Source organism: Zoogloea sp. (assembly GCF_044344315.1).
GTDB lineage: Bacteria > Pseudomonadota > Gammaproteobacteria > Burkholderiales > Rhodocyclaceae > Zoogloea.
Map to the genome: position 1 here is coordinate 1 of NZ_JBIJDC010000025.1, position 48572 is coordinate 48572.

At 66.5% G+C, this 48572-nt stretch carries 39 protein-coding genes and 1 tRNA gene; 17 read left to right on the forward strand and 23 right to left on the reverse strand.

Features of this window, described 5'->3' with window-relative positions:
• Positions 1–49: 49 nt before the first annotated feature.
• Positions 50–126, reverse strand: a tRNA-Arg gene (locus ACIQ09_RS07695).
• A 239-nt stretch (positions 127–365) separates the two neighbouring features.
• Here ACIQ09_RS07695 and ACIQ09_RS07700 point away from each other — a divergent pair.
• From ACIQ09_RS07700 to ACIQ09_RS07735, 8 genes are all read left to right on the forward strand, one after another.
• Positions 366–1142, forward strand: a complete 777-nt coding sequence (locus ACIQ09_RS07700; RefSeq protein WP_398307862.1) for an alpha/beta fold hydrolase — start codon at positions 366–368, stop codon at positions 1140–1142.
• Between the two features lie 35 nt (positions 1143–1177).
• On the forward strand, positions 1178–2170 hold the full coding sequence (locus tag ACIQ09_RS07705; protein WP_398307864.1) for an NADPH:quinone oxidoreductase family protein: 993 nt from the start codon (positions 1178–1180) through the stop codon (positions 2168–2170).
• Positions 2171–2245: 75 nt separating this feature from the next.
• Positions 2246–3154 carry a LysR family transcriptional regulator gene (locus ACIQ09_RS07710; RefSeq protein WP_398307866.1) on the forward strand — a complete coding sequence of 303 codons (909 nt, stop codon included), beginning with the start codon at positions 2246–2248 and terminating at the stop codon, positions 3152–3154.
• 296 nt (positions 3155–3450) lie between these two features.
• Positions 3451–6750 (forward strand): PAS domain S-box protein, encoded by a 3300-nt coding sequence (locus ACIQ09_RS07715; protein WP_398307868.1) that lies wholly within the window; start codon positions 3451–3453, stop codon positions 6748–6750.
• Between the two features lie 152 nt (positions 6751–6902).
• On the forward strand, positions 6903–8993 hold the full coding sequence (locus ACIQ09_RS07720) for a formate dehydrogenase subunit gamma (RefSeq protein ID WP_398307870.1): 2091 nt from the start codon (positions 6903–6905) through the stop codon (positions 8991–8993).
• Between the two features lie 9 nt (positions 8994–9002).
• Complete coding sequence (gene fdhF / locus ACIQ09_RS07725) at positions 9003–11855, forward strand: formate dehydrogenase subunit alpha (RefSeq protein WP_398307872.1); 2853 nt, start codon at positions 9003–9005, stop codon at positions 11853–11855.
• A 7-nt stretch (positions 11856–11862) separates the two neighbouring features.
• Entirely contained in the window at positions 11863–12087 is a 225-nt protein-coding gene (locus ACIQ09_RS07730; protein ID WP_398307874.1) for a formate dehydrogenase subunit delta, read from the forward strand.
• A 125-nt stretch (positions 12088–12212) separates the two neighbouring features.
• Positions 12213–12638, forward strand: coding sequence for a YbaN family protein (locus tag ACIQ09_RS07735; protein WP_398307876.1), 426 nt, complete (start codon positions 12213–12215; stop codon positions 12636–12638).
• A 4-nt stretch (positions 12639–12642) separates the two neighbouring features.
• Here the strand turns inward: ACIQ09_RS07735 and ACIQ09_RS07740 are convergent, their stop codons facing one another.
• On the reverse strand, positions 12643–13230 hold the full coding sequence (locus tag ACIQ09_RS07740; protein WP_398307878.1) for a DUF3429 domain-containing protein: 588 nt from the start codon (positions 13228–13230) through the stop codon (positions 12643–12645).
• Positions 13231–13666: 436 nt separating this feature from the next.
• Here ACIQ09_RS07740 and ACIQ09_RS07745 point away from each other — a divergent pair, with 436 nt between their 5' ends.
• Positions 13667–14368, forward strand: a complete 702-nt coding sequence (locus tag ACIQ09_RS07745) for a VIT family protein (RefSeq protein WP_398307880.1) — start codon at positions 13667–13669, stop codon at positions 14366–14368.
• Positions 14369–14569: 201 nt separating this feature from the next.
• Here ACIQ09_RS07745 and ACIQ09_RS07750 read toward each other — a convergent pair whose 3' ends face one another.
• The 6 genes from ACIQ09_RS07750 to ACIQ09_RS07775 form a co-directional block, all read right to left on the reverse strand.
• Positions 14570–15826, reverse strand: a complete 1257-nt coding sequence (locus ACIQ09_RS07750) for a hypothetical protein (RefSeq protein ID WP_398307882.1) — start codon at positions 15824–15826, stop codon at positions 14570–14572.
• Positions 15827–15836: 10 nt separating this feature from the next.
• On the reverse strand, positions 15837–16985 hold the full coding sequence (locus ACIQ09_RS07755) for a YbdK family carboxylate-amine ligase (RefSeq protein WP_398307884.1): 1149 nt from the start codon (positions 16983–16985) through the stop codon (positions 15837–15839).
• Positions 16982–18238 carry a cation:proton antiporter gene (locus ACIQ09_RS07760; RefSeq protein ID WP_398307886.1) on the reverse strand — a complete coding sequence of 419 codons (1257 nt, stop codon included), beginning with the start codon at positions 18236–18238 and terminating at the stop codon, positions 16982–16984. The genes ACIQ09_RS07755 and ACIQ09_RS07760 overlap by 4 nt, the downstream gene beginning before the upstream one ends.
• Complete coding sequence (locus tag ACIQ09_RS07765; protein WP_398307888.1) at positions 18235–19467, reverse strand: cation:proton antiporter; 1233 nt, start codon at positions 19465–19467, stop codon at positions 18235–18237. Before ACIQ09_RS07765 ends, ACIQ09_RS07760 begins: the two co-directional genes overlap by 4 nt.
• 620 nt (positions 19468–20087) lie before the next feature.
• The gene (locus ACIQ09_RS07770; protein WP_398307890.1) at positions 20088–20315 is read right to left on the reverse strand and encodes a hypothetical protein; all 228 of its coding nucleotides are present in this window, start codon (positions 20313–20315) and stop codon (positions 20088–20090) included.
• A gap of 58 nt (positions 20316–20373) precedes the next feature.
• Positions 20374–20961, reverse strand: a complete 588-nt coding sequence (locus ACIQ09_RS07775; protein ID WP_398307892.1) for a hypothetical protein — start codon at positions 20959–20961, stop codon at positions 20374–20376.
• Between the two features lie 294 nt (positions 20962–21255).
• On the opposite strand from ACIQ09_RS07775, the gene ACIQ09_RS07780 reads away from it, so the two are divergent.
• Both ACIQ09_RS07780 and ACIQ09_RS07785 read left to right on the forward strand, forming a co-directional pair.
• A complete protein-coding gene (locus ACIQ09_RS07780; protein WP_398307938.1) occupies positions 21256–21408 on the forward strand; it encodes a DUF3309 family protein in 153 nt (50 codons plus the stop codon).
• 30 nt (positions 21409–21438) lie between these two features.
• Entirely contained in the window at positions 21439–21612 is a 174-nt protein-coding gene (locus tag ACIQ09_RS07785; RefSeq protein WP_398307894.1) for a DUF1328 domain-containing protein, read from the forward strand.
• Between the two features lie 21 nt (positions 21613–21633).
• On the opposite strand, the gene ACIQ09_RS07790 is transcribed toward ACIQ09_RS07785, so the two are convergent.
• The 6 genes from ACIQ09_RS07790 to ACIQ09_RS07815 all read right to left on the reverse strand — a co-directional run bounded on the left by ACIQ09_RS07790 (position 21634) and on the right by ACIQ09_RS07815 (position 35771).
• Positions 21634–23052, reverse strand: a complete 1419-nt coding sequence (locus ACIQ09_RS07790) for a dihydrolipoyl dehydrogenase (protein WP_398307896.1) — start codon at positions 23050–23052, stop codon at positions 21634–21636.
• Between the two features lie 92 nt (positions 23053–23144).
• Positions 23145–23708 (reverse strand): YSC84-related protein, encoded by a 564-nt coding sequence (locus tag ACIQ09_RS07795; RefSeq protein ID WP_398307898.1) that lies wholly within the window; start codon positions 23706–23708, stop codon positions 23145–23147.
• Positions 23709–23883: 175 nt separating this feature from the next.
• Positions 23884–24204, reverse strand: a complete 321-nt coding sequence (locus ACIQ09_RS07800; RefSeq protein ID WP_398307900.1) for a chaperone modulator CbpM — start codon at positions 24202–24204, stop codon at positions 23884–23886.
• Positions 24205–24207: 3 nt separating this feature from the next.
• Positions 24208–25134: a DnaJ C-terminal domain-containing protein gene (locus ACIQ09_RS07805; RefSeq protein WP_398307902.1), complete on the reverse strand. Its 927-nt coding sequence runs from the start codon at positions 25132–25134 to the stop codon at positions 24208–24210.
• A 25-nt stretch (positions 25135–25159) separates the two neighbouring features.
• Positions 25160–26893, reverse strand: coding sequence for an ABC transporter ATP-binding protein/permease (locus ACIQ09_RS07810; protein WP_398307904.1), 1734 nt, complete (start codon positions 26891–26893; stop codon positions 25160–25162).
• A gap of 40 nt (positions 26894–26933) precedes the next feature.
• Positions 26934–35771, reverse strand: a complete 8838-nt coding sequence (locus ACIQ09_RS07815; protein WP_398307906.1) for a GH36-type glycosyl hydrolase domain-containing protein — start codon at positions 35769–35771, stop codon at positions 26934–26936.
• A gap of 416 nt (positions 35772–36187) precedes the next feature.
• Between ACIQ09_RS07815 and ACIQ09_RS07820 the strand changes: the two genes are divergently transcribed.
• Together ACIQ09_RS07820 and ACIQ09_RS07825 are read left to right on the forward strand one after the other, a co-directional pair.
• On the forward strand, positions 36188–36577 hold the full coding sequence (locus ACIQ09_RS07820; RefSeq protein ID WP_398307908.1) for a DUF4398 domain-containing protein: 390 nt from the start codon (positions 36188–36190) through the stop codon (positions 36575–36577).
• A 23-nt stretch (positions 36578–36600) separates the two neighbouring features.
• Positions 36601–37452 carry an OmpA family protein gene (locus ACIQ09_RS07825; RefSeq protein WP_398307910.1) on the forward strand — a complete coding sequence of 284 codons (852 nt, stop codon included), beginning with the start codon at positions 36601–36603 and terminating at the stop codon, positions 37450–37452.
• Between the two features lie 254 nt (positions 37453–37706).
• On the opposite strand, the gene ACIQ09_RS07830 is transcribed toward ACIQ09_RS07825, so the two are convergent.
• The 4 genes from ACIQ09_RS07830 to ACIQ09_RS07845 are packed head-to-tail and all read right to left on the reverse strand — an operon-like array spanning position 37707 to position 41119.
• Positions 37707–40196, reverse strand: a complete 2490-nt coding sequence (locus ACIQ09_RS07830) for an EAL domain-containing protein (RefSeq protein WP_398307912.1) — start codon at positions 40194–40196, stop codon at positions 37707–37709.
• A 60-nt stretch (positions 40197–40256) separates the two neighbouring features.
• Positions 40257–40463 carry a hypothetical protein gene (locus ACIQ09_RS07835; RefSeq protein ID WP_398307914.1) on the reverse strand — a complete coding sequence of 69 codons (207 nt, stop codon included), beginning with the start codon at positions 40461–40463 and terminating at the stop codon, positions 40257–40259.
• A 58-nt stretch (positions 40464–40521) separates the two neighbouring features.
• A complete protein-coding gene (locus ACIQ09_RS07840; protein WP_398307916.1) occupies positions 40522–40737 on the reverse strand; it encodes a CsbD family protein in 216 nt (71 codons plus the stop codon).
• Between the two features lie 55 nt (positions 40738–40792).
• On the reverse strand, positions 40793–41119 hold the full coding sequence (locus tag ACIQ09_RS07845) for a YqjD family protein (protein WP_398307918.1): 327 nt from the start codon (positions 41117–41119) through the stop codon (positions 40793–40795).
• A gap of 84 nt (positions 41120–41203) precedes the next feature.
• Between ACIQ09_RS07845 and ACIQ09_RS07850 the strand changes: the two genes are divergently transcribed.
• From ACIQ09_RS07850 to ACIQ09_RS07865, 4 genes are all read left to right on the forward strand, one after another.
• Positions 41204–41698: a DUF1840 domain-containing protein gene (locus tag ACIQ09_RS07850; RefSeq protein ID WP_398307920.1), complete on the forward strand. Its 495-nt coding sequence runs from the start codon at positions 41204–41206 to the stop codon at positions 41696–41698.
• 141 nt (positions 41699–41839) lie between these two features.
• Positions 41840–42559, forward strand: coding sequence for a Crp/Fnr family transcriptional regulator (locus tag ACIQ09_RS07855; RefSeq protein ID WP_398307922.1), 720 nt, complete (start codon positions 41840–41842; stop codon positions 42557–42559).
• A gap of 92 nt (positions 42560–42651) precedes the next feature.
• Positions 42652–43404, forward strand: a complete 753-nt coding sequence (locus ACIQ09_RS07860) for an N-formylglutamate amidohydrolase (protein WP_398307924.1) — start codon at positions 42652–42654, stop codon at positions 43402–43404.
• Positions 43401–44207 (forward strand): transglutaminase family protein, encoded by an 807-nt coding sequence (locus ACIQ09_RS07865; RefSeq protein WP_398307926.1) that lies wholly within the window; start codon positions 43401–43403, stop codon positions 44205–44207. The genes ACIQ09_RS07860 and ACIQ09_RS07865 overlap by 4 nt, the downstream gene beginning before the upstream one ends.
• A 38-nt stretch (positions 44208–44245) precedes the next feature.
• Here the strand turns inward: ACIQ09_RS07865 and ACIQ09_RS07870 are convergent, their stop codons facing one another.
• From ACIQ09_RS07870 to ACIQ09_RS07890, 5 genes are all read right to left on the reverse strand, one after another.
• Positions 44246–44890, reverse strand: a complete 645-nt coding sequence (locus ACIQ09_RS07870; RefSeq protein WP_398307928.1) for a hemolysin III family protein — start codon at positions 44888–44890, stop codon at positions 44246–44248.
• 340 nt (positions 44891–45230) lie between these two features.
• Positions 45231–45941: an MBL fold metallo-hydrolase gene (locus ACIQ09_RS07875; RefSeq protein ID WP_398307930.1), complete on the reverse strand. Its 711-nt coding sequence runs from the start codon at positions 45939–45941 to the stop codon at positions 45231–45233.
• Positions 45942–45950: 9 nt separating this feature from the next.
• Complete coding sequence (locus tag ACIQ09_RS07880) at positions 45951–46265, reverse strand: cyd operon YbgE family protein (protein ID WP_398307932.1); 315 nt, start codon at positions 46263–46265, stop codon at positions 45951–45953.
• The gene (gene petA, locus ACIQ09_RS07885) at positions 46252–46893 is read right to left on the reverse strand and encodes a ubiquinol-cytochrome c reductase iron-sulfur subunit (RefSeq protein ID WP_398307934.1); all 642 of its coding nucleotides are present in this window, start codon (positions 46891–46893) and stop codon (positions 46252–46254) included. The genes ACIQ09_RS07880 and petA overlap by 14 nt, the downstream gene beginning before the upstream one ends.
• A 257-nt stretch (positions 46894–47150) precedes the next feature.
• A complete protein-coding gene (locus ACIQ09_RS07890; protein ID WP_398307936.1) occupies positions 47151–48116 on the reverse strand; it encodes an SLAC1 anion channel family protein in 966 nt (321 codons plus the stop codon).
• Positions 48117–48572 lie beyond the last annotated feature (456 nt).

Genomic DNA, 48572 nt, shown 5'->3' on the forward strand with positions numbered 1-48572 from the left:
ATGCAAAAAAGAAGGGGACCGTGTTTCCACAGTCCCCTTCTTTCGTGTTTGGCGCGCCCGGCAGGATTCGAACCCACGACCCCTTGGTTCGTAGCCAAGTACTCTATCCAACTGAGCTACGGGCGCACTTGAGAGACCGAGATTATACACACGCTCGAAGAAATTGGAAGCCTTTCGTTGCAGTTAGTTGTTTTTATCGCTGGCGCCGCCTTTTTTACCCCGAACGCGGGGCACATTACGGGGCCCGGCAGGATGAAGAAACCGGGTCATTGCACAATAATCGGCGTGCCCGGGCAGTTGATCACGGCACGAACAGGACAGGCGGACAACAGCCGCCGGATACGCATCAGGAGACGCACACCTATATGAAGAAGCATCTAGACCTCAACGGCAAGGCCATCGAAGTCCAGCGCCTTGCCTCCGCCCATCCCCGGCCGAATGCACCGGCCATGATCTTCCTGCACGAAGGCCTGGGCTCCATCTCCATGTGGCGCGACTTTCCCCAACGGCTGGCCGATGCCACCGGCTGCGAAGCCATTCTCTACTCGCGCCATGGCTATGGTCAGTCCACGCCCCTCTCGGCACCGCGGGATGTGCGTTACATGCACCATGAGGCCCTGGATGTCCTGCCCGCCCTGCTCGATGCCCTGAATGTGGACCGCCCCTTCCTGTTCGGACACAGCGACGGTGGTTCCATCAGCCTGATCCATGCGGGTGGGGCCGGACGCGCCCTGTCCGGGGTGGTCGTGCTGGCGCCCCATGTTTTCGTCGAGGACGTGGCCCTGGTCAACATCCGCCACGCCGGCGAAGCCTACCGGCTGAGTGACCTGCGCAGCCGGCTGGCCCGCCACCATGCGGACGTGGACTCCGCCTTCCACGGCTGGAACGACATCTGGCTGCATCCGGACTTCCGCGACTGGAACATCGAGGGCTACCTGCCCGCCATCGCCTGCCCGGTCCTGGCCATCCAGGGCGAAGACGACGAGTACGGCACCATGGCGCAACTCGAGCGGATTGCCGCAGGAGCGAAGGATGTGGATCTGGTCAAGCTGGCCGACTGCCGCCATTCTCCCCACAAGGATCAGCCCGATGCGGTCATCGACGCTGTTACTGGTTTTGTTGCACGCCAGCAGGGCGACTGACGCCCTCCCCTGCCCCAATCTCCAGGACTCCCTCCATGCGTGCCTATATATGTAATGCCTTCGGCCCCCTCGACACCCACGGCCCCGGCGCCCTGCCCGCGCCCCAGCCCGCCGACGACGAAGTGATCATCGACGTGGCCGCTGCCGGTGTTAACTACTACGACACCCTGATCGTGCAGGGCAAATACCAGATCCGTCCGGGCTTCCCGTTCTCGCCAGGGGGTGAGTTTGCCGGCACCATCGCCGCCCTGGGCGCCGGGGTGACCGGGTTTCAGCTTGGGCAACGGGTGCTCGCCTTCAATTCCTACGGCGGCTACGCCGAACGAGCCCGTGCCCGGGCGCGGCAGGTTTTTCCCTTGCCCGATGCCGTGTCCTTTGATCAGGCGGCGGCAGCCCTGGTGGCCTACGCCACGGCCTGGTTCGCCCTGTACGACCGGGGGCGCCTGAAGGCCGGGGAAACGGTGTTGGTCCTCGGCGCTGCCGGCGGCGTCGGCCTGGCCGCCGTGCAGATCGCCCGGGCGGCAGGCTGTACGGTGATTGCTGCCGCCAGCACCGCGGACAAGCTCGCCCTGTGCCAACAGGCGGGCGCGTCCATCGGCATCAACTACCGCGAGGCTGACCTGAAGGAAGCCGTCAAGGCAGCGACCGCCGGCCGCGGCGCCGATGTGGTGATCGACGTGGTAGGTGGCGCGTTCACGGAGGCTGCCGTGCGGGCCACCGCCTGGCGCGGCCGGGTGCTGGTGATCGGCTTTGCCGCCGGCGACATTCCCCGGGTGCCCGCCAACCTGCTGCTGCTCAAGGGCTGCGAGCTGTCCGGCGTGTTCTGGGATGAGTTCCTGCGCCGCGAACCGGACGCCTGCCATGCCCAGGTCGCCGCCATCCTGGCCGGGATTGCCGATGGCACCCTGGTTCCACCCATCCACGGCCGTTACACCATCGAGCAGGCGGGCGAGGCCCTCCGGGTGCTCGCCGAGCGTCGGGTGACCGGCAAGCTGCTGATCTGCCCCGGCGCTGGATCGACTTTCTGAGGCAACGCCCATGAGGCCGTGTATAACGGGATTCATCGCGCCGTCAGCGCACTTCTTCCCTGTATGGCTCAGCCCATGATCGCCCGCAAGTATCTCTACCTCATCGCCCTCGCCCGGGAAAAGCACTTTGGCCGTGCCGCGGAGGCCTGCCATGTCTCGGCGTCTACGCTGTCGGCGGCCATCCGCGATATCGAGTCGGAGCTGGGGGTCACCATCGTGGAGCGGGGGCAGCAGTTTTCAGGACTGACGCCCGAGGGCGAACGTGTACTCGAGTGCGCCCGCCAGATGGCCGCCCGGGCCGAAGGCTTGCGCCAGGAGCTTGCCCAGATGCAGGATGGGCTGGCCGGGCGGCTGTGCCTGGGGGTGATCCCCACGGGCCTGACCGCCGTAGCCACCCTGACGGCCGCCTTTGCCCGCCGACATCCGCTGGTGGACGTGGAGGTGCTGTCCCTGAGCACCCAGCAGATCCTGGCCGGGTTGCGGAGTTTTGAACTGGACGGCGGCATCGCCTACCTGGAATCCACGTGCCCGGATTTGGATGCGTTGCCCCTGTGGTGCGAGAACCACGTCCTGTTGACCCCCCAGAATGGCCCCTTTGAAGGGCGTGACTGCGTCACCTGGCAGGAGGCGGCGCAGATTCCCCTCTGCCTGCTCACCCCCAACATGCACAACCGCCAGACCATAGATGCGGTTTTTGCCAGCCTGGGCCAGAAGCCGCGGCCGACCCTGGAGACCGACTCCATTGTCAGCATCCTGGCCCATGTCAGCGCCGGTCACTGGTCGAGCATCGTGCCCCGGGCAGTGCTGGATCTGATTGGTGTTCCCACCGGTACGCGGGTCTTTGACCTGCGCGAGCCGGTCGTCGAATGGGCGACCGGCCTGCTGGTCCTCAACCGGCAGCCCCGCTCGCCGATGGTGGAAGCCCTGATGAACGAAGCCCGTGCCCTCCGCCACGGCATGCAGGACAGCACCCGCATCGAGTGAGGCCAAGCGGCGGCCTCCGGGCGATTGCCTCATTGTGGCGCAGATGCAATTGGCAAATCAGCCAAACACGGCAAAATCATGGACTGGCGCACTGTATTGGTGCAAAATCACGGCTTATACCTCCTTATAAGTAGAGTTGGTTCTGCAGTCTTTTACAGACATCTGCATCTCCGCTTGAAGCCGCGCCCCCTCTTGCATTCAGTGATCAAGGTCCAGTGGTAAAGGAATCCGGCCTCCAGGCGACCGGGGTTCCCGCGAAAGCGTCCAGGGGCAACCGCCCCCAGTGGCTGCGTTTCGTGCTCCCCTTGCTCGTTCTCTCCCTGCTGATCGGCATGGTCGGCACCGTTGGGTATCGCTACCTGAGCGAGGAGATCCGCCGCGAGACCCACCGCACCCTGGCGGTGATCGCCGAGCAGAAGCGGCAGCAGATCGAAGTGGCCCTCAACGCCACCCGCATTGACGCCGGCCTCTATTTCTCCAGGCATTCCCAGCTCGAAATGCTCTTCGGCCAGTGGCTGGACGGTGGGCGCCGCAATGGCCCGATCCTTGAGCGCATGCAGTTCCTGATGGCCGAGCTGGTGCGGGTGCGGGGCTGGAGCGGGCTGGCCGTGCTCGACGGTGAAGGCAAGCCGTCCCTCGTGGTGGGAGAGGCCGATTTCCGCAACCATGCCGAACAGGTCAGGAACATCCTGAAGCAGCCGCGCATCGAGCTCGTCGACCTCCACCGGGACAGCCACGGACAGGTGATCTACGGCATCCTCGCGCCCATCGGCGGGGCCGGTGGCACCCCGCGGGGCGTGGCCTACCTCACCTGGCGGGCTGACCGGGCCCTCTACCCCCTGGTTGAGTCCTGGCCCGTTCCCACCCGCACGGCCGAAACCTACCTGGTCCAGCGTGATGGCGAGGGCGTGCGCTTTCTGACTCCCCTACGCCACCGCCACGACGCCGCCCTTACCCTGACCCGGCCCCTTGACACCCCCAATCTGCCTGCCGCCCGGGCGGTACAGGGCGAGCACGGCATCCTCGAGGGCGGGCTCGACTACCGCGCCGTACCGGTGCTCGCCTACGCCGCCGCCGTAGCCGGCACGCCGTGGCTGATGATCGCCGAGATCGACGAGACCGAGGCCTATGCCGGTATTCGCACCATGGCCTGGGCCACCGCTCTGGTGGTCGGTTTCGGCCTGCTGCTGGTCTATTCCGCAAGCTACCTGCTGTGGCGCCGCAACCGGGAGCGCCAGGAGCTTGCCGCGCTGCAGGCCCAGCGGGCGGCCGAGGCACGCTTTCGCGTGATCTTCGAGCAGGCCCCCCTGGGCGTGGCCCTGCTCGACTCGCGCAGCGGCTGCATCACCGAAACCAATTCGCGCTACGCCGAGATCGTCGGCCGTCCGCCTGAGGCACTGGCCGGGCTGGACCCGGTACGCCTCACCCACCCGGACGACATCGGCGAGAGCCTGGGGCAGATTGCCCGCCTGGGCCGGGGCGAGATCAATGGCTATCGCCTGAACAAGCGCTACCTGCGCCCGGACGGGTCGGTGGTGTGGGCCAGCGTCACCTGCGCCCCCGTGCAGGTGGACACCGAAGAGGCACCCCGCTACCTGGCCATCGTCGAGGACATCACCGCCCGGCGCCTGATGGAAGAGCGCCTGCGCATCAGCGAGGAGCGTCACCGCCTGCTGGCCGACAACGCCATCGACGTGATCCTGACCATGGACCTGGAGGGCCGTTACTCCTACGTCAGCCCCTCCGTCGAGAAACTGCGCGGCTTCACCATCGAAGAGGTCATGGAGCAATCCATGGAAGACGCCCTCACCCCGGAATCCCTCGGCATTGCCCGGGCCTACTTTGCCCGCTTGCATGCCAACCTGGCCGCCGGGCTGCCGCCGGAGCCCTTCCGGGGCGAGCTGGAGCACCGCTGCAAGGATGGCTCCACCGTGTGGACAGACGTCACCGCCAGCCCGCTGCTGGGTACCGATGGGCACTTCGTGGAGATCCTCGGGGTGATCCGCGACATCAGCGAGCGCAAGTGTTACGAGCACGAACTGCGGCAGGTCTATGACGCCGCCGAAGCCGCCAACTCAGCCAAGAGCGAGTTCCTGGCCCACATGAGCCACGAGATCCGCACGCCCATGAACGCCGTGCTGGGTCTGGCCCAGGTGCTCGAACGGGAGCCCCTCGCCGACAACCAGCGCGACATGGTCGAGCGCATCCGCAGCGCCGGCCAGTCCCTGCTCGCCATCCTCAACGACATCCTTGACCTGTCCAAGATCGAGGCCGGCCAGCTGCGCATCGAATCGCGCCCCTTCGACCTGCCAGCCCTACTCGCCAACCTGGACAGCCTGATGGGCCAGGTGGCCCGGAGCAAGGGCCTGTCATTGCGTCTCGAGGCCCCCTCCAACCGCCTCGGCCCGCTGCTCGGCGATGGGCTGCGCCTGGAGCAGGTGCTGTTCAACCTCACCGGCAACGCCATCAAGTTCACCGAGCAGGGCGAGGTGGCGGTCCATATCAATACCCTGGAAAGCAGCGCCAGCGAACTGCGGCTGCGCTTCGAAGTGCGCGACACCGGCATCGGCATCGCCCCCGATGCCCTGGCCCGTCTGTTTGCGCCCTTTGCCCAGGCCGATGCGGGCATCAGCCGCCGCTTTGGCGGCACCGGGCTGGGGCTGTCCATCTGCAAGCGCCTGGTGGAACTCATGGGCGGGGCCATCGGCGCCGAAAGCCAGGTCGGCCAGGGCAGCAGCTTCTGGTTCGAGCTCCCGTTTGCACGGGGAAATGAAAGCGAAGCCAGCACGCTGGCGGCCGCGCCACCCAGGATTCCGTTCGGCCCGCGCCTGGTGGGCGCCCATTTGCTGGTGGTGGACGACAGCGCCATGAACCGGGACCTGGTGGAGCGCGCCCTGCACCTGGAAGGCGCCACCGCCACCCTGGCCGCCGACGGCCTGCAGGCCGTGCAACTGCTCCAGACCCGGCCCGAGCGCTTCGACGCGGTACTGATGGACGTGCAGATGCCGGTCATGGACGGCCTGGCCGCCACCCGCATGATCCGTGGCCAGCTGGGCATGATCGAACTGCCCATCATCGCCTTCACCGCTGGCGTGCGCGACGACCAGCAAGCGGCAGCGCGGGCGGCGGGTGCTGACGACGTGCTGGCCAAGCCCATGGATCTGGAGCAGATGGCCGTGCTGCTGTCGAAATGGATCCAGCCCCGTCAGGCTGTCTCCCTGCCGCCGGCCCGGAACAAGCCCGAAATCGTCGAGGCCTTCCCGGAGATCGCCGGCATCGACAGTGAGCGCGCCAGCCAGCGTCTGAGCCGTGACCGGGACATGTTCATCGGCCTGCTCGAACTGTTCGTCCACGACAACACCGACGCCGTGGCCCAGACCCGCGAGGCCCTGGCCGCGGGGGACCGGGAAGCGGCCTCCCGACGCATGCACACCCTCGCCAGCAACGCCGGTTTCCTCTGCGCCCTCGACCTGATGGCCGCCGCCCGGGTGCTCGAACAGGCCATCGACCAGGGCGAGGTCGACCTGGATGAACGCCTCGATACCCTCGAAAAGGGCATCGCCGATCTGGTGACCGCCAGCGCACCCTGGCGCTGAGTGGCGGGCCCGGGCGCCCGTCACATTACCGGGGCCTTCGCCGCAGCCGAACGCCTCTTCGATATTTCCCGATTCCCCCACCGTGAGCGGGGGCATACCATCCTTGATGAACCCGCTGCGCACCTTGTGTGCCGCCCTGATCAAGGAAACCCATGCCCCAGGCCACCGTCACGTCTCCGCCCCTGAGCGACGCCGCGCGCGAGGCGATTACCCACGCCCTCGCCACCCACGCATCCCGTCCGGGTGCGCTGCTGCCCATCCTCCACGCCATCCAGGATGCCATCGGCTGGGTACCGGCGCAGGCCGTGCCCCTCATTGCCACGGCCCTCAACCAGAGCCGGGCCGAGATCCACGGCGTGATCAGCTTCTACCATCACTTCCGCAGTACGCCGCCCGGGCGGACGGTGGTGCAGGTGTGCCGTGCCGAATCCTGCCAGGCCCGGGGTGGCGTGACCCTCGAAGAACACGCAAGGCGCAGCCTGGGCATCGACTGGCATGAGACCACCGCCGATGGTGCGATCAGCCTGGAGCCGGTGTACTGCCTGGGAAACTGTGCCTGCTCGCCTTCCATCCGGGTCGGGGACGAGATCCTCGGCCGGGTCAGTTGCGAGGGTTTTGATGCGTTGGTCGATACGCTGAGGACGTCTGAAATCACCTCGGAGGGGGAGCCTGAGGAGGGCGTCAGCACCCCGGGCGGTATCCGAATCTACGTCCCGATGGATTCCGGCGCCCTGGCGGTCGGGGCTGAAGAGGTCGCTTCGGCCATTGCCGACGAAGCCGCCGCCAGAGGCGTCCACATCGAGCTGATCCGCAACGGCTCCCGCGGACTGTACTGGCTGGAACCGCTGGTGGAGGTGGAAACCCCCGCCGGCCGTCTGGCCTACGGACCGGTGACACCGGGCGACGTCCCCGCCCTGTTCGAGGCCGGCTTTCACACCGGCGGCATGCACCGCCTGGGGCACGGCCTCACCGAGCACATCCCCTTCCTGGCTGGCCAGGAGCGCCTGACCTTCCGTCGCGTGGGCATCACCCGCCCGCTGTCCCTGGATGATTACCAGGCCCACGGTGGCTTCGAGGGCCTGAAGAAGGCTGTCACCCTGGATGGCGCCGCCATCGTCAAGGAGGTCACCGACTCCGGCCTGCGCGGCCGTGGCGGTGCAGCCTTCCCCACCGGCATCAAGTGGAACACCGTGCTCCACGCCGCCGGCCCCGAAAAGTACGTGGTGTGCAACGCCGACGAGGGCGACTCCGGCACCTTCTCAGACCGCATGCTGATGGAGGGCGACCCCTTCTGCCTGATCGAGGGCATGGCCATTGCCGGCCTGGCGGTTGGGGCGACCCAGGGCTACATCTACCTGCGCTCCGAATACCCCCACGCCTTCCAGACCCTGCACAAGGCCATCGACCTGGCCCGGGCTGCCGGCTGGCTGGGCAGCGATGTGGCTGGTTCCGGCCGGGCCTTCGAGCTGGAAGTGCGCCTCGGTGCCGGCGCCTATGTGTGCGGTGAAGAGACCGCCATGCTCGAAAGCCTGGAGGGCAAGCGCGGCGTCGTGCGCTTCAAGCCGCCCCTGCCGGCCATCCAGGGCCTGTTCGGCAAGCCTACGGTGATCAACAACGTGATGAGCCTGGCGGCCGTACCACTGATCCTGGCCCGCGGCGCCGCCTTCTACCGGGACTATGGCATGGGCCGCTCCCACGGCACCCTGCCCTTCCAGCTGGCCGGCAACCTGCGCCACCCGGGGCTGGTGGAGAAGGCCTTCGGCATCACCCTGCGCGAACTGCTGCTGGATTACGGCGGCGGCTCGGCCAGCGGGCGACCGATCCGCGCCGTGCAGGTGGGCGGCCCCCTGGGCGCTTTCGTGCCGGAATCCCAGTTCGACGTGCCACTGGATTACGAAACCTACGCCGCCATGGGCGCCATGATTGGCCACGGCGGGCTGGTGGCCTTTGACGACAGCGCCGACATGGCCCAGCTGGCCCGTTACGCCATGGAATTCTGCGCCACCGAGTCCTGCGGCAAGTGCACGCCCTGCCGCATCGGCTCCACCCGCGGTGTCGAGGTGATCGACCGCATCATCGCCGGCGACAACCGGGACGCCAACCTCGACCTGCTCGATAGCCTTTGCGACACCATGCTCCACGGTTCCCTGTGCGCCCTGGGCGGCATGGCCCCGTATCCGGTGAAATCCGCCCTGACCCATTTCCCGCAGGATTTCGGCATCACGCCGGTCACTGCCGAGTAAGGAAGCCCCATGTCCCTGCCCCGCGAAGCCGACTACGGCACCCCGGCCTGTGATTCCGCGCAGTCCGTCAGCCTGCTCATCGATGGCCAGCCCGTCTGCGTGCCTGCCGGCACCAGCATCATGCGCGCTGCCGGCCAGAGCGGCTGCGCCATCCCCAAGCTGTGCGCTACCGACAGCCTGGAGCCCTTCGGCTCCTGCCGCCTGTGCCTGGTCGAGGTGGAAGGCCGCAAGGGCTACCCGGCCTCGTGCACCACGCCGGTGGAGGCCGGTATGGTGGTGCGCACCCAGACGCCAAAGCTGGCCGAACTGCGCCGCAACGTGATGGAGCTGTATATCTCCGACCACCCGCTGGACTGCCTCACCTGCCCCACCAATGGCAACTGCGAGCTGCAGGACATGGCCGGCGTGGTGGGTTTGCGCGAGGTGCGCTACGGCTTCAAGGGCGAGAACCACTTCGAATGCAGCCAGAAGGACGAATCCAACCCCTACTTCAGCTACGACCCGGCCAAGTGCATCGTCTGCAACCGCTGTGTGCGGGCCTGTGAGGAGACCCAGGGCACCTTCGCCCTCACCCTCTCCGGCCGGGGCTTCGATTCCCGCGTGTCGCCGGGGCAGAGTGAATCCTTCATGGACTCGGAATGCGTGTCCTGCGGCGCCTGCGTCAATGCCTGCCCCACCGCCACCCTGACCGAAAAATCGGTGATCCAGCTCGGCCAGGCCGAGCGCAGCGTCACCACCACCTGCGCCTATTGCGGCGTGGGCTGCTCCTTCAAGGCTGAGGTCAAGGGCAACCAAGTGGTGCGCATGGTGCCGGCCAAAGATGGCGGCGCCAACGCCGGCCACGCCTGTGTGAAGGGCCGCTTTGCCTGGGGTTACGCCACCCACGCCGACCGCATCACCACCCCGATGATCCGCCCGAGCATTGACGCGCCCTGGCAGAAGGTCAGCTGGGACGAGGCCCTGGCCTACGCCGCCGGCGAGTTCAAGCGCATCCAGGCCAAGTACGGGCGCAGCGCGGTGGGCGGCATCACCTCCAGCCGCTGCACCAATGAAGAGACCTACCTCGTCCAGAAGCTCGTGCGTGCCGCCTTCGGCAACAACAACGTGGATACCTGCGCCCGGGTCTGCCACTCCCCTACTGGCTACGGGCTCAAGCAGACCCTGGGGGAGTCCGCCGGCACCCAGGACTTTGCCTCGGTGCTCAAATCCGACGTGGTGATGGTGATCGGCGCCAACCCCACCGACGGCCACCCGGTGTTCGGCTCGCTCCTCAAGAAGCGTATCCGCCAGGGGGCAAAACTGATCGTCGTCGATCCCCGTGCCATCGATCTGGTGCGCTCGCCCCATGTGGCCGCGGCCCATCACCTCAAGCTGCTGCCGGGCACCAATGTGGCCATGGTCAACGCCCTGGCCCACACCATCGTCACCGAAGGCCTGGTGGCCGAAGCCTACGTGGCCGAACGCTGTGAAGGCCCGGCCTTCGAGGCCTGGCGTGAGTTCGTGTCCCGCCCGGAGAACTCACCCGAGGCCGCCGAGGCCGTCACTGGCGTGCCGGCGGCGGAGATCCGTGCCGCCGCCCGCCTCTACGCCACCGCCGGCAATGGCGCCATCTACTACGGCCTGGGCGTCACCGAGCACAGCCAGGGCTCCACCACCGTGATGGGCATCGCCAACCTGGCCATGGCCACCGGCAACGTGGGCCGGCCGGGCGTGGGGGTGAATCCCCTGCGCGGCCAGAACAATGTGCAGGGCAGCTGCGACATGGGCTCCTTCCCCCACGAGCTACCCGGCTACCGCCATGTGTCCGACGCCACCACCCGCATGCTGTTCGAGTCGGCCTGGAACGTGAGCATCGACCCGGAGCCCGGGCTGCGCATCCCCAACATGTTCGAGGCAGCGCTGGACGGCAGCTTCAAGGGCATCTACATCCAGGGCGAGGACATCGTCCAGTCCGACCCCAACACCCAGCACGTGGAAGCCGCCATGGCGCAGATGGAATGCGTGGTGGTTCAGGACCTGTTCCTCAACGAGACCGCCAAGTGGGCCCACGTGTTTTTGCCGGGCTCCAGTTTTCTGGAGAAGGACGGCACCTTCACCAATGCCGAGCGGCGCATCTCCCGGGTGCGCAAGGTGATGCCGCCCCTGGCCGGCAAGGCCGACTGGGAAGCCACTCTGGCCCTCGCCGACGCCCTCGGCTACCCGATGCACTACAGCCACCCGTCCGAGATCATGGACGAGATCGCCCGCCTCACACCGAGTTTCCATGGGGTGAATTACGACCTGCTCGAAACGAAGGGCAGCATCCAGTGGCCGTGCAACGAGGCCGCGCCGGAAGGCACGCCGACCATGCACGTGGGCGGCTTTATCCGCGGCAAGGGGCGCTTCATGCTCACGCCCTATGTGCCGACCACCGAAAAGGTCACCCGCCGTTTCCCGCTGATTCTCACCACCGGGCGCATCCTCAGCCAGTACAACGTGGGCGCCCAGACGCGGCGCACTGCCAACACGGCCTGGCATGACGAAGACCGGCTGGAGATCCATCCGGTGGACGCGGAAGACCGGGGCATCAAGGAGGGGGACTGGGTCGGCATCGCCAGCCGGGCCGGCGAGACGGTGCTGCGCGCTACGGTGACGGAGCGGGTCCAGCCGGGCGTGGTGTACACCACCTTCCACTTCCCGGAGTCCGGCGCCAACGTGATCACCACCGACAACTCCGACTGGGCCACCAACTGCCCCGAGTACAAGGTGACCGCCGTACAGGTCACCCTGTGCGCGCAGCCTTCGGAATGGCAGCAGCGCTTTGCCCGCCGCCGCGAGCAGCAGCACGGCTTGTTGAAGCCGGCCACCACCGACGCAGGCTGAGACCGCCATGAATACCGACTACGTTCTCCGCATGGCCAACCAGATCGCCGACGCGCTGGGCATCAATCCGGACCAGGAGCAGGCCGTCCGCGATCTGGCCGATCATCTCAACCGCTTCTGGGAGCCGCGCATGCGTGGCGCCCTGCTGACCCTGGCCGCCACCCCGGACGGCGCGGCAAGGCTGTCGCCGCTGGTGTGCCGGGCCGTGGCGGCCCTGCGGCCCCCGCCCTGACGCGGGCGGACCACCCGGGAGCGACAAGGCCCGGGCGCTCCGGGCTGGTCCGGCACACGGCCCCCGCCCTATACTTGCGGGCCGGGCCGCCGTGAAAGGCCCCGCGACCTGCCTGAACCCCGCCGATGCCCCTGCCGGAAGACTCCCCCGCCACCACCGATGCCGCCCCGCCTCCCGGGCTGTCACGTCTGCAGCGCACCTTGCTGACCGCCGCGGGCCTGCTTGCCCTGTTTCTTGGCGTGCTCGGGATCGTTCTGCCCGGGCTCCCCACGACACCCTTCATTCTCCTCTCGGCCGCCTGCCTCGCCCGCTCGTCACCGCGGCTGCACCAGAAGCTCGTCACCAACCGGCACCTGGGGCCGCTGGTGCGGGACTGGGAGGCCAATCGCTCCCTGCCCCTGAAGATCAAGTGCTTGTCCACGTCCATCATGGGTGGCATGGTGGCCCTGTCGGCCTGGCAGTTCGCTGGCCGGCCAGGCCTGCAGGCCCTGGTGCTGGCCCTCGGGGTCGTGGGCTGCATTGTGGTCTGGCGAATCCCCACCCGCCGCTGAACACTCACACGGCCATATGCGTCCTCGCAGGCGCAGGAAGGATTTGCGTCGACGTGGCGGCTCCCTTCAGCCACAGGTGCGGATCCGCCATATCTGACCCGTTCCCCGCCATGACGGGAAGCATCAGGGACAAACTCGCAATCGCGGTGGCCACGAAACGCAGGGGCAGATACCACCCGGGCATGGCCAGGCGGCGCACGGCGCGGACATCAAAGCCCAGGTGCGCCCAGAACGCCGTCGCCAGCACCAGCAGATCGGGCCCCGGCATCAGCAGCATGGCTGCCCAGCCAAGCAGGGCGGGCACCACGCTCCAGCCGATCATGATCTTCCGGTCCCGCAGCGACGCCGCCGGGTGGCTCAGGGCAATTCCCCAGTGTAGTGCGCCGACGAAGGAGAGGATCACCGCGCCGTAAGCCACCAGCGGAAAGTGAAACAGCGCCGCGTGGGCACCGTCCATTACCACCGAGCCGCCCGACAGCGCGACAAAGGGCAGCAACCCACCGCCCACAAGCAGGCGCGCCGTGTTGGCCGGGATCAAATCGGCCCCCATCGGGGGGGCTGCGGATGTTGCTGATGCGCGGGGACTGTTCATGTCGCCTCCACAAGGGTCCTTGGGGTGAAGGGCTGCGCCCGCCCGCTGAAGGGCCGGATCACATTTTTTGCCTGCATACTAAAATCAATGTTTGTCCAGGACAATTATAGGTCGCAAAACGGGATTCAAAATTGTTTGATGGATTAAATCCAATAACACCATGATAACTATGCGAAGTTTTGAAAAAGACTTCGATCTGCTTTCTGCGGACAGGACAAGAATCTTGATTTTTGTCCACAACAAAATAGAATTTGGTCGTGCAGCGATGTGCTCTCCACACTTTTCCCACCGCGTCGCTGTCACCTTGCTCTTCGCTTGAGTCGGGCCGACCCTTTTGGGGTCGGCCTCTTTTTTTCATCGCACAGTGCTTCGATTGTCCCCCTATGGAGTAGGGTTATCCGTCTCCAACCCCTCTCCTCACCCAGGACCTTCCGCCATGATCCCAGGACATCGTCACGACGAACGCCATCGTAGCGACCGCATCGGCTGGCTGCGCGCCGCCGTGCTGGGGGCCAACGACGGCATCGTGTCCACTGCCAGTCTGGTTGTCGGCGTGGCTGCGGCCAGCTCCGATCATGGCGCCATCCTGCTTACGGGGATTGCAGGCCTGGTGGCCGGGGCCATGTCCATGGCAGCGGGCGAGTATGTCTCGGTGCACTCCCAGGCCGATACCGAGAAAGCCGATCTGTCGCGGGAAAGGGTGGAGCTTGAGAACTCACCGGAGGCCGAATTGCGCGAGCTTGCCGGCATCTATGTGGGACGCGGGCTCGACCCCGAACTGGCCCGTCAGGTGGCCCAGCAACTCACCCGCCATGACGCCCTCGGCGCCCATGCCCGGGACGAGCTGGGCATCTCCGACACCCTCTCGGCCCGCCCGGTGCAGGCCGCGCTGGCCTCGGCTGCCAGCTTTGCCGTCGGTGCCGCCCTGCCCCTGGCCGTGACGGCGCTGGTGCCCGGTGAGGGCTTGATCCCCTCCGTCTCCGTCACCAGCCTGCTCTTCCTGGCCCTGCTGGGCGTTGTCGCCGCGAAGGCCGGCGGCGCAAGCCCGTGGATCGGCGCCGTCCGGGTCAGTTTCTGGGGTGCCCTCGCCATGGCCATCACGGCGGGCGTGGGCCGCGCGTTTGGTACGGTGGTCTGAGATACTGTGTCTGGCAGCGCAGGGCCTCTAAAGGCCCCGCTATCTCATCGGAGTCCGCGGTCGAATGAACTCGGACCCCACGGACTCAACAGTCAGCATCCGCGCCTCGGCAAAGCCCCATTCGCCTCACCCTTCAAGTGGCTAGTGTCTCATCACATGGAATAGCCTGGCGTCCCTGGCGGCGCCGAGGATGTGTCCCGATTACCGCTGTCCACTATCCGCCACTCGTGGTCGCGCAGCTTCCTCCCAGAAATTGCGCAGACTTGTCATCAGGAGCGGGGAATGTCGCTCGGCGTGGGACGCAAAGACAGCAATCACTGTCCCGTAATCGAAGTCCACGTAAAGGCTGGTGCCGTAAGCGCCAACGATCGCCGTTCGGTGACCGCGACGCCCGGGATGGGCAAAGCGGTATTGCCAACCCGTGTCCGGCCCCAGGGCACGCACTCCGGCAGGCGTTGCATCGCTCGCATCCGAGGGGTTGGCGACCGAGTCGATAAACCATGCCGGCGCCAGGCTTCTTCGGCCAGGGCGATTGCGGGCGTCAAGAAAGGCCTGCCCGAGGCTGGCAAAGTCACTGAGGCTGAGCGCGAGGCCGTCGGCAAGTGGCGTACCGGTCGCGTCTGTCGCCCAGAAGGCGGGGCTTCGCGACCTGATGCTCGCCTGCAGGTCGCACAGCAACTCAGGAGCGGGTTTCTTCCACGCCTTCTCGACAGCCCACAGCAGAAGCTCACCTTCCGGGCCGGCCAGATCACTGACCGAGTCGTCGGAGGTACGCGGCCATGACGGACGGGCACCCAGCCAGGCCCGCACGCCCCCATTTCCACCTTGCGCCCAGCCTGCCTCCTGTCGCCAGCGCGTGATGTCGGCATCAGACCATTGCAGGCCGGTACGGCCGTCAAGCAAGCGCTGCAAGGACAGCTTGCCGAGGTCGCGCGCGCCTGCGAGCTCAGGAAGAACCCGGGTGATGGCCTTCTCCCGGGCAACCCGCCCTTCCGCAGCCGCCTTCGCCAATTGCATCACCAGGATCGGGCGAGTCGCTTCGAGAAGAAGCCTCGGCTGGGTGGGGTCGAAGCCGGAGCGCCGGTAATCGAGTACAACCCGCCCCCGCCGAAGAATCAGCACACCATCTGCGTCGATCCGGTTATCCAGCACAAATCGAAGGGATCGGAGCCTGCCGTCAGCAGGGTCCGTCAGCTGAAGGCGATCCGGGTCGAGTCGTTGCGTGGCTGCGGGTCGGGCTGGCGGGCTGGCCGTCGGCGTGACACTCACCCCATGAATGAAACGTGGCGCCTGACCCAGGCCAAACCGGATGTTTCCCGGGCTCAGCCAGTTGTCCGCCCTCACCGCTTGGCCTGCCAAAGCCGCCGGCGGGACGCTGTTGGAGAGCTTGCAGGGCTCTGCGGCGAGAACTCGCGTTGAAACGAGCAAGGCGAAGAACAACAGCGATTGGGTCGGCACTGAGGGCACCCTATGCATGAGGTCGATAACAGGAGGGCTCGGCAAAACGCGCTACTGCGGCCCGGGTGAGGTCGTGAAAATTACCTGCCGCGGTCGCGGTTCTTCGCAGCCAGCCCGCATCACCGAACTGACTTGCCGCCAATGCCCGCAGGCTCTCCAGCTGGCGCCGGCAGCCCAGATCGTCGGCGTCCCTGGCCAGCGTATCAAGAAGGTCAAGCAGGCATTTACCAAGGGGCTCAGTGCAACGCTGAATCGGGTCAGCCAGTTCGGCCTTGAAGCCGAAGCGGCAGGCCTGGAACTTGTTATAGCGGGCAACGAGGGCCTGCATCGCAGGCATCACCGGGGGCCGCTCCCGCAGCAGATAGCAGGCCAGGCATTGCGCAAAGGCAGCCAACTCAATGGCGCGATCAACGGACAGTGGGGTGTCACACACCCGGACTTCCACGGTGCCGTACTCTGGTTTGGGGCGCACATCCCAGTAGAGATCCTTGATGCTCTCGGCCACGCCGCAGGACTGGAGCAAACTCATGTGATCCACAAAGGCGTTCCAGTCAGTCACGTCGGGCGCCTGCCCCGAGAGCGGAAAAGCCGACACCGCGTTGAGCCGGGCGGACTCGAAAGCGGTATCTGTTGCGTCCAGGAAAGGCGACGATGCGGACAGGGCCACGAAGTGCGGCACATAGCGGTTGAGCGCATGGGTCAGCCAGATGGCATCGTCACCGGATGGCACACCGATATGGATGTGCTGGCCGAAAACGGTGAACTGCTTGCTCAGGTAACCATAGCGTTCATTCAGGAAAGCGAACCGCTCACCGGGGCAGATCCGTCGCTCGGGCCAATGGTGAAACGGGTGGGTTCCACCCCCACAGATTGCGATGTTGTTGCGCTGGCAATGGGTGACCAGCACGTCACGCAGGCCATCCAGATCCACTGCGATGGCCGTCACATCCTGCCGCGGCCTGGAGTTCACCTCAATCATGCTCTCGGTGATCTCCAGCTTAATTTCGCCAAAGCGGTCGTCGTAACGCAGGCCGCCGAGCAAGTCGGTGGCAGCGCGGGTCAGGTCGTAGTCCCGAAGCGACACCAGTTGCAGCTCCAGCTCGACGCCGAGGGTCAAGGGGCGACTGGAAGTGAAACTCAGCCTGGAAAGGTCACTCATCGTTGTCGCCCTGCTGGAAGGGGTTCCGTCTCACCGGCCTTGTGCAGCGCGTATTTGCACATCTGCGGCCCGGCAAACTCCATCAGCGCGGCGGCCAGTAGCGGCAGCAGGAGGGCCTGGCCGCTGACTTCCGGGTAGATGGCGGCCAGCTCGGCCGCCATGAAGATTGCAGTCGCCGAGAGGGGCTGGATGCCGATGCCCACCAGACGACGCTTGTCAGCGGGCAAGTCGTGGCGCCCGGTTGCCATGACGCCGGCAAATTTTGCCAGGCCGCGCACGAGGATCAGTCCAAGAGCTTGCAAGCCGGTGACCCAGCCCAGCTCATCGAGCGGGAGCATGGCACCTGTCACCACGAAAAGCACGATGGCGAGGATCCAGTGCCCCTGGGGCAGACCGGTATAGGCCAGCACCTTGTCCCGATCCGCCAGATTCAGCGCCGCGCCCATCATGAAGAGGCAAAGGAACACCGGTACGGCGAGCATCCTGGCCACGCCGATGGCGAGTAGCGCCATCGCCACCAGGATGAACACCTGGGCCACCGAACCCTTGGCCTGTCGGCCCGCCAGGATCAGGGCGAGCCGGGCACACAGCATCCCGATGCCGATACCGCCACAAACAACCCACAGGGGATGGGCGAGTACATTGAGCCAGTCGCCAGACTGCTCGGCGTGCACGACCCCGAGCACAACCGCGAAAACAACAAAGGACAGGGCACAGTTGATGGCAGTGAGCAGCAATGTGCGCTGGGTGACCTGCCCTTGGGCACGATTCTCTTCAGCGGTGAGCAGCACCACGGCCGGCGCTGAAGCCATGGTGATGGCCGCCGTCGCCGCACTCCAGCCAGGGCTGAGGCCGACGGCGAGATAGGCGAAAACGAAGATGCTGACAAAGGCCAGGCCCGACTCTGCGGTGGCACTTCCCAGCAAGGATCGGTTGGCCCGCAGCCACCCCAGATCCAGATTCCGCCCGGTTTCCAGCAACAGCAGACCCAGTGCCGCATCGGCCACCGGTTTGGCCATCGACAGGGTCTCCTGATCCAGCCACCCAAGCATGCCAGGCCCCGCAAGGGCGCCAGCAAAAACGTAGCCAACGATACGGGAGAGCCCAAGCGTCCGGAACAGGGCTTCACCTGTCAGCAGACCGGCGACGAGTAACAGCGCGAACAGGGCGAGGGGGTCGAGCTGCTCGGGAAAGGGCGGCAGGAAGAATAGTCGGTCCTGCAGGGCCTCCCACGCCTGGTGTATGAACGTCATCGGGTCACGGCTCCTTGTGAAGGGCTTTTTCGACGCGCCACGTACCGTCTTGCTTCACCAAAACCGCGAACAGCTGACTGGGTGCAGATCGGACCAACAAGCTGCATCAACACGATCGCGCCCATCAGGGTGCCTGCGAGAGCGGGGCCAGTGCCCCCATCCAGCGCGCCGGCATCGCCGAGCAGCACAAGTGCCACGCTGGACATGGGGAGCAGTCCCACTGCGGTGAAGAAAGCATCCTTCGACGTCCCGCCCAGGTGCCGGCCCGTGAAATACAGGGCGGCCCATCGAGCCCCAAATCGGGTAAAGACAAAGGCCAATGCCATCGGCCAGTAATCAAGCAGCAGTCCCAGCTCAAGCGCCGCACCGGCAAGAACAAAGGTCACGACGAGGAATACACGCGCATCCGAGGCAATCCGGATCGCGATCACCTGCTTGTGACGATCGGCAAGCCGGGTACCGATCCCGAAGGTGAGCAATGCCAGCAAGGGAGACATGTCGAGACTGAGCGGCAAGCCGGTTCCAATGATGATCAGCCCGAGGAGCATGAGATGCTGGTGCTCCGCATGCGGCCCCAGCCACCCGGCGCTTCTGCAGGCCACGAAAGACAGGCCGAAGCCCAGAAGCAGGGACGCAGTGACATGAACGAGTGCGTCGATGTATCCCGGCCCGGCGTCTGCCGTGCCGCCGGCAACCAGCATCGGCAGGATGATGGTGATGGCAGCAAACGCAACACAGCCGTTGAGCGCAACCAGCCCGAACAAGCGACTGGTCAAGGGCCCTTCCGCACCGATATCGCTGCTGGTGGCGATCGTGATCGCCGGCGAGGTCGATGCCGCAATCGCCGCTGCAAACAGCGCTTCAGCCAGATCAAAACCGAACAGGCACATGACGCCCGTCACCAGGGCAAAAACGGCACTGGTCTCGGTGGCACTCAGCAAAATCAACTTGCGGTCCAAGCCTTGCCCTGTCAGCGGAAAACGATGCCCCAGTTCAAACAGGATCAGACCGATGGCGGGATAGATGAAGAACTGCGCCGAACCCAGGATGTAAGGATCCACCCATTGCAGACCACTGTTTCCCATCAGCAGGCCAAAGAACACATAGCCGGTGGTACGTGGCAGGTTGACGAGCCTACGGCTGAGTTCTCCACTCGCCATGCCGCCCAAAAGGAGCAAACCGAAGAGCAGCAGGGGGGAGGTTTCCAGATCGCGGATGTGCGGGTACACGGGGTTTACATGAGAAAAGGGGTGGCTTGCTCAGCCCAGACCGCATCAGGTCTGCAGGAAACCCAAGGGCGTCGCCCCCCGAAAGGCGCTACTTCGCAGGATGATTACCATCGACGAAGCGGTCCTCTGGGTTGGCTGAAAACGGCTCTTTCAGGGAATCATTTGTATAAATATAATTTAGACAAATGAATTTCGCAAACATCCCCCCCTCACGTCCCGGACTGTGAGGCCATAATCAAGCTGTCTTCCTCAGTTTGAAGTCATCTTGTTCTCCACATCTTTTCTTCGATGCGGAAAGTCCGAACAGGATTGAGCCACGACCGCGCCCACCTTCCAGATGCCAGGTGCGCGTGACGATAGTCACGGAGATTGGTTGGTGACACAAAATTATTTGTGCACTGCACAATAATTTGATCTATCATTCAGTTGTCTCCTCCACCCTCCTCCTTTGGTGTGGAATTCAACCCGAGCGCCTCACGGCCCTCGGGTTTTTTTTCGGCTCAGCGCGGCGCTACTGTGTCCATCGCATCTGAACTGCACCGTAGCCATCCACTGGCACACAAAAAAACACCCCCAAGATCATGAATCCAGGGGGTGGCGGGCATATCAAGCTCAAGCGCTTATTCGGAGGTCTTCTCGATCTCGCGGTCGCTAACGTCGCCGACAGTCAGGCCACCGACGCTGCACAGGGGACTGCTATCGGCGACCATCGTGCTGCCGACAGCGGCGATGTGGATTCCCATGGGGGGGCTGCGCTCCTCCTCCCCCATGCCGACACAGCTACTGAGGCTGAGGGCAAGGATCAGGGCCGTGAAGGCGCAGCGGGTGTATCCGGATGAATTTCTCATGAGCGGACTCCTTTGATTCCCCCACGCCGGCACGCCGGACAGGGGGAATCCATGCTGCTTACTTGAGGCGGGCCTTGGCCTGTTCCATGCACTGATCCTTGGCCGCACCGGCGAGGGTGCTGCACTTTTCCTTATCCACGGCGTAGCGGGCGTCCTGCTTCTCGGAGGCGGCGTCCCCGCGGGCGTCGGAGGACTTGGCGCGCGCGTCCTTGTGGGCTTCGGCGGCCTTCTCGTTACCCGCTGCGGTGGCGGCGGAGCTCTTCATGCGTGCCTTGGCATCGGCTTCGGCAGCCGTCCTGGCGGACTTGGCCTCCTTCACGCACACATCCTTGGCATTGCCGGCCATGTCGTCGCAGCGCTCCTTGGCCACGTCATAGGTGGCTTCGGCCTTGGCCACCTGGACGGCGTGGTGCGCTTCGCGACTGGGCTTGTAGCTGGCTTCAAGTTCAGCCATGGAAACCCGCTCCTTGCCCTTGGCATCGGCTATGCAGATGTCGTTGGCGTTGCCGGAGACGGAGCCACAGGCGGTGCGAGCCGACTTGTACTCGGTGGAGATCTTGTCCTTGGCTCCCTTGTAGTCGTCGCGGGAGAGGGTCTGGGTGGCCTCCGCCATGGCGCCTGTGCTGGCGAGCAGCGTGATCGACAAGGCCAGCAGCTTGATCTTGAGTTGAGTTCATTTTGATTCCTTTTGGTATGCAGTAGAGGCGTGCGCCGGCCGGAGTCGACGCGCTTTTCTTCGCCGGGAACGTTGGGCCTGCGGGGCATTTCGCCTGCCGCAGGCGCTGCGGCTCCATCGGTTCGGATGCATTCAGGCTAGGAGGGGGTGAGCCGGGCGTCTGTCTGTTCACGTACATACCGGCCATGTTCGATGGCGCACAGACCTGGCTGCTGGCCTGCGTAGCATCAAGTCCACCCCTCATTCAAGGAGTCACTCATGTCCATCGGAACCATTTTGCTGATCGTGCTGATCCTGTTACTGATCGGCGCCTTCCCGAGCTGGCCCCACAGTCGCAGCTGGGGCTATGGCCCCAGCGGCGGCATCGGCCTCGTGGTGGTGATCCTCATCGTCCTCGTCCTGCTCGGCAGGATCTGAGGCACAGCTCATCCACTGAAAGGAACTGTCATGCTGCACTACGCTGGCGTATTTCTGGTCATCGCCCTGATCGCCGCGCTCTTCGGCTTTACCGGCATCGCTGCCGGTGCGGTCAATATTGCGCAGATCCTGTTCTTCATCTTCCTGCTGCTGTTCGTGGTGTCCTTCATCACCGGCCTGGTGCGCCGCGGACGCGGCACCTAGGCACCCAGGCACCTGAGCACCTCAGGTGCCGTGGCCCTGAATGCGCCGAAGCAGGTCGCGCAGGGCCGTGCGCACCCCCTCCTCGATCACCGGGTGGTAGAAGGGCATCTCGAGCATCTCGGCCACCGTCATGCCCTTCTGCAGGGCCCAGGCCAGCAGGTGCGCCAGGTGTTCGCCCTCGGGCGCGATCATCTCGGCACCCAGGAAGCGCCCGCTGATGGGGTCTCCGTACACCCGCAGCAGCCCCGTGTTGCGACGCAGGATGCGGGCGCGCCCCTGATCTTCGAACCCCGCCTGTCCCGTCACGAAGTTGCCTCGTACCTGCTTGCGAAAGCCACCGCCCACCACGGCCATCTGCGGGTCGGTGAATGCGATGCTGAGAGCGGCGCGCCGCCGTTCCGGCTGGACCGGCTTGCCCTGGGCGTGGCGGGCGGCATTGGTGCCGGCGATACGCCCCTCATCCACCGCCTCGTGAAGCAGCGGAATGAAGTTGCTGGCATCGCCGGCCAGGAACACCGGACTCGCCCCCTCAGTGCTGACTGTTCGCGTTGTGGACGGGTCAAAGGCGGGCACCCCCTTGCCATCCAGGCTCAGCGAGGTCCTGTCCAGGCCGATGTCCTGCATGTCCGGAGCCCGGCCGGTCGCCGCCAGCAGGTAGTCGAAGTGCTCCTCGCGCAAGCTGCCTTCCGGTCCGCCCAGGCGGACGATCACCCCGCCACCGTCCCGTTCAGGTTTCGACATGCGTGCCGCCACTTCCAGCCTGAACTCCGAGCCGAAAATCGCCAGCGCGTTGTCGCGCACGACCGGATCCGAAATGGGCCCGACCCGACCGCCCCGCCCGAGCACGGAGATCCGCACCCCCAGCCGATGCAGGGCCTGCCCCAGTTCGAGGCCGATGATCCCCGGCCCCACCACCGCCACCGAGGCCGGCAGATCGTCCCAGTTGAACACGTCATCGTTGATCACCAGACGCTCGCCCAGGTTGCTGAAATCCCGCAGTCCGGTTGCCCGGGCGCCGGTGGCCATGACGATGCTGCGCGCCACCACCCGGGTATGGTCGTCCACCTCCAGGGTGCGGTCGTCCACAAAGCGCGCCCTGCCACGCAGGCGTTCTGACTCGGGCATGGCCTTAACGCCGCTCAGCACAAAGCCCACAAAGCGGTCCCGCTCGCGGCGCACCCGCTCCATCACCTTGCGCCCGTCAATGGCCACCGGCCCGGTGCCCACTCCGAAGCCCGATGCCCGGGCCACCGCGTGGGCGGCATCAGCCGCGGCAATCAGGAGTTTGCTCGGCATACAGCCCACCCGGGCGCAGGTGGTGCCGTATTCGCCATCCTCGATGCTCACCACGCTGGCACCCATGGTGCGCGCAGCCCGATAGGCCGCCAGCCCCGCTGTTCCGGCACCCATGATCGCCACATCCACCTGCATCGTCTTCATTGAATACCTCGCTGCGCACGTAAAAAAGGCGGCAGCCCTCCCACCCTGCGGTCAGGGCCGACGGACTGCCGCGCTCGGTGTTCTGCGCCCGATCAGCGCTTGATGCGGGAGATCTTGGTGCCTTCGATGCTCAGGCTGGCCATCAGGCCTTGCTGGTCGAAGATGAAGGCGTAGGCGTCGTTCTTGAGGGTGGACGAGGACAGGTTCTTGGCGATGCCCTCATTGACCACCACCACGGTCGGCCCCACCCCGATTTCCCAGCCCTTGGTGGTGTTGAGGTACTTCACGGCCTTCTCACTCATCAGGAAGACCACATAGCCGTAGGACTCGGCGCCCGCCTGCCAGCCCCAGGAGGCCGACACGGAGTTGTAGTAGTCAGTGGTCTTGCCGTCCCGGGTCAGCACGCCTTCACCATAGCTGCCACCAAACACCAGGCCGGCCTTGACGATCTTCGGAAAGATCAGGATGGCGCGGGCCTTCTTCGACAGGCTTTCGGCTACCGTATTGGACTTGTAGAGGGACTGCAGGGCCTGGGCCGCGTCCTTGTCGAGATCCTCGGCGCTGGCCGCAACGGCCTGACCGCTGAGGGTGCCCAGGGCCAGGGTGGCAGCCGTGACAAGCATGAGCTTGTGAAAAGTGCGTCGTGCGTGGGTCATTTTCTGTTCCTTCACAGGGCCCTGGCGTCGGGATCGGCGCCAGCAGGCAGATCGAAAGCGCTACCCGACCGGGGAAATCCGCCATCGGGCAGGGCGAGGTTTCATGCTGCTCCCGATGCCCCGCGCATTCCGTTCGCTAACGAACACAGGCGCAATGCGGGCGGGCCTCGGCGGCTTAGCGCGCGCCCAGGGCACGCAGGCGTTCCCGTGCCGCTTCCAGCTCGTCCATCAGTTCCAGGGCCAGCGCCGCTCCGGCCAGGTTGAGCCCCAGGTCCCGCTGAAGGCGCAGGGCCACGCTGGTGCGGCGCAGGTGTACGCCGGTGAAGCGCCAGCGGTGGGGGTCTCGCCCCTGCGGCGCCAGCACGCCCTCCTCCACCAGCGCCACGATGAAGTCGGCACGCACCGCACAGGCGCGGCACAGCTCGACGAGGGTCAGTCCGGTCTGCTCTTCAAGAATGGTGGCAATCGCCTGGGGAAGATGACTGGGGGTGCTCATGGTTCAGGCTCCGGTGCGGGGGGAAAAGGACTTGAACTGCTCGGCCATGCCGGCATAGAAGGCACGGCCCGCATCGTCATCAGCGGGTGGTAAGGCAATCTGCAGCACCACATAGAAATCGCCCGGCGAGGGACCCGGAATGCCGCGCCCCTTGAGGCGCAACTTGCGCCCGGCCAGGGCGCCGGGGGGTACCTTCAGATCCACCGCGCCGTCCGGTGTCGTCACCTCCACCGTCGCGCCCAGGGCGGCCTCCCAGGGGGCCACGGGGACGTCGAGATACACATCACGCTGCTCGACCCGGTAGTGGGGATGGGGCCGGAAGGCGACCTCCAGGTAAAGATCACCGGCGGGCCCCTGCCCCATGCCCGGCGCGCCCTGCCCGGCCAGGCGGATGTGCTGCCCGGCGCGCACGCCGCGGGGAATGCTCACCTGCAGGGTGTGGCGGCGCATATGCACGCGGCCCTTGTCGTCCAGCTCCGGCGTCTGCAGGCTGATGCCCCGGGTGGTGCCCTTGTAGGCGTCCTCCAGGTCGATCTCGACGCGGGCGTGATGGTCCTGACCGCGGGCGTGGAAGCCCCCGCCACGGGTGTTATCGTCCCGGGCCCGGCCATACAGGGACTCGAAGAAGTCGCTGAAGTCGCCCTCGCCACCGCCGGCCCCGTCGGAAAACTCGAAGCCGCCGCCGGGGGGCGGACGAAAGTCCTGGCCGGCCTTCCAGCCGCTACCCAGCTGGTCATAGGCGGCGCGCTTCTCCAGATCCTTCAGCACCGCATAGGCCTCGCCAAGCTCCTTGAAGCGGCTTTCAGCGTCGGTGGCCTTGCTCACGTCCGGGTGATACTTGCGGGCCAGGGTGCGGTAGGCGCGCTTGATGTCGGCCTGGCTGGCGTCCCGGGACACGCCCATGATTTTGTAGTAGTCCTTGAATTCCATCGTCGTAGGCCGCCCTCTGTGGAGTTCAAGCCTCGCGCACCGCACCCGGTGCGTCTGTACGCCATCGCACACTGTCTGGCGCTGCCTGCCGGGTCAGCGCCCAACGCCCCGCCTCGCCAAGGGTGAGCACCTGGCTGTGATAGCGCGCGAGGGTGGTGCGATGGGCGACGCTGATCAGGGTGATGCCGGCCGCCACGAGCTGGAGGTAGAGGTGATCCTCGTTGGCGGCATCCAGGGCGCTGCTGGCCTCGTCGAGGAGCGCGAAACGGGGCCCGGCGATCAGAACACGGGCGAAGGCCACCCGCTGCTGCTCGCCCACCGACAGCACGCGGCCCCAGTCGCGCAGCGCATCCAGCCCCCCAAAGCGCGCCGCCACATCGGGCAGGCAGACCCGGCGCAGCACTTCAAGCAAGGCTTCGTCAGACATCTTGTGCGCCTGACGCGGATAGAGCAGTTGGCTGCGCAGGCTGCCCGACAGCATGTAGGGGCGCTGGGGCAGGAACATCAACTCACCCTCCGGTGGCAGCGCAATGCGGCCGCTGCCGCTGCGCCACAGGCCGGCAATGGCCCGCAGCAGCGAGCTCTTGCCGCAACCGCTGGGGCCAACAATCATCAGGCTGTCACCGGTGGCGATGACCAGGCTGAGATCCCGGACCAGCATCCGTTCCCGCTTCGGGGTCCAGAGGGTCAAGCCCTGAATGCTTATCTGCACATCCGGTGCGCGGCGAATGCATTCCGTGGCCGGGGGCGCATCCGGGCCTTCCATGGCGTGGGCAAAACTGTCCAGCCGATGAATCCCGGCGACGAATTTGCTGAAGCTCTCGAAGTTGTCCACGATGACCGTCAGGGCCGCCAGGATGGCGGCGAAGGCGCCCGCGGCCTGAATCGCCCGGCCCACCTCCAGCTCGCCTGAAAGAACCCGGCCGGCGATGATGGCGCTGGGCAGGATGACGGTCATGAAGCTGAAGGCGTACTGGAAGAGGCTCAGCCTTAGTTGAACCCGGATCAGCCGGATGAAGTTGTCGAAGGCCGCCGCGAAGTGCCCCTCGATCTGGCGCGCCTCCTGGGCCTCGCCCCGGTAGAAGGCGATGGCCTCGGCGTTCTCCCGCACGCGCACCAGGCTGAAGCGGAAGTCGGCCTCGCGGCGCAGCTGATAGAAGTTCAGCCCCACCAGCACCTTGCCGAACAGCACGATGGTCACCCAGGTACCCACCGTCGCGTAAATGAGCAGAAACAGCACCAGCTCCCGGGAGATCGCCCACAGCACCCCGGAAAAAGCGATCAGCTGGAGCACGGCGCCGCTCAGCACGAGCATGAACTGCAGGGAGCGCTGGGTGAAGGTGTTGATGTCGTCGGCGATGCGCTGGTCGGGGTTGTCGATGCCGCTGTCGGCGTCGATCCTGAAATAGGCGCCGTGGTCCAGGTAGGCGGCCAGATAGCGGTGGGTCAGCCAGCGGCGCCAATGCACCCCCAGGGTGTCGCGAACGTAGTAATAGAAGGCGTGGGCCGGCACGGCGAACAGCAGGATCAGCAGGCAGAAGCGAATGGAGCGCCAGAAACGCTCACCATCCCGCGCTGCCAGCGCCGAGGTGAACTCGCCTGTTTGCTCATTGAGCAGCACGGCAAACAAGGCCTGGGCCAGCAGCAACCCGCCGAGCAAAACTAGCAGCAGGCGGGCCCTGCGCCTCTCGTCACTGCGCCAGTAAGGGGCCGCCATGGCCAGGACCTGCTGCAGGAGCTTGCTGTCGAGGTGGATCATGGGCGGCTCGGTGGGAAGGCGCTTGTCGGTGTCTGGCCGGTCAAGCTCCGTTCAACCTCACCTCAACCCGATGGGCGAGGCCGTCATCCACCAGGGGAATCGCCCCGTCCTGCCGGGGCTGGCCATCGACGACCAGCTGCGGCAGACCGGCCGGATGCCCCGGGTCGGCCGCCGTACGACTGACGACCAGGGTGTACTGGGTGTCGCCATGGCGATAGCGCAGGGTGCACCCCGGCCAGGCGGCCGGCAGCCGCGGTGACAGGTGCAGCCACGCGCCCTCGCGGCGCAGACCGAGCAGGGATTCGACGATCAGCCGGTACATCCAGCCCGCCGCGCCGGTGTGCCAGCTCCAGCCGCCGCGCCCCACGTGGGGCGCCACCGCATACACGTCGGCGGCGACCACATAGGGTTCGAGCTTGTAGAGGGCCACCTCCGCGGCACTGCGGGCATGATTGATCGGGTTGATCAGGGCCAGCAATGCCCAGGCCCGTTCGGCCTCGCCCAGCTCGGCGTAGGCCATGGCCGCCCACACCGCAGCGTGGGTGTATTGCCCGCCGTTCTCGCGCACGCCGGGCAGATAACCGCGGATGTAGCCCGGTGTCGGGTCGGCGCTGTCGAAGGGCGGATCGAGCAGCTGTATCAGCCCGTCGGCAGGGCGCAGCAGGTGGCGCTCCACCGCGTCCATGGCCCGGCGGGCGCGGGCCGGGTCGGCCGCGCCGGACAACACCGCCCAGCTCTGGGACACTGAATCGATGCGGCATTCGCGGCTGCTGGCGGCGCCCAGTGGCGTACCGTCGTCAAAGTAGGCGCGGCGATACCACTCTCCGCCCTCGCCCCCTCCCTCGCCGCTCCCCCCATCCCAGCCGTGCAGTTCCAGGGCGGCGCGCAGGCGCACGCCCTCCTCCCGGCACTGGGCGGCAAAGGGCGCGTCGCCCCGGGCCTCGGCCAGGGGGCCGAAGCGGGCCAGCACCGCATAGAGGAAGAAGCCCAGCCACACACTCTCGCCGCGCCCCTCGATGCCGACCCGGTTCATGCCATCGTTCCAGTCGCCCGAGCCCATCAGTGGCAGGCCGCGGGCGCCGAAGCGCAGGCCGTGCTGCACGGCCAGAACGCAGTGCTGGTAGAGGGTGGCTGATACCTCCGAGGTGGCCGGCTGATCGTAATAGGCGTCGTCTCCGGGATTCACCGGGCGCCCCTCCAGGAAGGGCCGAGCCTCGTCGAGCACGGCGCTGTCGCCGCTGACCTCCACATAGCGGCACACCGCCATGGGCAACCACAGGTAGTCGTCGGAGCAGCGCGTGCGCACGCCGCGGCCCGAGGGCGGGTGCCACCAGTGCTGCACGTCTCCCTCGCGGAACTGCCGGGAGGCGCTGAGCAGCAGGTGCGCCCGTACCAGGCCCGGTTCGGCATGGACCAGCGCCATGCTGTCCTGCAGCTGGTCGCGATAGCCAAAGGCGCCCCCCGACTGGTAATAGCCGCTGCGCGCCCACAGGCGGCAGGCCAGGGCCTGGTAGATCAGCCAGCCGTTGGTCAGCATGTTCACGGCCGGGTCCGGGGTGTCCACCTGCACGGCGCCGAGGGTGTGCTGCCAGCCGAGGCGGACTTCTGCGAGGGCCTGGTGGGCAGCGGCGATGCCCCGGAAGCGTGCCACCAGGTGGTCGGCCTCATCGGCGTCGCGCCCCACGCCCAGGCGGAACACCCGCTCTCGGGTGTGGCCGGCCTCAAGGGTGATGCTGATCTGGAGGGCCCCGCAGGGGTCGAGGCCGCCACCGACCCGGCCGGACAGCCCGCTGCGAGCCAGGGCTGCCGGTGCGGCCAGGCTGCCATTGCGGCCGACGAACTCGCCACGGTCCGCGGTAAGCCCCCGGGCCGTGTCGTCCGCGTCGAGAAAGGCCACCCGCTCGGCAAACTCGGCGTTGTAGGGGTTGCGGGCATACAGGGCACCGCTGCGCGGGGCAATCTCGGTGCTCACATGCATGGCCGAACGCCCCCCCAGATCGCCCAGCACCCACTGCACATAGGCCGTGGCGCTCAGGCGACGGGGGCGACCGGAGTCGTTGCGAAGCTTGAGCAGCGAGAACTTCACCGCCGCATCCCGGGCCACGAAGACGGTCAGCTCGGAATGAATGCCATCCACCCGGGTTTCGAAAACGCTGTAGCCGAAGCCGTGGCGAACGGTGTAGGTGGCCTCGGCCCGGGCAGGCAGTGGCGTGGGCGACCAGACCTGGCCGCTGTCCTCGTCGCGCAGGTACAGAGCCTCGCCGCTGCAGTCGCTCAGGGGGTCGTTGTACCAAGGGCTGAGGCGGAACTCGTGGGCGTTCTCGCTCCAGGTGTAGGCACTGCCGCATTCGGAGATCACGGTGCCGAAATGCGCGTTGGCCAGCACGTTGGCCCACGGGGCCGGCGTGGTCTGCCCCGGGTTCAGGGTGATGAGATATTCCTGCCCGTCGGGGGTGAAGCCGCCCAGTCCGTTGGGCAGCACCAGTCCTTCGGGCTGGCGCATCGTGGCCGGATCCAGCGGGCCCGGCGGGCGCACCGCCACCACGGGCATGTGGGGGGGCAGGCGCGGGGCAAGCAGGCGGCGGTCGTCGAGCTGCTCGGCCAGGCTGCCCCGGCAATCGGTGATCACCGCCCGGGCCACGGCCTGGAAGACCAGCCTGTCCTCGGCGGAGATGTGCTCGGCCGAGCGCACGAAGATCCCTCCGGGGCGGTCGATCAGGCTGGCACTGGTTCCCGAGGCCACCAGGCCGACGATCTCGTCCTGCAGACGCTGGCGATAGCCGGCGTGGTCCTCGTTCCAGATCACCAGGTCCACCGCCAGGCCCTTGAGGCGCCAGTAGGCGTGGGCCTGCACCAGCTGGCGCACCAGCTTGATGCTGGCGGCGTCACCGATCTGCAGCAGCACGATGGGCAGATCGCCGGAGATGGCGTAGCCCCACAGGCCTGACTGGCCGCGGCGGTTGCGCAGCAGCAGGGCCGGGTCGGCGCGCAGGGCGCCGTCGGCGTACAGCACCGGCCCGGCAAGCCGGGCGTAGAGCTGGGCGTCGGCTTCCACGGCGTTGAGCTGCAGCAACTCCACCTGGCTGTGGGTCCACGCCAGGTCGAAGACCCGGTCGGCCAGATGGCGGTCGCGGTGCTTGCCCACCAGAGCCACCGCAGCGGCCCGGCTGTCGGCCATGCCGGTGACGATATCCACCGTCACCGTCTGCTCGGGCGCCAGGACGATGCGCTGGCGGATGGCCACGATGGGGTCGAGCACCGGCCCGGCGTGGCCGCCCAGCGGGCCGGGGACATCCAGGGCCAGGGGGGCTGCGGCGCTGCGGGTACGCCCGATGAAGGCGGCCCGGTCGGTTTCCCACGACACGGCATCGGCATCGGCGCCATGCACCGCCATCAGGTGCAGCATCCACGGGGTCGCCTCCTCGGGCGAGCGCGGCCGGCGCATGCACAGGATGGCGTGCTGGTCGGGCAATATCTCGGTCTGCACAAACAGCTTGGCGAAGGCCGGGTGCTGGGCGTCGGCGGCGGACGGGGAGATCACCACTTCGGCGTAGCTGGTGATCTCCACCTCCCGCGGGTACGGGGTGTGGTTGGTGAGGCGTACTCGGCGCAGTTCGATGTCGTCCTCGGGAGACACGACGATCTCGGTGTAGGTCTCGATCTCGCCGCCGTCCACGCCGTCGCGACGCCGGAACTCGACGCGTCCTTCGGAAAAGATGGCCTCGTAGCACAGCGGTTCGCGTCGGGTTGGCTGGTAGGCCGTGGACCAGAACACCTCGCTTTTCACATCCTGGATGTAGCAGAAGCTGCCCCAGTCGTCGCAGGTTCGGTCTTCGCGCCAGCGGGTCACCGCCAGGTCGTGCCAGTGGCTGTAGCCCCCCCCGGCATTGGTGAGCATCACGTGGTAGCGGCCGTTGGAGAGGAGCTGAACCTCGGGAACCGGGGTGTCCGCCGTCTCGAAGCGCCGCAGCGGTGGCTCAAGGGGCGCCGAACGTGAATGCAGGCCCGACAGCTCGGCAGCATGGGAAAACACCCCGGATACCTTGGGAATGCGTTCCTGGAGGAGTGGCATCACCGCCTGGAAGAGGCGGTCCGACTCGAAGCGCCGCTGCATCGGGCGGTCGCACAGGGTCCAGGCCAGGGCCAGCAGACTCATGCCCTGGTGGTGGGCCATGAAGGCCCGCACCAGAGCCCGGGGCTGGCCCCGGCGCTGCCGGGCGGGGGTGTAGTCGATGGCCTCAAAGAAGCCGAAGCGGCCGACGACCCCCTCCCCGGCCAGGCGCTGCAGGTTGGCGCAGGCTGCCTCCGGGGCCACCATCAGGGCCATCACCGAGGCGTAGGGTGCCACCACCAGGTCATCACCAAGGCCGCGTTTGAGACCCAGCCCCGGCACGCCGAAAGCCCGGTACTGGTAGTTGAGCTGGGCATCCACGGTGTTGTAGGCCGATTCGGACATGCCCCAGGGCACGCCACGCTGGTGCCCGTATTCGATCTGGCGGGCCACGGCGGCCCGGGCCGTCTGATCGAGCAGCGTTTGGGCGTAGGTGGGCATCACGAGTTGGGGCATCAGGTACTCGAACATGGAGCCGCTCCACGACAGGAGGACCGGCTCGCCGGCTGCCTGGGTGAGCAGACGGCCGAGGGCAAACCAGCTTTCCTTGGGCAGGGCCCCCTGGGCAATGCCGACGAAGCAGGCCAGGCGTGCCTCGGAGGCGAGCAGGTCGTAGCAGCTGGCGTCCATGCGCCGTTCGGTGACGTTGAAGCCAATGGTCAGCAGGTGGCGCGATGCGTCGAAGAGAAAGTCGTAGTCCATGCAGGCCAGTTCGGCGGCACGCTTGGCCAGCGCGTCGATTTGATCGATGCGCGCCCGGGCCCGTGCGCTGCCCTCGCCGACGGCACGCAAGAGGTCGGTGAGCCACGTCCGGCGGGCCAGCACGTTCTCGTGATCGAGGCGCGCGTGGATGAGGGGGGCCAGCCGGATGTCGAGGCGCGCCAGCTCGCGCAGGCTGGGCAGGCCTGCAGTGGCGGCAATGCTGTCCAGCAGCGCATCCAGGCGCCGCGGTGGGCTGGGCAGGCACAGCCAGGGTGCGAGAGCATCAAGCTCGTCGCGGGCGTCGCGCACCTGGCGCAGCAGGGCCTGGGCCCAGCGTCCCGCCTCCTTATCGGCGCTATTGGCGGTGACCGACTCCTGCTGGATGGCGGTCTGCACCAGGAGGCTGGTGGCGCAGCCCTCCAGGCCGTCAAGAATGGCGCGTACCGCCGGCAAGGTCGTGGGCGGCGCCTGGGAGGCTGTCGCCAATGCCTTCCAGCACGCCAGCATGCGGCTGTCGGCCGACGGGCCGACGGCATCGGCAAGGATGCGCACCGTATCGGCCAGCCCGTCAAACAGGCGCAGGGGCACGATGGCGTCATCAGGCAGCCCGAGCAGACCACCGCGCAGGGTCAGCAGGTGGCCGGCCAGGTTGCCGCTATCCACCGTGGACACATAGAGCGGCGCCATCGGCTGCAGGCTACGGGTGTCGTACCAGTTGTAGAAATGCCCCCGGTAGCGGGCCAGCCCGTACATGGTTTCCAGGCTGCGGGTGCAGCGCTCAAGCAGTGGGCCGGCCAGCAGGTAGCCGAAGTCGTAGGCGGCCAGATTGGCCAGCAGGGACAGGCCCATGTTGGTGGGCGAGGTGCGATGGGCCACGGTGGCGCCACGGTATTCCTGGTAGTTGTCGGGGGGCAGCCAGTTGTCGGCGGGGCAGACAAAGGTGTCGAAGTAGGACCAGGTACGCCGCGCCACGCTGCGCAGGAAGTTCACCTGGGCATCGTTCAGGGACGCCCGCCGCTCCACCAGGGGCAGGCTGATCCACCAGGCCAGAGCTGGCGAAACCAGCCACAAGAGGAGAATGGGCACCGCCGCCAGCAGGCTGTGCGGTGCGCCGATAGCCAACCCGGCAATGCCTGCCAGGGCTACCACCGGTCCGGCCGGCATGCGCCGGAAGGCGGCCACCAGGCTGTCCCGGTCCGCTGCCGCGAGGGTCTTCTCGACTTCGCTGGACGGGCACCATTCGAGCAGGCGTCGATGACTCACGCCCATGCGCCACAGGGTTCGCCCTATGGCATCCAGGCTGTAAAAGGCTTCATAGGGCAGGCATGCGAACTCGAAGGCGAGCTGGGCCGCACGGCGTGCAAGCCCCTGCCCGAGGGCCGTGAGATGAGCGCCGAAGCGGATCTCCTCGGCTTTGTGCAACAGCGACACCAGACTCGCCAGCAGGGTGGGCAGGACCACGGTCAGCAGCAACGCCAGCGTCCAGGGCCCGGCCGGGTCGAGCAGCGCCCAACCCAGGGCCAGGGACAGAACCAGCGCGGCCCCTACCAGGCTGCGTCGCAGGTTGTCGAAGAGCTTCCACTGGGAAAGGGTCGAGAGGGGGTTGGCCTGACGGTGGACCTTGCCCTTGGCCGAACCGGCCAGGCAACTGCACGGTACCTGGCGCAGCAACCAGCCGGCCAACTGCCAGTCACCCCGAATCCAGCGGTAGCGGCGCGTGGCGTCGGCGCTGTAGCGGGACGGGTAGTCCTCGAACAGCAGCGCGTCACTGAGCAGCCCGGCACGGGCGTAGCAGCCCTCCAGCAGATCGTGGCTGAGCACCCGGTTGTCGGGCAGACGGCCGCCCAGAGCACGTTCGAAGGCATCCACGTCGTAGATGCCCTTGCCAATGAAGGAGCCCTCACCGAATACGTCCTGATAGACGTCGGACACCGCCCGGGTGTAAGGGTCGATGCCTGCCTCGCCGCTGTACAGGCGGGCGTGGCGGGAGCGGCTGGCCGCCGGCAGGCTGATGCCCACCCGCGGTTGCAGCACGCCGTAGCCGGCCACCACGCGCCCGGCGCCCTCGTCGTACTCCGGGCGATTGAGGGGGTGGGCCATGGCGCCGGCAAACTGGCGGGCCGCATCGCGGGGCAACTGGGTGTCGGTGTCCAGCGTGATCACGTAGCGCACGCCGGCGAGCACTGAAGTGTCGCCGACGATCAAGGCAAAGCCGGCGCCTTCGCTGCCTCGCAACAAGGCGTTGAGATCGGCCAGTTTGCCACGCTTGCGCTCGCTGCCCATCCAGCTGCGCTCCAACTCGTTCCACTGGCGGGCCCGGTGGAACAGGAAGAAGCGGTCCCGCCCTGCCGGGGCGTAGGTGGCGTTGAGCGCCTCGATGCCGGCACGGGCGCGGGCCACCAAGGCCCCGTCGCCGGGCAGGGTTTCGCTGCTTGCGTCGAGAAAGTCGGTGAGCAGGCCCAGGTGCACGCAGTCGTCCCGGTTGGCCAGGAAGCGGATCTCCAGGGCTTCGAGGAGGCTATCCACCCCCGCCGCGGTGCCGAGCATGGTGGGCACCACCACCAGGGTGCGTGACGCCGGCGGGATGCCCTCGGAAAAATCCATCCGTGGCAGCGGGCGCGGGGCTACGGTCAGGGTGACCAGCCAATTGACCAGGCTGACCGCCATCTGGCTGCTCACCAGCACAGCGGGCAGGCCGAACAGCAGGAGCAGCAGCGATCCCTGCCCGGTCAGCCCGGCATCCAGGGCAAAGGTCAGCAGGCCAGCGGTGGCGGCCGCGGTGATCAGGGCAATGGCGCCCAGGTAAAGGGGCAGCGGCATGCGCTCCGCGGCGCGTCCCATCCGCTGCCACCAGCCGATACGTACGCCGGACGCCGCCTCAAGCGTGCCACGGCCCGCATCGACAAGATGGAAGCCCACGTGCCCGGCCCGACTGTCCGGGGCCGCGGCGCGGGCCCGGTCCACCGCCTGGCGGGCGACCTCGCCCTCGCTCAGGCACCCCTGGCGGGCAATCTCTTCGGTGGCATGGCGATAGCGATCGCGGGTGGCAAAGTCCATGCGGCCGTACACGCCGCCCGGGTCACCGCGCAGGGTCTGCTCCACCAGGCTCAGGCTCTCCACGAAATCCTGCCAGTCCATGGCGCCGAGCACCCGCAAGCTGCCGATGCTGTTGCCGATGGAGACCTGGTCGGCGGCCTGGCGCTGGTTTTCGGCCTGTACCAGGCTGGCGGTGGTGAGGCCCGACTGGGCCAGACGCTGCTCGACCCAGTTCAGGGCCAGGGCCAGCGCAGGCCCCCTGCCCTGCAGGCGACGCGCCAGTTCAGCCACGAAGGCTCCGACCATTGGCGGCTCGGAGCGCACCATGTCGGCCACCACCAGGATCAGATGCTCCGGAGCCGTCTCAGCGGCCCGACTCAACTGGTCAGCCCAGGAGCCGGCCAGCTCCCGCTCCACCCAGCCGGCGGCGATGCGCACGCACACGCGCCGGAGGTTTTCGATGAGGGCCAGACGCAGCATGATGGGGATGGCCCACAACTCCCCCAACCTCAGGGGCGTCAGCGTCTGATACGCCGCCACAAAGCGGGCAAGGCCCTCGGCGTCCAGCCGGCCATCTCCGTGGGCGATGATTTCAAGGGCAATGTCGTAAACCCGGGGGCGCCCGGCTGCCGCCCCGTCGAGGCTCGGCAGCTCGCGGCTGTAGCCCTCCGGCAGCAGGCGGCGGGCCATGCGGATCTGTTCCTCGATCAGATAGAAGTTGTCGAGCAGCCATTCGCCGGCCGGCGAGATGCGCCGTCCCTCGGCAACCGCGTCGGTGAGCAGGCGACACACACTGAACAGCGTCCGTTCGTTGTCGGTGAGGCGGGCCAGGAGGCGATCGGGCAGACGCACCTCGGCCAGATGGTGGATGCCTGCCAAAGTGCGTCCATGCAGGGCCATCTGGTCGGCGCTGAACAGTTCGGCACGCAGAGGGGCTTCATCTTCCGTAAAGGAAGGAGGCATTCCGGCAACCTGCAGTCGTGCCATCAGACGGCCGTGACGGTCACTCAGGGCGCTCAGGATCGACATGGGGTGCGGTAGCCGAAAGGCCGCAGAAAGGGGAACTGAATCAGACCTGCCATGGGTGCGTGCCTTCCACAGGTTCGCCATGCAACGGCTGACGATGAACCGGGACGCTCGCCTGCAATGGCCCGTAGTAGCGGCACGCCGGAGATCGACGAGGCGATCCGGATGCGCGCGCTCCGTCCGGGACGACAAGGCTGTGGCGAAATCTCGCTGGCAGGTTAATGGGCCCGGTTGGGGGGGTCGGTGCGCTGTCGCACACAGCCGGGCGCCCGTCTCCCCGGCGCTGTCATCCCCCTCCCCATGTACGCCAACGTACCGACGGCGCCCCCCTGGCCGCCCATTCTGCGGCCTGGGGTGTCCCTGCCGCCTTCAGGCAGCCCGGGCCCCGCACCCGACTTATTCAACGAAGGGAACACACCATGAAAGCCTCCACCAATCCTGGCCTGATGTGGGCCGGCTTGCCGGCGCTGCTGGCCGGCATGCTGGTATTGACGGCCGGCTGTGCCGGCACCCTGCCCCCCACCGAGCAGATGGCCCTGTCAACCGCAGCCGTGACCCGGGCGAGCAGCGCCGGTGGCACCGAGATGGCACCGGCCGAAATGCAGCTGGCCCGGGAGAAGCTCGACAAGGCCAAGGTGGCCATGAACGCCGAGGAGTTCGACACGGCCCGCAGGCTGGCCCGGGAAGCCCAGGTGGATGCCCAGTTGGCCGAGGCCAAGGCCCGCTCGGGCACCGCCCGCAAGGCCGCCGAAGAGCTGCAGAAGGGCATTCGCGTACTCGGCGAAGAGCTCGATCGCAAGAACAAATGATTTACCGACGCAAGGAACCGATCATGAAACCGCAACGCATGTTTTTTGCGATGAGCCTCATCACCTTGGCAGTGCTGACGGGGTGCAGTTCGCAACCACCGCGCAACGCCCTCCTCGATCAAGCCCGCAGCGACTACCAGACCGCTCAGAGCACGCCAGAAGCCCGAGATCTGGCCGGCGGCGAGATGAGACAGGCGGCCGACGCCCTCAAGTTGGCCGAGGAAGCCTCCACCCGTGGGGACGATGCGTCCGATGTGACCCATCTGGCCTACGTCGCCCGTCAGCGGGTTGCCATTGCCCAGGAGACTGGTCGCCAGAAAGCCGCTGAAGCCTCCGTCAGTGCCGCCCAGGGCCAACGCGACAAGGTGCGCCTGGCCGCACGCACCACCGAAGTGGATACAGCCAACCGCAGCGCCGCCAGCGCTCGCCAGGACAGCCGTGAAGCACGTGCCGAAACCCGCGACCTGGAGGCCCACCTGCGCGCCCTTAACGCCCGGCAGACGCCTCGAGGCATGGTCATCACCATTGGCGATGTGCTCTTTGACACTGACCGATCCGAGCTTCGTCAGGGCGGCATGCGCAATATGGAAAAGCTCGCCACCTTTCTCAAGACCTATCCCCAGCGCAAGGCCCGTATCGAGGGCTTCACCGATAGCTCCGGCAGCGACAGCCACAATCAGGCGCTGTCCGTCCGGCGTGCCGAGGCCGTCATGAACGCCCTGACCGGCATGGGCATCGGCAGTGATCGGCTCACTGCCCAGGGCTTTGGCGAGACCAGCCCTGTTGCCGACAACAGCCGCCCCGCCGGCCGCCAGATGAACCGCCGGGTCGAAGTTGTCCTCTCCGACGAAAACGGCCAGATCTCGTCCCGCTGAGCCCGCACACGCCGCAAAAGGTCTGCCCCCGCCGAGGGGGCAGACCCGTTTTACGGGAGCGACGGGCAAGGGCCGACGGTTAGGGGCGACTTCAGTCGCCCGCGGACTTCGATTAACGTCATGCCTGTGATCAAGGCGCGGATGGGCGACTGAATGAAGTCGCCCCTACCACTCGCGCCCCTGCCGCTCGCCTCCACGATCCCTCCCTCCGCCGTCCCCGAGCCCCCATAAGCCCTTCAGTTGCTGCACCTGACTCAACACACTCGGGGTTTCGCCAGGAGATCCTGGAAGGCCCTGGCGTCGACGGGATGGCTGAAGTGGTAGCCCTGCCCCTGGTGGCAGTGGTGGTCACGCAAAAAGCCCATTTGTCCGGACGTCTCGACGCCCTCGGCAATAACCCGCTGCTTGAGCTTGCGGGCCATGTCGATGACGGCACTGACGATGGTGGCGTCGCCCGTGTCGGTGACGATGTCGCGGATGAAGGACTGGTCGATCTTAAGGGTGTCGATGGGAAAGCGCTTGAGATAGCTCAGGCTGGAATAGCCTGTGCCAAAGTCGTCCAGGGCAAGATGAATGCCCAGGGCCTTGAGGGCCGTCAGCACCGCGGCGGAGGCGTCCGCATCCTGCATGAGGATGCTCTCGGTCAGTTCGAGCTCAAGGCACTCCGGCATCACGCCGGTTTCGGCAAGCGTGTGGGCCACGCCCTCCAGAAAATCCCTGTGACGAAACTCTACCGCCGAGATGTTGATCGATAGGGGCACGACGGGAAGACCCGCCGCTTGCCAGGCGCGCAGCTGCCGGCAGGCCTCGCGCAGGACCCAGCGCCCGATGGGCACGATCAGGCCGGACTCCTCGGCCACGGCGATGAATTGGGCCGGCAGGCGTAGGCCGAATTGGGGGTCCTGCCAGCGGATCAGGGCCTCGGCGCCAGTCATGCGCCCCGAGGCGAGATCAATCTGGGGCTGATAGTGGAGCAGGAACTCTCCGTCCTTGAGGGCCCTGCGCAGGGCACTTTCGATCAGCTGTCGGCTCACCGCGTGGGTACTCATCTCCGGGCGGAAGAACTGGCAGCTGTTGCGTCCGGCGGCCTTGGCGTAATACATGGCGGTATCGGCGTTCTGCAGCACCACATCGGGGCAGTCCCCGTCGTCGGGATAGACGCTGATGCCGATGCTCAGGGTCACGTGGAGTTCGTGGCCGCTGATCTGCTGGGGCTGGGAGAAGGTCTGGAGCAACTTGTCGGCAATCCGCGCCGCGTCCTGGATGTTCTCGATCTCCGACAGCAGGATCACGAACTCGTCGCCCCCCTGGCGGCACACGGTGTCGGTGACGCGCACGCTGGCGATCAGGCGGTCGGCAACCGACTGGAGCAGTTGATCGCCGATGGCGTGGCCGAGGGAATCATTGATGTGCTTGAAGTAGTCCAGGTCGAGAAACAGCAGTGCCACCTGCTTCTGGCGGCGACGGGCCAGACCGATGGCCTGGGAAAGCCGCTCGGTGAGCAGGGCCCGGTTGGGAAGACCGGTGAGGAAATCGTGGTGGGCCAGGTGTGTCATGCGCGCCGCCATGGCCCGGGATTCGCTGACGTCATGGAAGACGATGACGGCACCGGTGACCCGCCCCTCCCGGTTGTGAATGGGCGCGGCAGAATCCTCAATTGAGGATTCGACACCGTCCCGGCGCAGGAGCAGGCAATCGTTGCCCAGGCCGACGATGCGGTCCTCGTTCATGGCGCACCGGGCGGGGTCGAGGGCCGTCTCCCGGGTAATGCCGTCGATGATGCGGAAGACCTCCGGCAGGGGCCGGCCGAGGGCATCCTCCCGGGTCCAGCCGGTCATCCTTTCGGCCACCAGGTTCATGTAGGTCACGTTGCCAGGCATATCGGTAGTGAGCACCGCGTCGCCGATGGAGTTGAGGGTGACCTGGGCGCGCTCCTTCTCGGCAAACAGGGCCTCCTCGGCCATGCGCAGCACCGTTTCGGTGTGCTTGCGCTCCGAGACATCCTCGACGGTGAGCACATGCCCCGTTGGTGTGCCGGCCTCGTCCATGGGGGCCGCGTTGACGCGTACCCAAACGACGGCGCCGTCACCCCGCAGCAGGCGCATTTCGGCGCTGAAGGCTTGGCCCGTCTCCGCTGCCCGGTCCCACTCGGCGAGCACCCGCACACGGTCCTCGGGGGCCAGGGCGCTACGCCAGTCGATGCCACAGGGTTCAGTCGCGGTTTCGCCGACGATGCGCTGGTAAGCCGGATTGGCATACACGCAGGCGCCCTCCGGGTCCGAGACGAAGATTCCCAGCGGCGAGGCGTCGCTCATGGCCCGGAAGCGCGCTTCGCTGCGGCGCAGGGCATCCCGCGCGGCCTTGCGCTCGATCAGGTAATCCAGGGCACGGGGGAGCCAGTAGGCATCCAGGTGCCCTCTGACCAGATAGTCCTCGGCCCCCTGCGCCAGGGCGGCCTGGGCCAGATCCTTGCCCTCCGGAGGCACGAGCACCAGCACCAGGGCTCCCGGGGCCGCGCCGCGCAGGCGGGCCAGCAGCGGCAGACCCGCACCGTCGCGCAGGTACAGGTCAAGAAGGATCACGTCCGCCGGCGCGGCGGCGAGGCGCAGCAGGGCATCACTCGCACAGCTCACCTGTTCGACGCGAAAGGGCCGCTGGATGGCGTGCGCCAGCACCTCCTGGATGTGCTGTGCTTCCGTCGTATCGTCCTCGACGAGCAGGACCCGGACCGGCGATGGGCTCATGGCGGCCGCACCGTCTTCACCCCGCCCGGCCACAGCGGACAGGGGCCGGCATGCCCGGCTTCATGAACGGGGCGGCGGCAGAGGGCTCAGGTCAACCACGATGCCGCCCTCGCCCTCCCACCTTTTCAGGTTGGCCTCCAGGAGTTTGCCCACATGAGCGGCGGTATCAGGGTGGAGGTGCTCGACCATCTGAGCGGCAAAGGGGGATCGATCTCCGACCCTGTCGTCAGGTGGCGCGGTCGGGGTGAAGCGCATGAAGCTGGTCATGGTTCGATTCCTTTAAAAGCATGGGGCCCGCCGCATGGAAGGTGGCGGGCCCGCGGATTCAGCGCGGAGGCAGATCCTTGTTGAGCGATTCGAAGTGCTTGATCTGCGACTCGGCCTCATCCTTGGTGACCCCATAGGCCTCCTGGATCTTGCCGGCCAGGCCGTCACGCTTGCCGGCAATCACGTCCAGATTGTCATCGGTGAGCTTGCCCCACTGCTCCTTGACCTTACCCTTGAATTGCTTCCAGTTTCCTTCAACGATGTCCCAGTTCATTTTGAGCTCCTTCGATAGTGGGCCGGAGGACAGGTCTGCCCTTCGGATACGGCATTCAGCGGCGGGTAATCAGGAAGCCGATCAGGAACCCGGCGACGGCCGCACCGCCCAGTACCTGCCAGGGGTTTTCACGGACGTAGTGCTGGGTGGCGTCAGCTGCGCAATGGGCCTGGTGGGAAGCCCGCCGACGCACATCATCAAAACGCGAACGGGCGTCACCCATGGCGTCTTGTGCAGCGGAGCGTGCGCTCGCCAAGCCCTCAGCCGTGGAGTGGGCCATGTCGGTGAGGCGTGCATCGGCGCTATCGACAGCGTCCTTCACGTCCTTCATGAATCCTTCCTTACGGCTTTCAAGGGGCATGGGGGTGGTTTCGTTGGTCATGGTGTCTCCTGGTACGGATGGACAGGGCCCGGGCCAGCAGCGCCATACCTTGCATGGCACCGGCCGGACTGGAGGAGGCAGCGGGTGCCTCTCGAACCCATCGTCGTCTCCACCATGAAGCACGTCGGTGCGCCAGCGCACGTAGCGCGGGGCGGTCGGGCCGAGGGCTTGAGGGCACCGCGCTGGGTGCGCTGGCGCACAGACCAGCCCACTGCCCGGGCGGCACAGTGGGCTACTCCCTTTTCGAGGACGTCCACCATGCTGATCACCTTCAAATCCTCCGCCAGCGCCAACGTCATCACCTTTGAAAAGAACGCTCGGCAACTGCTCGACGTCCTAGGCAAGGACCGAGAGGAAAAAACCGGCATCGTCACCGTTGCCCAGCTTCCAGAGGCCATCGCTCGCCTGCGCCGGGCTATCGATGCAGACGCTGCCACCTATGCGGTGAAGGCCGGCGACCCACCCCAGTCGAGCGATGCCGGGGGGGATGCCGTGAGCTTTTTCCAGCGCGGCCTGCCCGTGCTGGAACTGATGGAGGGGGCCCTGCAGGAGGACACCCCTGTAACCTGGGGCGTTTAGCGCGGTCGGGTTTGCGAGCGGGTTTGACGGCAGTGTGCGTTACCGCCCCGACAGCCTCCGATCTCCTGCGCGACTCTGCGGACACACCCATAACGGGCTCGTCCCGCCCGGGGCGCCCGCCGTGACCAGGAAAGTCCACCCATGTCCGTGTTGCCCTCCGCCGCCTCCGGCAACCGCCTGCTCGCCTCGCTTCCGCGGCAGGAGTTGGTGCGTATGCTGGGCATCTGCACCCCGGTGGAGCTGAGCTTCGCCGAGGTGCTTGCCGAACCCGGGCTGCCCATCCGCCACGTGTGGTTTCCCACTGGCTGCGCCATCGCCCAGGTGGTGCTGATCGAGGGCCGGGCCAGCCTGGAGGTGGGTCTGGTGGGGGACGAGGGGGTGCTGGGTGTGCCCGTCGTGCTCGATGTTCCCTTATCGCCCGAACGTGCCGTGGTGCAGGTGCCAGGGCTTGCCCTGCGCGCCGACGCAGCCCGTTTTCGTGAGGAACTGGCCCGCTGCCCGGTACTGGGCCAGGTGCTGCGCCACTATGTACATGCCCTGATGGGGCAACTGGCGCAGACCGCCGGCTGTACCCGCTACCACGTCGTCGAACAGCGCCTGGCCCGCTGGCTGCTGATGACTCAGGACAGGGCCCACGGCGATCGCTTCCGCGTTACCCATGAGTTTCTCGCCTACATCCTGGGCGTACGGCGGGTGGGCATCACCCGGGCCGCCACCGCCCTGCAACAGCGCCGCATCATTCGTTATGCCCGGGGCGACATTACCATCCTCGACCGGGACGGCCTGAGCGGTGCGGCCTGCACCTGCTACGAGGCCGACCGGACCCGCTACGCGGTCGCCATGGCCGCCTCGTCCCTGTGAGCGCCAGCGCACAGACCCCAGCGCCTTGCCCTGTCATTCTCTATGTCTTGATTCCTGACGGTCGACCGTGACAACGGCACCGGCCCTGCCCCATGCCCGACCGTTGCGCTGTGGTGATCACCTGTGAGCACGGAGGAAACCGCATTCCGTCTCCCTACCGCAGCCTCTTCGCCGGGCAGGAGACCCTCCTGGCCTCCCACCGGGGCTTCGATGCCGGTGCGCTGGAGCTAGCCCGCGACCTGGCCGACGCCCTCGCGGCACCACTGGTGGCCTCCACGGTATGCCGTCTGCTGGTGGACCTGAACCGTTCCGTCGGCAACCCTGTGATCCATTCCGAAGTAATCCGCCATCTACCTGCCGAGCAGCGCGCAGCCATCCTTGCCAGGTTCTACCAGCCCTACCGCAGTGAAGCCGAGTCGGTCGTTCGCCAGGCCATTGCCGAGCGTGGAAGAGTCCTCCACCTGTCGTCTCACAGCTTCACGCCGGTGCTCGATGGCCGCCAGCGGCGCGCCGATGTCGGCCTGCTTTACGACCCCCGACGCCCGGGCGAGGTGGCCCTGTGCGCGCACTGGAAAGCCACCCTGGCCCACCTCGCCCCCCACCTCCAGGTGCGCCGCAACTACCCCTATGCCGGCAAGGGCGACGGGCTGACCGCCTGGTTCCGCCGGCGCCTGCCCGCCGATGCCTATGTCGGCATCGAACTGGAGGTGAATCAGAAACACCAGGCCGACGGGGGCGCCCACTGGGCCGCCCTGCGCCGGACCTTGATCGAGTCCTTGCGCGAGGCCCTCTTGCGCAGCACCGGCAGCCCGCCGGCCCCACCCTTGCCGCAGGAGCTCCCATGAAAATCCGCATCGGTTTCGATATCACCTACGAATGCCCTCAGCCCACCCCGATGATCCTGATGGTCAATGTGCACTACTCGCGCATCTCCGACATGATCACCCCCGACCACCTGATCGCCGATCCGCCGGTGCCACTCCGCGCGTATCGGGACAGTTTCGGCAACTGGTGCTCGCGCATCGTTGCCCCCAAGGGCCTGCTGCGCCTGCGGACCGACGCCCTGTTGAATGACTCCGGCCAACCTGACATCGTGGTGGCGCAAGCCCGCCAGACCCCGGTTACCGAGCTGCCCGACGAGACCCTGATGTTCCTGCTCGGCAGTCGCTACTGCGAAACCGACCGCCTGTCGGAGATCGCCTGGCAACTCTTTGGTCACACACCACCGGGATGGGCGCGGGTCCAGGCCATCTGCGACTACGTGCATGGGCACATCCGCTTCGGCTACCAGCATGCCCGCGCCACCAAGACCGCCTGGGAGACCTGGCACGAGCGGGTCGGGGTGTGCCGGGATTATGCCCACCTGGCCATCACCTTCTGCCGCTGCATGAACATCCCGACCCGCTACTGCACTGGCTACCTGGGCGACATGGGCGTGCCGCCTCCCTACGGACCAATGGACTTTGCCGGATGGTTCGAGGTGTGGCTGGACGGGAACTGGTACACCTTCGATGCGCGCAACAATGTGCCGCGCATCGGCCGGGTGCTGATCGGTCGTGGCCGGGATGCCGCCGATGTGGCCATCAGCAACACCTTCGGCCCCAACATCCTGAAGAACTTCGTCGTCATGACTGACGAGGTGCGCTGAACCGCGTGGAAGCGTGGTGAGCCGCTGTGGCGCGTTGCTCAGGCGGCGTAGCCCAGCACGGCGAAGAAGTGGCAGGTGGTGCCGGCCATCACGAACAGGTGCCAGATGAAATGCCCGAAGCGGAGGCGCGCGTCGGTCATGTAGAACACCACACCCCCCGTATAGGCCAGACCACCGGCCACAAGCCAGGCCAGGCCTGCCGGCGCGACCCGCTCGATCAGTGGCACGGCGGCAATGACCACCAGCCAGCCCATGGCCAGGTACAGGCCGGTGGACAGCCAAGGATTGGCGAGCCGGTCTAAGGCCTTCAGGGTCAGGCCGACGGCCGCCATGCCCCACACCAGCCCGAACAGGGTCCAGCCCCAGGGGCCGTCGAGCACGCCCAGGGCAAAGGGCGTGTAGCTGCCGGCGATGAACAGGTAGATCGCCCCGTGATCCATCCGGGCCAGCAGGCGCTTGGCCCCCGGTCGGGCCGGAGAGGCCGCGTGGTAAAGGGTGGAGCTGAGGTAGAGCAGCACCATCGTCGCCGCAAACACACAGGCCCCCACGATGTTGGCAGCGCTGCCGCGCTGGGCCGTCACCACGATCAGAATCGGCGCCGAGGCCAAGGCCAGCACAAAGCCCAGGCCATGGCTAACGCTGTTGGCGAGTTCCTCGGCGGCCGACTGGGGGCGATCCTGCATGGCGGTCCTTTGGTAAGGTCACTTATCCAGGATAGACCGATTGAGAATGGATGCGTTGCATTATCAGTGCGTTAATCCTCCCCATCAGCCGCGGTAGCGGACGGGCCGCCTGACGGGCGGATTCAGCGCAGCCCCCGCAGGTAATGTCGCTCGAAGTAGCGCTTGGCCCAGTGCATCGCGCGCAAGGGAGGCAGCACCCAGCTGCGTTTCGCGTCCCGGTAAACCAGCGTCCCGGCGCTCAGACTATCAACAATGCAGATCAACTCGGGCCGGGTTCGGCCGCGGCGTTGAAAAAGCACAGCTGGAAGCCATCTCGACGCCCCTGCTGACGCAACAGGGCTCAATACCGGGCATCTTCTTGAGAAATCGCCCGCCGGTCGCAATGATCAAGCCGTCGTTCGGCAGCGCCCCCTGGTCGGTCAGCACCAGACTGCAAGGCCCGGTAGCGGCTGACGAAGCGATCTCGCGAATGGGGCTGGAAGAAGGGATTGTGGCGGCGCTCTTCACCGATGGTGGAAACGGTGCGACCGTGAAAGTCATGGCCTGGAAACACCAGGGTCTCGTCCGGGAGCATGAAGAGCTGGTTGAGCACTGAATCGTAGAGTCGCCCCGGGTCGCAGTCGTTGTCCTTGGCCTGACTGCAGCCGCCCAGTTCCAGTGCATCACCACAGAAGACCCGGTCCTGCCACAGGTAGCTGACGCTGCAGGCGGTGTGGCCCGGGGTGGCGATCACCCGGATGTCCGCCTCTCCCACCTGCAACTGCTCGCCGTGAGCCACGGCACGCTGCCCGGAAAGCCGGCGCCCTCCCCTGCCGATGATCACCTGGGCGCCGGGATAGAGATCGGGCAGGCTGTTGCCGGGGTCCACGTGGGTGTGAGTCAACAGGATGAAGCCGAGATCGAAGTGGCGCTCCGCCAGCAAGGCACTCAGCAACAGGGCCTGACACGGGTCGGGACGGGGATCGATGGCCACGGCCTGGCCGGTAGCGGGGTCGGCGAGCAGGTAGCTCATGGCAGCCTGATCGGGCTCAAAGAACTGGCGAAAGTACATGGCGGGCTTTCAGTGACCTGCGATCTGGAATACAGCGAGCACAAGGGCGCCCAGGCAGGCGGGGCTGGACAGAAAGGCCTGGGCGACGCGGGGCAGCCCGGCCGCCAGGCCCAGGCCGCTGGCAAAGCCGGCGCCCATGGACCACAGCAACAGGATGGCGGCAAAGGGATCGGCTGCACCCCAGCGGTCCTGGCTGGCGTGTGGCGCGAAGATCAGCAGGCCGGCCACCACCAGGCCAGTAAGCACCGACAGGATGCGGATGCCTGCATCCTCCTTACCACTGCCTTCACGATCGTCGGCGGAGGCGTGCTCAGGCAGGGCCATTGTCTTCACCGATACGCAGGCGCGCGTCACTGAGGTAGGTGTAGGGCGGCACTTCCAGGTTGGTGGGGGCAGGCTTGTTCTTGAAGACCCGACCGGCGAAATCAAAGGTGGAGCCGTGACACGGGCACAGGAAGCCACCCGGCCAGTCAGCGCCGATGGCCGGGTTGCCGGGCTGGAAGGCTGACGAGGGCGAACAGCCCAGGTGCGTACAGATGCCCACCGCCACGAAAATCTCAGGGCGCCGGGACCGGTGCGGGTTGTGTGCGTATTCCGGTTGCTGCGATTCCACCGCGGAGCCCGGATCGGCGAGCTCGCCTTCGGACTTGGCGAGGGCGGCGAGCATCTCCGGGGTGCGATGCAGGATCCACACAGGCTTGCCACGCCATTCGATGACCATCATCTCGCCCGGCGCCAGCTTGTCGATATCCACCTCCACCGGCGCGCCTGCGGCCATGGCCCGCTCGGACGGGGTAAGGCTGGCCACGAAGGGAACGGCGGCTGCCGCCGCCAGCACGCCCCCCACCCCAGCGGTGGCAATCAGCAACTGGCGTCGGCCAGGGTTGCAGGGGGTTGAGCAGGACGTGGAGGTGTTCGGACTTCCGAGAGTGGAAACGGGGGTGCTTGCCATGGGGGCTTCTCCTGGGGACTGGGGCGCCGGGGTCGGACACCAAACATAAGCAAGTGCTTATCAAGTCCCGTGCCAGCACGGCAGCTCAGGGGAAATCCTTTTAATTACAGCCACCTGAGATTATGCGTTGCGTATGGCTGTCCATGCTGAAACGAAAGTGGCAGCAAGATTGGCAGCACTTTGTCTTATATATGGCAGTTATGGCAGCCGATCATCGCCCTCTGCAAGACACAAGCCAGTGCCCTGCAGCGACGCATCTACTCCGCGCGGCAGATCTCGCCACGCAGTGCAGCGCGGACGGTGAGCCCCCCCAGCAGGGCAATCACCGCACTGCTGATCAGCACCAACGCCCCACCCAGGAGACGGAGCGCGGGCAGCCCGCCGAGTTCGGCCATTGACAGGGTCGCAACACTCAGCGCGGCCAGCGGAAACGAATAGGCCCAGGCCGAAACGAAGAACGGAACCCTGAAAAAGCGCATTGCATTGCTGGCAAAGAGCATTCCCAGGAACAGGGCCGTGTAATACAGCACCCGCCCAAAAGCATCGAGGCCGCCGGAAAGGCTGGTGTAGGCAACAAAGCCGACTGAGGGCGGTGCCAGCAGGATGAACAGCGTGGGCGTGAGGCGCAGGGCCAGCGGTGCGTGGAAGAACAGGCGATACATCACGATGGCGAACAGCACGATCCAGAACACCAGCCCGATGCTGAAGAAGAACCACGACACCTCCGCCGGCGCAAACCTGACACCCGCGAGGGGGACGATGATGTTGCCCACCACCGGAATGAACCAGGCCGGGTTGAGATGCTGGATCTCGAAATGGGTGTGGTGGATCCAGGCGCTCATGGTCCGCAAGGTGAACACCAGATGCAGTGCCGCGCCCACGCCCCACATCCAGCTCGCCACGTCCGGCGCCATCCGGCTCCATGCCGTTGCCAGCAACAGGATGCCGATGGAAATGGCGGGAACGAAGTTCATCTTTACCGGATGCGCGGCTTCGGCCCGTGCCGCGGCCGGATGGCGAAACAGCTTGACCCCGTAGAAGCCGGCCACCACCAGGAACACCAGACCAGCCAGCACGGCAAGCCCCTGCCCCACCAGCCCCGACCAAGCGAGCACCTGCGCAGCTTTCTGCCAGGCCAGAGCGAGCCCGGCTATCCCCATCACCGTGGAGAAGAGCGCAACCGGGAAGTGGGCGAGGGATGTTTCGTGCTGCGGGTCAGGCATGTTTATGGAGCTCGGAGTGGGGTTCATGGTTACGTGGAGTCAGGATGTGAGTCGGAACGGCCTGCCCAATACACCGAGCCCGTGCAGGTACGCCATGACGGTGGCTGGAGGGACCGTGGGGTCGAATTTATTGGCTCTGTTCGCGTTAGGTATGTAAGCCCTGCCCCTGGCAGGCACGCCGGGCTCGGTGAGCCTTGCCTGTCGGGGGTGAAGCGCTTTTCGGACTTTACGTGAAGGTCGTTGTCTCATTCCGTTCGACCTCGAACCGGTGAGCCCTTGCGGGACGGTGTTCCGTTGTACTACGTCACATTGGCCGGGGACTCGCCCCCGGCGGGCGACCTTCTTTCTTGTTGTACGACAAGAAAGAAGGCAAAGAAACGTACCCCGCTGTCGCGCCCCCTTCGGGGGTTCCCTCCTTCCGGCGATGCCGGGCGGGGTCTTCGCAAACTCGCCCTT

Excerpts from the sequence above, each read along its gene's own strand:
- ACIQ09_RS07720 (WP_398307870.1), top strand. The coding sequence starts at position 6,903 with ATGCCCCAGGCCACCGTCACGTCTCCGCCCCTGAGCGACGCCGCGCGC.
- ACIQ09_RS07745 (WP_398307880.1), top strand. The coding sequence starts at position 13,667 with ATGATCCCAGGACATCGTCACGACGAACGCCATCGTAGCGACCGCATC.
- ACIQ09_RS07700 (WP_398307862.1), top strand. The coding sequence starts at position 366 with ATGAAGAAGCATCTAGACCTCAACGGCAAGGCCATCGAAGTCCAGCGC.
- ACIQ09_RS07740 (WP_398307878.1), bottom strand. The coding sequence starts at position 13,230 with ATGAACAGTCCCCGCGCATCAGCAACATCCGCAGCCCCCCCGATGGGG.
- ACIQ09_RS07860 (WP_398307924.1), top strand. The coding sequence starts at position 42,652 with ATGCCCGACCGTTGCGCTGTGGTGATCACCTGTGAGCACGGAGGAAAC.
- ACIQ09_RS07820 (WP_398307908.1), top strand. The coding sequence starts at position 36,188 with ATGAAAGCCTCCACCAATCCTGGCCTGATGTGGGCCGGCTTGCCGGCG.
- ACIQ09_RS07735 (WP_398307876.1), top strand. The coding sequence starts at position 12,213 with ATGCCCCTGCCGGAAGACTCCCCCGCCACCACCGATGCCGCCCCGCCT.
- ACIQ09_RS07785 (WP_398307894.1), top strand. The coding sequence starts at position 21,439 with ATGCTGCACTACGCTGGCGTATTTCTGGTCATCGCCCTGATCGCCGCG.
- ACIQ09_RS07825 (WP_398307910.1), top strand. The coding sequence starts at position 36,601 with ATGAAACCGCAACGCATGTTTTTTGCGATGAGCCTCATCACCTTGGCA.
- ACIQ09_RS07770 (WP_398307890.1), bottom strand. The coding sequence starts at position 20,315 with ATGAGAAATTCATCCGGATACACCCGCTGCGCCTTCACGGCCCTGATC.
- ACIQ09_RS07865 (WP_398307926.1), top strand. The coding sequence starts at position 43,401 with ATGAAAATCCGCATCGGTTTCGATATCACCTACGAATGCCCTCAGCCC.
- ACIQ09_RS07875 (WP_398307930.1), bottom strand. The coding sequence starts at position 45,941 with ATGTACTTTCGCCAGTTCTTTGAGCCCGATCAGGCTGCCATGAGCTAC.
- ACIQ09_RS07810 (WP_398307904.1), bottom strand. The coding sequence starts at position 26,893 with ATGATCCACCTCGACAGCAAGCTCCTGCAGCAGGTCCTGGCCATGGCG.
- ACIQ09_RS07840 (WP_398307916.1), bottom strand. The coding sequence starts at position 40,737 with ATGAACTGGGACATCGTTGAAGGAAACTGGAAGCAATTCAAGGGTAAG.
- ACIQ09_RS07795 (WP_398307898.1), bottom strand. The coding sequence starts at position 23,708 with ATGACCCACGCACGACGCACTTTTCACAAGCTCATGCTTGTCACGGCT.
- ACIQ09_RS07870 (WP_398307928.1), bottom strand. The coding sequence starts at position 44,890 with ATGCAGGATCGCCCCCAGTCGGCCGCCGAGGAACTCGCCAACAGCGTT.
- ACIQ09_RS07830 (WP_398307912.1), bottom strand. The coding sequence starts at position 40,196 with ATGAGCCCATCGCCGGTCCGGGTCCTGCTCGTCGAGGACGATACGACG.
- ACIQ09_RS07760 (WP_398307886.1), bottom strand. The coding sequence starts at position 18,238 with ATGACGTTCATACACCAGGCGTGGGAGGCCCTGCAGGACCGACTATTC.
- ACIQ09_RS07855 (WP_398307922.1), top strand. The coding sequence starts at position 41,840 with ATGTCCGTGTTGCCCTCCGCCGCCTCCGGCAACCGCCTGCTCGCCTCG.
- ACIQ09_RS07805 (WP_398307902.1), bottom strand. The coding sequence starts at position 25,134 with ATGGAATTCAAGGACTACTACAAAATCATGGGCGTGTCCCGGGACGCC.
- ACIQ09_RS07705 (WP_398307864.1), top strand. The coding sequence starts at position 1,178 with ATGCGTGCCTATATATGTAATGCCTTCGGCCCCCTCGACACCCACGGC.
- ACIQ09_RS07815 (WP_398307906.1), bottom strand. The coding sequence starts at position 35,771 with ATGTCGATCCTGAGCGCCCTGAGTGACCGTCACGGCCGTCTGATGGCA.
- ACIQ09_RS07730 (WP_398307874.1), top strand. The coding sequence starts at position 11,863 with ATGAATACCGACTACGTTCTCCGCATGGCCAACCAGATCGCCGACGCG.
- ACIQ09_RS07845 (WP_398307918.1), bottom strand. The coding sequence starts at position 41,119 with ATGACCAACGAAACCACCCCCATGCCCCTTGAAAGCCGTAAGGAAGGA.
- ACIQ09_RS07710 (WP_398307866.1), top strand. The coding sequence starts at position 2,246 with ATGATCGCCCGCAAGTATCTCTACCTCATCGCCCTCGCCCGGGAAAAG.
- ACIQ09_RS07890 (WP_398307936.1), bottom strand. The coding sequence starts at position 48,116 with ATGCCTGACCCGCAGCACGAAACATCCCTCGCCCACTTCCCGGTTGCG.
- ACIQ09_RS07880 (WP_398307932.1), bottom strand. The coding sequence starts at position 46,265 with ATGGCCCTGCCTGAGCACGCCTCCGCCGACGATCGTGAAGGCAGTGGT.
- ACIQ09_RS07800 (WP_398307900.1), bottom strand. The coding sequence starts at position 24,204 with ATGAGCACCCCCAGTCATCTTCCCCAGGCGATTGCCACCATTCTTGAA.
- ACIQ09_RS07835 (WP_398307914.1), bottom strand. The coding sequence starts at position 40,463 with ATGACCAGCTTCATGCGCTTCACCCCGACCGCGCCACCTGACGACAGG.
- fdhF (WP_398307872.1), top strand. The coding sequence starts at position 9,003 with ATGTCCCTGCCCCGCGAAGCCGACTACGGCACCCCGGCCTGTGATTCC.
- ACIQ09_RS07790 (WP_398307896.1), bottom strand. The coding sequence starts at position 23,052 with ATGAAGACGATGCAGGTGGATGTGGCGATCATGGGTGCCGGAACAGCG.
- ACIQ09_RS07755 (WP_398307884.1), bottom strand. The coding sequence starts at position 16,985 with ATGAGTGACCTTTCCAGGCTGAGTTTCACTTCCAGTCGCCCCTTGACC.
- petA (WP_398307934.1), bottom strand. The coding sequence starts at position 46,893 with ATGGCAAGCACCCCCGTTTCCACTCTCGGAAGTCCGAACACCTCCACG.